This is a genomic window from Stappia sp., from assembly GCF_048261845.1.
Taxonomy (GTDB): Bacteria; Pseudomonadota; Alphaproteobacteria; order Rhizobiales; family Stappiaceae; genus Stappia.
Genome location: NZ_JBLXFR010000015.1, coordinates 1 through 56704, shown reverse-complemented (window position 1 = coordinate 56704; position 56704 = coordinate 1). Strand labels below are relative to the sequence as shown.

The window sequence follows — 56704 nt, the reverse complement described above, 5'->3', positions numbered from 1 at the left end:
GAGGATGAGGCCGGTCACCGCGACATGGACCTGGGCGCGGTCTCCCTCGCGAACGGCACCTTCGACCCCCGGAGCCAGTCCCGCGACATGACGGGCTTCAAGCGCCAGCAGCAATTCGGCCGCGGCCACATCCTTGTCGCCCCCGGACGCGCGCGCGGCGACCTGCGAAAACACAAGCGCCGCCACCGTCTCGCTGACCAGAAGGCGCGCATCGCCAAGCGCCCGCGTCAGGGCATGGGCCGCGACATGGCCGAAATTCGCCGGATCGCAATCGCCGTCCCAGGCCGCGATGTCGCGCGCCGCGCGCGCCACGTCCGCGCGCGAGGGGGCGTTTTCCGCAAGATTGGCCGCATGGATCCCCTCGCCCGCGTCGGCCACCGAACGCGGCAGCGGGCGCAGGGCCGGGGGACGGTGGCGCGCGGCCCGCTCACGCCGCGACGGCGTACGGGCCTCGAGCGCCATCGCGCCGCGCATGATGTCGCGAAGCGGAAGGGCGAGGTCCTGCAATCTCGGGATTTTCGGCGCTGGCAACATGTCGCGAACTCTGAATGGCAGCCCGGGAACGGGTGACAAGATTAGGATATCAGCGGCGTCCTGTCCATGAACTGCAAGGTCTCCTCAAGCGAACTCACCACCGCCTGCGACCCCAGTCCCATGGCGTTCTGGGCGGAGCTTGCCTGCCCCAGCCGGACGCAGTCCTCGACCGACCGGCCAAGATGGAGGCCCGTGGCGAAACCCGCGTTGAAACAGTCGCCGCAGCCGCAGGTGCAGACAACGTCGATGCGGTAGGCGGGGATGTCGATGCGCCGCCCCGAACGGTCGCGATACATCGCCCCTTTTTCGCCCAGCGTCAGGATCACCGCCTTGGTGCCCTGGTCGAGCAGGAAGCTGGCGATATCCTCGAAATCCGTCATTCCCGACAGCGCCATCGCCTCTTCTTCCGAGGGCATGAAAAAGTCGGTATTGCCGAGCAGCGGCGCGATCAGCGGCATGTCGTCCGGCGTCGAGGCGAAGACGTCCAGCGTCGTCAGGCAGCCTTTGGCTTTCGCCGCCGCCATGATCTCGGCCGTCCGGCCCTTGTCCATCCGGTCCATCAGCCCGACGCCGCCGACATGGAAGATCTTCGTGTCGAGCACCCGGTCGACCTGCTCGTCCGTGACGTAGAAGCCCGCTGTCGCCCCGCGCTTGTGCAGGGCCGGACGCTGCCCGTTCGGCCGGGTGGTGACGATCGAGGAGGACGTGGTGAAGCCGCTGCAGCGCTCCAGGTTGGCGACATCGATGCCGAACCGCCCGAGCTTCGCCAGCACCCAGTCGCCCATGTCGTCCTCGCCGACACCGCCGACCGCCTGGACCTTCAGCCCGTGCTTGGCGGCAACGATCGCCGCGCTGCCGGCGGCGCCCGAGACGGCGATGGTGAACTCCTCGACGAAGGAGGTGTTTCCGCCGGACGGGATCTCGTTCACGGGCCGACACAGGCAGTCGAACGTGTAGAAGCCCATCGAAGTGTAGTCGAATGTGGTCATGCCTGCCGAATGCGTTGTCCGGTTTCACCGTCGAAGAAATAGAGCCGATCGCGATCGAATGCGACCGTTTCCGCGACATCGAGTTCGGAGCGATAGTCGCGATCCGCCTTCACCTCGATATTGCCACCATCCGTGCGGATCGTCAGGTAGGTCATGTCGCCGGTCGGCTCCACCCCGAACACCTGGCCCGACAGATGCGCGCCCTCCGCCGTGACACGGCAGTCCTCCGGTCGCACGCCGAGCACGATCTCCCGCGCGCCCTCGATGCCGATGCCGTCAATGGCGATGCCCGGCGCCGTGAACCGGCCGCCGTCGAGGCGTCCGCGAACGAGGTTCATCGGCGGCGAGCCGATGAAACCGGCGACAAAGGTGTTGGCCGGATCGGAATAGATCTGGTCGGGCGTGCCGATCTGCTGGACGCGTCCCCCTTCCATGATCACGATCCGGTCGGCGAGCGTCATCGCCTCGATCTGGTCATGCGTCACGTAGATCGTGGTGATCTTCAACTGGCGCTGCAGGTGCTTGATCTGCACCCGCATCGCCTGACGCAGCTTGGCGTCGAGATTGGACAGGGGCTCGTCCATCAGGAAGACCTGCGGCTGGCGCACGATCGCCCGGGCCAGCGCCGCGCGCTGCCGCTGGCCGCCGGAAAGCGCCCCTGGCTTGCGGTCGAGATAATCGCCAAGCTCGACCATCCCGGCGGCCTGCCGGACGCGCGCGTCGTGTTCGGCCTTGGGCACGCCGCGCATCCGCAGCGGGAAGCGGATGTTCTCGTAGATCGACATGTTCGGATAGAGCGCATAGCCCTGGAACACCATGGCCACGTCCCGGTCGCGCGCGTCGACCTCGTTCATGGCCTCGCCGTCCATGCGGATTTCACCCTCGGAAGGGTCTTCCAGCCCGGCGATCATGCGCATCGTCGTGGTCTTGCCGCAGCCCGAAGGGCCGAGGAACACGACCAGCTCCTCGTCGGCGATGTCGAGATCGACATCGCGCACGCCCCAAACGGCGCCCCACTTCTTCTGAATGCCAGTCAGTTCGATACGTGCCATGTCTCTATCCCTTGACCGCGCCCATCGTCAGGCCGCGCGAGAGGTGCTTCTGGATCGCCACGACGACCAGAAAGACCGGAATGAAGGCGAGGAAGGCGACCAGGGCGATCGCGTTGTAGATGACGCCGTCCGATCCTCCGGTGAAATTCGCCAGCGCCACCGACATGGTGTAGGCGCTCGACGTCGAGGCGATCAGCAGCGTGAACAGGAACTCGTTGATCGCGAAGATCGCGCCGATGACGCCGGCGGTGATGATGCCGGGCAGGATGGCGGGAATGATGATCTCCCACAGAATGCGCATGTCCGACGCGCCGTCGGTGCGCGCCGCGTCCTCCAGCTCCTTCGGGATGTCCAGCATGTAGGAGCGGATGATCCAGGTCACGACGCTCAGGTTGATCGCCGCATAGATCAGCATCAACGCCCAGACCGTGTCGAGCAGGCCGAGATTGCGGAACAGGAAGAAGATCGGGATCGCCACGATCGCCGGCGCCATCATCCGTGTCGACAGGATGTAGAAGCCGATATCCTCGCGCCCGCGATAGGTGTAGCGGGCCAGCGAATAGGCCGCCGGGATGGCCAGCACCAGGTCGATCAGCACCGATCCGATGATCGCCAGCACCGAATTGCGCAGATAGGCCGCCATCGGCCAGTCCGACCAGATCATGTGCCAGGCATCGAGCGAGAATGTCGGCCAGTAGATCGGCTGCGGGGTGACGATCTCCGTGCGCGGGCGCAGGCCGATCGACAGGAACCACAGGACGGGCGCCAGGCAGAACAGCGCCCAGGCCGTGAGGATCAGGTACCGGACGAGCAGGCTCTCGCCCCTGGAACCGCGTTGCGAGGCCATGGGTCAGGTCCTCCCCGAACGAAAGGCGCGCTTCACCACGAGCTGCGCGACGACGATGGTGATCACCAGCATGATGACCGAGGCGGCGGAGGCATATCCGAAGTTGAAGCTCTTGAAGCCCAGCCGGTAGATGAAATAGCTGATCGTCTCGGTTGCCCCGCCCGGCCCGCCCTTGGTGATGATGAAGACATTGGCGAACATGGTGGTGATGTCGATGCCGCGCAGCACGAGTGCGACCGCGATCACCGGCCGCATCAGGGGCAGCGAGATGTTCCAGAAGATCTGCCACCAGCTTGCCCCGTCAAGACGCGCGGCCTCCTCCACCTCCTCGTCCTGGCCCTGCAGCGCGGCGACGAAGATGATGAACAGGAACGGCGTCCACTGCCAGACATCGGCAATGATCAGCGTCGCCCGCGACATCCAGGTCGAGGACGGAATGGCAAGGTTGGAGGAAATCAGCCCGACACGCATCAGGAGGTCGGAGAGGATCCGGCCGTCGAGAAAGGCCAGCTTGTAGATGAAGGCGACCGCCGAGGGCATGAACAGCATCGGCACGAGGAAGGCGATGCGCCAGCCCTGCACCCAGGGATCGCGATAGGCGAAATAGGCGAGCATCAGCGCGAAGAAGCATTCCAGCCCCAGCGCCAGCACCCCGATGACCAGCGTGTTCCACAGCGCCGCCCAGAATTCGCGGTCGGAGAACAGGTCGGCGTAATTCTCGAAACCGATCGGCGTCCAGGAATTGAAGCGCACCAGAAAGAAGCTCTGGTAGACCGCATAGGCCCCCGGATAGAGGGTGATCATCAGCAGGTAGAGAACCGCCGGAGCCACGAGAAGATAGGGAAAGAGTGTCCGCATGCGCTTGCTGCGGCGCTTTCTTGCGGCTGCCACGCGAACCGGGGTGGCAAGGGCCACCCCGGAAGCCGGCAGGGTCGAATCGCTCATGGCGGGAACCTGCATTGCTACGAGTTTGACGGAACGCCCTAGACCGGAAGCGGCTTGCCCTCGCCGACATAGAGCCCCGGCGCAACGGCCGCATAGTCGACCGGCGGACGGCTGCCGTAGAAGCCGTTGCGATCCATGATCTTGCGCACGGCGGCGGCGGCGTTGTCGAGCGCCTCCTTGCCCGCGACCTGGCCGACAAAGGCACGGTTCAGCTCGTTGCCGATCGCCTGCTCCATCTCGAACATGCCCGGCAGTCGCGGCGCGCACCAGGCGTGGTCGAGCGACTTGCTCCACACCTCGGCCGGCTGGCTGACCTTCTGCAGATCCGGATTGGTCAGGACGGAGCGGTAACCCGGTGCAACGCCGTTCGCGTTGGCCTCGTTCATCGCCATGATCGACGAGGTCGTCAGGAAGGCGAGCATCAGGAAGGCCCCTTCCGGGTTCTTGCTCGAAGCTGCGACGCAGGAGGTCGATCCGGCGATGTTGGGCGGCGCGAACCGGCCGCCGGCAATGCGCGGCTCGTAGATGGTGACGAAGTCGCCGACAATCTGCGACTGGTCCGGGCGCATCGCCTGGGTGCCGCTGTCCTGCCAGCTGATATTGGTGGCGACCTGTCCGCCGAGCCAGGCGGCCCGGTTCTCACCCCAGCCGGCGGCGGCAAAGCCCTCGATGGCGTTCTTCGACAGGTCGAGAATGATCTCGAGGCCCTTCTGTCCGGCATCGCCGTTGAAGACCGGCTCCCAGTTCTCGTCGAACAGCATCATGCCGGCCTGCGCGGCGACATGCTCCCAGGTATAGGTCGACCAGAAACCGCGCGCGCCCAAAAGCCCGACGCCGGAAACGCCCGGCTCGACCTTGTTCAGCTCGCCCGACAGGCGGATCAGTTCGTCATAGGTGGGAACCGAGTTCCAGGTATCGATCGGCCCGCCGAGCACCTTCTCCACATACCCCTTGCGCAGATGCACCATCTGCACGTCGCAATCGAACGGGATGCCGTACATCTCGCCGTTGAAATAGCCGTAGTTCAGGCGATAGGTGTCGTAGAAGTCGTCGAGCGGCAGCTTCCACTTGTCGGCATATTCCTGGAGCGGGGCAAGGAAGCCGGGCGCCGCGAAATCGCCGAGCCAGGGCGAGAAGAACTGCAGCGCGTCGAAACTCGCATTGCCGGAAATGAACTCGGCCAGCGCCTTGTCATAGAAACTGTCGTCGGGGATGGGAACCAGCTCGACCTTGATGCCCGACAGCAGCTCGAAGGGAACCAGCCCCTCGGCCGCGGATTCCTGATCGGCCGCACCGATCGCGAAACGGACCGTCGTGCCGGCCAGCTCCTTGCGCACCGCCTCCCAGTCGACGGTGCGGATCCAGTCGATCGCCGGATCCCAGAGCGGCGCATCGCTCATCTTGTAGAGCTCGCGGTAGTCCGCGCGCACGTATTTGGGCACGGAAATGTCGGCGAGGACCTTTGCGGGATCAGGCAGATCGGACTGCGCGAAGGCCGGCAGGGCAACGCCGCCCAGCGACATCCCCATCGCGCCGGCAGCGGCACCGGTCTTCAGAAGCGACCGGCGTGAGATCAGTGTCTGTTGCATCACTTGTCTTTCCTCCCATTGGAATTCCCGCGGCCGATCCTGAATCATGTCCGGTTGGCCGACTGTCGACGATGCTCCTCCTCGTGGCAAGATCAGCCACACCCATATGAACATATGAGATTGCGACAACACTAATGTTCATTCCCATTCCCCTGTCAAGACTGCATAGGACAGGGAAACGAGATTTCTAGCGATACAAAATTGCTGCAATGCACCAATATCCGCATGATTGGATCTGATGTTGAACATATATGTTGACCAATGAACGAAAGTTCTGTTTAAACGGGCCATCACAGTTTCGAGGGCATGCGTTATGACAAGCAATGTTGCGCCGACCGGTCTGGCGCGGGATCTCAGGCAGCGCCAGGACGCGGGAAAGCCGGTCCGTATCGGCCTGATCGGCTGCGGCGAGATGGGCACCGACATCGTCACGCGCGCCGCGCTCATGGACGGCATCGACGTGGCCGCCATCGCCGACCTGACCCCGCAAGCCGCACACAGGGCGGTCGAGATCGCCCATGGCGAGGCGGGACACTCGGCCGACTGCAAGTCGACCGACGACCTCAACGCCCTGGTCGAACGCGGCCGCACGGCCATTGCCTCCGATGCGGCGCAGATCTTCGAAAGCGGGCTGATCGACGTGGTCATCGATGCGACCGGCGTTCCCTCCGTCGGCGCGGAACTGGGCCTTGCCGCCATGGAGCGGGGCAAGCATCTGGTGATGATGAATGTCGAGGCCGACGTGACCATCGGCGCCTTCCTGAAGGCGGAGGCCGAGCGCCTCGGCGTCGTCTATTCGCTCGGCGCGGGCGACGAGCCCTCCTCCTGCATGGAGCTGATCGAATTCGTCTCCGCGATGGGCCACACGATCGTGTCCGCCGGCAAGGGCAAGAACAACCCGCTCAACATCGATGCCACCCCGGACGCCTATGCCGCCGAGGCGAAGGCCCGCAACATGAACGCGCGCATGCTGGTCGAGTTCGTCGACGGGTCCAAGACCATGGTGGAGATGGCCGCCATCGCCAACGCGACGGGCCTTGTCCCCGACAAGCCGGGCATGCACGGTCCCGCCGCCGGGCCGAAGGACCTGTCGAAGATCCTGATCCCGCAGGCCGATGGCGGCGTGCTGTCCGGCGCCGGCCGGGTCGACTATTCCGTCGGCGAGGGTCTCGCCCCCGGGGTCTTCGTCGTCGCCGAAATGCGTCATCCCCGCGTCTGGGAGCGGATGAGCGACCTGAAGATGGGCGAAGGCCCCTACTTCACCTTCATCCGCCCCTACCACCTCACCTCGCTCGAGGTTCCGCTGACCTGCGCCCGCGCCGTTCTCTACGGCAAGGCCGACATGGTTCCCCTCGACCGGCCGACGGCGGAGGTCGCGGCCGTCGCCAAGAAGGATCTCGCCCCCGGCGAGATCCTCGACCAGATCGGCGAGTATTGCTACCGGGCCTGGATCATGGAAGCCGGGGAGGCGCGCGCTGCCAACGCGATCCCTTGCGGCCTGCTGACCGGCGCCAAGGTCACCGCGCCGATCCGCAAGGGCGAACTCATCACCTGTGCCAATGCCGAGGTTCCCGCGAACTCCCGCATCGCCGCCCTGCGCACACGCCAGGACGAGATGCTGTTCGGGGCGGCTGCCCGGGAGCCCGCCAATGCCTGACCTTCCGCCCGAGAACACGCCTTTCGCCATCGCCCGCTACACCGCCGGGGAGCTGAAGGCGGCCTTGCGCAAGATGTACCTGATCCGCAAGTTCGAGGAAGGCGCGGAAGAAAGCTACACGCGCGGCCTCATCCACGGCACCATGCACCTGTCGATCGGCCAGGAGGCCAGCGCCGTCGGCGCCTGCATGGCGCTTGGCGATGCCGACAAGATCACCTCCACCCATCGCGGACATGGCCACTGTGTCGCCAAGGGCGCCGACGTGTCGCGGATGTTCGCCGAGTTCTTCGGCAAGGAAACCGGATATTGCCGGGGCCGCGGCGGGTCGATGCACATCGCCGACGTGGAAAAGGGCAATCTCGGCGCCAACGGCATTGTCGGCGGCGGCCTGCCGATTGCCGTCGGCGCGGCGCTCGCCGCCAGGCGGCTCGGCACCGGTGCGGTCACCGTCTGCTTCTTCGGCGACGGCGCCAACAACGAGGGCGCCTTCCACGAGGCGCTGAACATGGCCGCCGTGTGGAAACTGCCCGTCGTCTTCGTCTGCGAGAACAACAAATACGGCATGTCGACTTCGACGGAGCGCTCGACGGCGGTCAAGCAGATCGCCACCCGCGCCGCTGCCTATGCAATGCCCGGCGTCACCGTCGACGGCAACGACTTCTCCGCCGTCAGCGAGGCGATGGACGCAGCCATCGCCCGCGCCCGGGCCGGCGAGGGTCCCTCGCTGGTGGAACCCATGACCTATCGCTGGCGCGGCCACTCCAAGTCGGACCGCAACCGCTATCGCAGCAAGGAAGAGATCGCCGAGTGGATGTCGCGCGATCCGATCGTCCGCATGGCGGACATGCTGGTCGAGCACGGCATCGCCTCGCGCGAGGAAATCGCCGCACTTGAAGCCGACGCCGACCGCGAGATCGCCGAGGCGATCGAGTTCGCCAAGGCCGGCGAGAACCCGAAAGTCGCCGAAGTCACCCGCGACGTCTACACGGAAGCAGCGCAATGAACATGGATGCGGGAACCGCCGCCCGGCAGGGGCAGGAGACGCGCGAACTCTCCTATGCCGAAGCCATCCGCGAGGCGATGGACATCGCGCTGGCCGCCGACGAGCGCGTCGTGCTGATGGGCGAGGATATCGGCGTCTATGGCGGCGCGTTCCAGGTCGCGAGCGACCTCGTCCACAAATACGGGCCCGACCGGGTCATCGACACGCCGATCTCCGAACTGGGCGGCGCGGGTGTTGCCGTCGGCGCGGCGATGACGGGACTGCGCCCGATCTTCGAGTTCCAGTTCTCCGACTTCGCCACGCTCGCCATGGAACAGATCGTCAACCAGGCCGCCAAGGTACGCTACATGCTCGGCGGCGCCGTCTCCGTGCCGGTCGTGATGCGCATGCCGGCCGGCTCGGGAACCGGGGCCGCCGCCCAGCACAGCCAGAGCCTGGAGGCATGGTTCGCCCATGTCCCGGGGCTGAAGGTGGTGCAGCCCTCGACGCCGGAAGATGCCAAGGGGCTGCTGCTCGCCGCCCTGGAGGATCCCGATCCGGTGCTGATCTTCGAGCACAAGATCCTCTACAAGATGAAAGGCGAGGTGCCGGAGGGGCACTACCTGACCCCGATCGGCAAGGCCGCGATCCGCCGCGAGGGCAGCCATCTCACCATCGTCGCGACCTCCATCATGGTGCACAAGGCGCTGGAAGCGGCGCGCACGCTCGCCGGCGAAGGCATCGAGGCCGAGGTCATCGACCTGCGGACGATCCGCCCCATCGACCGGGACACGGTGCTGGGCAGCGTGCGCAAGACATCGCGGCTGCTCTGCGTCTACGAAGGCGTCAAGACGCTGGGCATCGGCGCGGAGATCAGCGCCATGGTCGCCGAGAGCGATGCCTTCGACTATCTCGACGCGCCGATCATCCGGCTCGGCGGGGCCGAGTGCCCGATCCCCTACAACCCGGATCTCGAACGCGCCGCCGTGCCCCAGGTGCCCGACATTCTCGAGGCCGCCCGCGCCCTTGCAGGGGAGCGCGTCTGAGATGCCGGTCGAAGTCATCATGCCGAAGGTCGACATGGACATGACGAGCGGCCGCATCGCCGTGTGGCATGTGGAGGCAGGTGCCCGGGTGGAGAAATCCGAGGCCCTGTTCGACATCGAGACCGACAAGGCGGCGATGGAAGTGGAAAGCCCCGCCTCCGGCACCCTTCATCACGTGATCGCGGAGGCCGGTTCGGAGGTCGGGATCGGTCAGCCCGTTGCCTGGATCTATGCCGATGGCGAAGCTGTCGGACCGCGACCCGACGGCCTCGCCGGCGACGGCCCGCATGACACACCCGCTCCCGTGGCATCGGATCCCGGCGAAGGAATGTCCGGCACAGCGTGCCCTCCCGCCCCTTCCTCCCCGGAAGAGCCCGCCAAACGGACCCCGGAGCCGGCGCCCTCGGGCGCCGGCTTCTCTCTCCCCCATTCCGCTTCTGCCCATACCCCTTCTTCCCGGGCGACACCCAAGGCGCGCAGGCTGGCGCGGGACAATGGCCTGGAAATCGCGGCGATGGGCGGCAGCGGCCCGCGCGGACGCATCCAGGCGGGCGACGTGGCGCGCCATCTGGAATCGCTCTCCCAACCCGGAATCGCACCCGCCGCCCCTCTTCACTGGAGCGCGGAAGCCGGGCCGCTTTCGGTCTTGCGCAGCGGCAAGGGCGACAAGACGCCTTTCGTCCTCTTGCACGGCTTTGCCAGCGATGGCGCAAGCTGGGCGCCGCTCCTGGCAAGCCTGCCGAAGGGGCACCCGGTCTACCGGATCGAGCTCCCCTGCCATGGCCGCTCGCCCCGGCGCCGGATCGCCTCCTTCGCCGAACTGGTGCGCGACATGCGGCAGGCCTTTGACGGGCTCGGCCTTGAACGGGCCCATCTCGTCGGCCATTCGCTTGGCGGTGCCGTCGCCGCCGCGCTGGCCGACACGCGCGCGCGCCGGATCGCCTCGCTGACGCTTCTCAGCCCCGCCGGCCTTGGACCGGAGATCAACGGCCCGGCGCTTGCCGGCATTGCCCGGGCAACACGCGCCGAGAGCCTTGCCCCCTGGCTGAAGCTGCTGCCGGCCGACGAGGAAACGGTCAGCTGGAACTATGTCCGCTCGGTCATGCTGACCCGTGCCGATCCCGCCCTGCGGGCGGCCCAGGCCGACCTTGCCGAGCATCTCTTTCCCGACGGGGTGCAGGCCTTTTCCATCGCCGCCGCGCTCGACCGGATCGAGCTTCCAACGCGCATCGTCTGGGGCAGGCGCGACCGCATCATTCCCTGGTCGCACGCGCTCAGGGCGCCCGGGCGGGTGTCGCTGAACCTCTTCGAGAACGCGGGGCACCTGCCGCATATCGAGCTTGCCGGGCAGATTGGTATTTTGTTTGCCGACATGAAATGATAGCAGGATTGGCTCGCCGGACCGGCGGGCGGTTCCATCCTTGCAGGAGTTGTGCGTGGCGGAAGTGCTGGGGAAACGGGACGCGCCTGTCGTCGACAGCCCGTTGCAGTCGCCGGGCGACCCGAATCTGCAGCTGCGGATCCGCGCCGCCTGGATCTATTACATCGAGGGCCGCACCCAGAACGAGGTCGCCCAGACACTCGGCGTCAACCGCGTCGCCGTCACGAGGCTGCTGTCGGAGGCGAGGCGACGCGGCGAGGTGGTCATCCGGATCAAGTCCAGCCTTGGCCCGATCGTCGAGTTGCAGCGGAAGCTGGAGAAGGCATTCGGCTTCGACAAGGCGATCGTCGCCCCCTTCTCCGATCCGGCCGGCGACCCGACCCGCGTGATCGCGGCAACCGCCGGCGAACACGTCTCCTCGATCATGGCCAACAACATGACGGTCGGCGTCGGCTGGGGCCGCACCCTGCACGCAACGCTCTCCCATATCGAGGGCAAGCCGCTCGACAATGTCCGCATCGTCTCGCTGCTCGGCGGCATCGCCCAGGCCAAGCGCTTCAATCCGGCCGAATTCGCCTGGCAGTTCGCCGAGCTGTTCGATGCGGAGGGCTTTCTCGTTCCCGCGCCGGCGCTGGTCGACAGCCCGCAGACACGCCACGCGCTGCTGGAACATTGCGGCCTCGACCAGATCCTGCAAATGGCGGAGGCGAGCGACGTCGCCCTCCTCTCCTGCGGCGGCATCGCCAGCCTGACGACCTCCTACCGGCTGGGACACCTGTCGGAGGCGGAGCGGGTCTCGCTGGCCGCTGCCGGCGCGGTGGGCGACGTGCTCTACAATTTCATCGACGCGGACGGCCGTCTCGTCGATCACGACGTCAACCGCCGCACCCTGGCGCTGCCCATCGACAGGCTGGCCCGCATCCGCAAGAAGGTGCTGATCTCCGGCGGCCCGGAAAAGCACGTGATCATGCGCGCCTGCATCAAGGCGCTGCAGCCTTCCACCCTGATCACGGACGAACAGACGGCCCTGGCCCTGATCGAGGGCCGTTAGGGCCTCGTTCTCTCCGCATTTTTTCCAATGTGACGGCATCTTTCACACGGGCTTCATTAAACCGACATGCAATGCTAGTATCCAGATTGGAAACGTTTCCAACGCGGTTCCGGTTTCCAGTCTGGGAGGACTGTCTTGCTTCGTCGACCGACCATCAAGGACGTCGCTCAGCGCGCCGGTTGTGGCATTGCCACGGTCAGCCGGGTGTTGAACGGACAGGGCTCGTCCAGCGAGCAGACGCGCAACAAGGTGCTGGCCGCCGCCGAAGCGCTCGGTTTCGAGTTCAACGACCTGGGCCGGTCGCTGCAGAGCAACAGCACCAGGACCATCGGCTGCATCGTTCCCTCGCTTGCCAACCCGGTCTTCGCCGAGGTCGTCCAGGCTGCCCAGGCCGAGGCCAACCGCGCCGGCTACCAGCTCATCCTGGCTTGCTCCGACTATGACGGCGGCCTCGAGACCAAGGCGATCCGGACGCTTCTGGCAAAACAGGTGGACGGGCTGATCGTCACGGTCGGCGATGCGCGCACAAGCGAGGGGCTGGAACTTGTCCGCTCCAAGGGAACGCCCTGCTGCCTCGTCTACAACACGTCTCCCGACCCTCTTTCCGGCGACACGGCCCCTGGCGACGGCCTCGCGGCCTGGACGGTCGACAATCGCGGCGCGGCCGACGCGGTTGCCGAGGGCTTTGCGAAGCAAGGGCATTCCTGCACCGGCTTCCTTGCCCTCGAGTTCGGCCGCTCGGATCGCTCGCGCGAGCGCTACGAGGGCTTCGTCGCCGCCTGCGCGCGGCTCGGCATGGCCCATCCCGTCCTGCTGGAGATCGAGGAGCAGGAAGGCCGGTTGCTGCACCTGCTTGGCGCGATGCTCGCCGAGCACCGCGACATCACCGGGATATTCGCCTCCAACGACTATCTCGCGCTGGCGGCGATGAAGGCGGCACGGGACCTCGGCATGCAGGTGCCGCGCGATCTCTCGATCGTCGGTTTCGACGGGATCGCCACGGGCCTGATGGTCGAACCGAACCTGGCGACCGTGGTCACCGACCCGAAAGCCATGGGACGCGGCGCGGCCCAAACCGTTCTGGCGCGCCTTGCGGGCCTCGAACCGCCCGGTCAGCCCGATCCGGCGCACACTTTCAGTTTCCGGCAAGGCGGCAGTCTCGGGCCTCCGTCCGCCGGGAAGAGTGACGGCGGAGAAGCTGCAACTTCTCCACCGTCGGACCAGTAACCCGAGAACGAGTTTTCCCCTCAGGAGTCACCGTCATGAAACATACACTTCTGGCTGTAGCCGTGACAATGGCAGCCGTTCTTCCGGCCAAGGCCGAAGACGCAATCTGCTACAACTGCCCGCCGCAATGGGCCGACTGGGCATCGATGCTGAAGGCGATCGACGAGAAGATCGACGTGCAGATGCCGCATGACAACAAGAATTCCGGCCAGACGCTCAGCCAGCTTCTGGCGGAACGGGCGAGCCCCGTCGCCGATGTCGCCTATTACGGCGTCACCACCGGCATCAAGGCCGGCAACGAAGGCGTCGCCACCGCCTACAAGCCGAAGGGCTTCGACGACATTCCCGCCGGCCTGAAGGATCCGGAAGGCAAGTGGTTCGCCATCCATTACGGCACCCTCGGCTTCTTCGTGAATGTCGACGCCCTTGGCGGCGCGCCGGTGCCGCAATGCTTCGCGGACCTCACCAAGCCGGAATATCGCGGCCTCGTCGGCTATCTCGACCCGTCCTCGGCCTTTGTCGGTTATGCCGGCGCGGTCGCGGCGAACCTTGCCTTCGGCGGCGACCTGTCGAATTTCGATCCGGCGATCAAGTTCTTCAACGAGCTCGCCAAGAACGATCCCATCGTCCCCAAGCAGACCTCGTTTGCCCGCGTCGTGTCCGGCGAGATCCCGATCCTCTTCGACTACGATTTCAACGCCTATCGCGGCAAGTACGAGGAAGACGGCAATTTCGAGTTCGTCCTTCCCTGCGAAGGCTCGATCCGCGTGCCCTATGTCATGAGCCTCGTGGCCGGGGCTCCGCACGAGGAGACCGGCAAGAAGGTTCTCGACTTCATCCTCTCCGATGAAGGCCAGGCGATCTGGACCAACGCCTACCTCCAGCCGGCCCGCCCGGTCGAACTGCCGGCCGAAGTCGCCGCCAAGTTCCTTCCCGCGAAGGACTACGAGCGGGCCGTGGCCGTCGACTATGCGGAAATGGAAAAGGCGCAGGCCCGCTTCGGCGAGCGCTACCTGAACGAAGTCAAGTAAGCCGGCGCCCGTTCCACGCCGGTCGCGCCCTGCGGCGCGGCCGGTGTGGACGGCGTTTGGCAACACGACGGTCCATCATGACAAATCGCAAGTTCGTTGCCCTCTGCCTGCTGCCGCTGGCCGTCTTCTCGATGGCCTTCCTCGCCCTGCCCATCGTCCGCCTCATCCAGGCTTCGGGGGAAAGCGCCGAGGGCTGGGGCATCTATCTCCAGATCCTGCAAAAGCCGCGCTACCTGCAGACGCTGCTGCAAACCGTACTGGTTTCCTTCGCGGTCGCCCTGACGGCGCTCGCGATCTCGACCACCGCCGGTCTGTTCCTTGCCCGCAACCGCTTCCCCGGGCGCGGCGCGCTGCTGTCGATCCTGACGCTGCCACTGGCCTTTCCCGGCGTGGTGATCGGCTTCCTGATCATCCTGCTCGGCGGTCGCCAGGGCCTGTTCAACACCCTCCTGCCCGGCCATGTCGTCTTCGCCTATTCGCTGACGGGCCTGTTCCTCGGCTATCTCTACTTCTCCATTCCCCGGGTGCTGCTCACCGTCATGGCAGCGACGGAGAAGCTCGACCCCTCGCTGGAAGAAGCGGCACGGACGCTCGGCGCCTCGCCCTTTCGCATCGTCGTCGACGTCATCCTGCCCGGCCTTGCTCCCTCGCTGGTCGCCGCCGGCGCCATCGCCTTCGCCACCGCCATGGGCGCCTTCGGAACCGCCTTCACGCTGGCGACCGACATCGATGTGCTGCCGATGGTGATCTACACCGAGTTCACCCTGTCGGCGAACATCGCCATGGCCTCGGCGCTTTCCGTGGTTCTCGGTCTCGCGACCTGGATCCTGCTTCTCGTCGCGCGAAGCTTCGCCGGCACAACCGTCGCGGCCGGAGGCTGATCCGATGCGCATGACCATGCCCCGCGCACTGCAACTTGCCGTGACGCTGCTCACCGCCACATTCCTCATCGTACCGGCCATCCAGTCGGTGCTTGCCGGCCTGACCGTCAACTATTTTCGCGGCATTTCCTCCGGCCTGACGCTGAAATGGCTCGGGCAGGTCTGGGACCTCTATGCGGGCAGCATCGCGCTGTCCATGTGGCTGGCCGTGAGCTGCCTCGCCGTCACCCTGGTGCTCGGCGTGCCGGCCGCCTATGCGCTGGCAAAGACCCCCGGCCGGATGTCCCGCATCCTGGAGGAATTCATCTCCCTGCCCCTCGCCGTGCCGGGCCTCGCCCTCGCGCTCGCCCTGCTGCAGCTCTACGGCTCGATGCAGGGGTTCCGGACATCCTGGCTCTTCATCCTGGTCGGCCACGTGCTCTACACGCTGCCCTTCATGGTGCGCTCGGTGCTCGCCGTTCTCATGGCGATGGACCTCAAGTCGCTGGAGGAGAGCGCCGCGACCCTCGGCGCCTCGTCCTGGACCCGGTTCCGCACCGTCGTCGTGCCCAACGCCATGCCGGGCATTCTCGCCGGCGCACTGACCGTGGTGACGCTGTCGATCGGCGAGTTCAACCTGACCTGGATGCTGCACACCCCCTATCTGAAGACCCTGCCTGTCGGTCTTGCCGACAGCTACGCCTCGATGCGCCTCGAGATCGCCTCCGCCTACACGCTCGTCTTCTTCGTGATGATCGTGCCGCTGCTGATGGCGATGCAATGGGCCACCGACAGAGCGCAAAGGATCACCCGATGACGCTGACGATCGCCAATGCCAGCAAGACCTATCCGGACGGCACCCGCGCGCTCCGCCCCACCAGCCTGACGGTCGGGCCCGGGGAAATCCTGTCGCTGCTCGGTCCCTCGGGTTGCGGCAAGACCACCCTGCTCCGGATCATCGCCGGGCTCGAGCGCCCCGATCCGGGCAGCGAGATCCGCTTCGGCGACGAGGACGTCACCCGGCTGGCGGTCGAGCGGCGCAATGTCGGCATGGTGTTCCAGTCCTATGCGCTGTTCCCCAACATGTCGGTGCGCGCCAATATCGGCTACGGGCTGAAGGTCCGCAAAGTGCCCGCCGCCGAGTTGACCCGCCGGGTCGACGAAGTGCTTTCACTTTGCCGGCTACAGGATCATGCGGAGCGCCCGGTCACCGCCCTGTCCGGCGGCCAGCGCCAGCGCGTCGCCCTGGCCCGCGCCGTCGCCCCGAGACCGCGCATCCTTCTGCTCGACGAGCCGCTCTCCGCGCTCGATGCGGCCCTGCGCGACAGCCTGCGCGACGAACTGGCCGCCATGCTGCGCCAGTTCGACATCACCGCCGTCTTCGTCACCCACGACCAGAGCGAGGCATTGGCCATCGCAGACCGGATCGCGGTCATGTCGGACGGCGTGATGCAGCAGGTCGGCAAGCCGGAGGAGCTTTACCGCTCCCCGGCCTCCGCCTTTGTCGCGCGCTTCATCGGCAACGCGATGCCGCTCCCTGGCCGGACGGAACCGGGCCGGCTCGTCCTCAAGGGCGGCGTCCTTCCCGTGCCGGAAACGGCCGTCGGCTCGAGCGTCTATGTCCGCGCCGAGGACATTCATCTGGATCCGGACGGGCCGCTCCAGGGAACCATCGAAACCGTCTCGTTCTCCGGCGGCCACTACCGTCTCGGCATCCGCGATGTCGTCGAGGACGTCCTGTTCGCCACCCATCCCGGGCGGCAGGCGCCGTCCCCCGGCGACAGCGTGCGGCTGCGCATCTCCGCCGACGACCTCGTCCTCCTCCCCCAAACAGGTCACATGCCCGAATGACAAAGATCCTGCAGGTTTCAGACACCCATATCGTCCCCGCCGGGACCCTTGCCTACGAGACGGTCGACACGGCGGCGGCCCTTTCCGGCACCGTCGCCACGATCAACCGGCTGCTGCCGCAGGTCGGCCCGCTGGACATGGTCATCGTCACCGGCGACCTGACGGAGCACGGCACCGACGAGGAATACGCAAGGTTCCGCGATATTCTCGGCGAGCTGACAGTTCCCTGGTGCGCCGTTCCGGGAAACCACGACCGGCGCGAGCCGATGCGCCGCGCCTTCGCCGAGGCGGACTGGATGCCCGTCTCCGGGCCGCTCGACTGGATGACCGAGTTTTCGGACATGGCGGTGATCTGTCTGGACAGCCTTGTCGAGGGAGCGGCACACGGCGCTCTGGCGCCGGGCACGGCCCGCTTCCTGCAAGAGAGCCTCGCCCGCCTCGGCGGCAAGCCGGTTCTGCTCGGCCTGCACCACCCGCCCTACGCATCCGGCATCGCGGCCATGGACGCACAGAACCTCATTGACCCTTCGCCGCTGCGCAAGGCGCTTGCCGGCTATCCCGGCGAGGTCCGGATCGTCTGCGGCCACCTGCACCGCTCGATCACCGGGCTCTTTGACGGACGCATCTGCCAGGTCTGCCCGGGCACGTCCCACGCGGTGACGCTCGACCAGAGGCGGGACGCCGGCAACAGCCTGACCGTGGAGCCCGGCGGCATGCTGCTTCACGAGATCCGCGAAGGTGCGTTCCTCTCGCACTGGATCCCGGTCGGCCGCTTCGACGGGCCGCATCCCTTCCTGGGCGTCTAGGATCGGTACTTCTGTTCGGCAGGAGGCGGCCGGAAACGGCCGCCTCGCCGCTTGCATGAATGCCGGTACAGCCTGGGGCCGGGACCCTAGAACGCGACCTTGTCGCCGCCCTTGAGATGCAGGATCTCGCGGGCCTCGTCGGGCGTTGCCACCTCCAGGCCGAGGCCTTGCACGATCTGCTTGGCCTTCTCCACCTGCTCGGCATTCGACTTCGCGAACTTGCCCGGACCGGACCAGAGCGAATCCTCCAGCCCGACGCGGATATTGCCGCCCATCGCCGCCGCGGTCGCCGCGATCGGAAGCTGGTTGCGCCCGGCCCCCAGCACGGACCAGACATACTGGTCGCCGAACAGCCGGTCGGCGGTGCGCTTCATGTGCATGACATCCTCGGGATGCGCGCCGATGCCGCCCAGCAGGCCGAACACGGTCTGCACCAGAAGCGGTGTCTTCACCTTCCCCTTGTCGAGGAAATGGGCAAGATTGTAGAGGTGCGAGGTGTCGTAGCATTCGAACTCGAAGCGGGTGCCCGCCTCGCTCAAGGTGTCGAGGACAAAGGCGATATCCTGGAAGCTGTTGCGAAAGACGATGTCGCGGTTGCCCAGATGCTCCTTCTCCCAGTCATGCTTCAGGTCCTTGAAGCGGTCGAGCATCCCGAACAGGCCGAAATTCATCGAGCCCATGTTCAGAGAGGCGACCTCCGGCCGGTACTTGCGGGCCGGCTCCACCCTTTCGGCCACCTTCATGTAGGGCGCACCGCCCGTGGTCAGGTTCAGGACCGCATTGGTCCCCTGCTTGATGGTCGGCAGGAAGGTTGCAAACCCTTCCGGGCTCTGGTCGGGCTTGCCGGTCTCGGGGTCGCGCGCATGCAGGTGGATGATCGCCGCGCCTGCCTCCGCCGCGCCCAGCGCCGCGTCGATGATCTCCTGCGGCGTCACCGGCAGCGCCGGCGACATGGACGGGGTGTGGATGGCGCCGGTCACCGCGCAGGTGATGATGACTTTCTTTTTCATTCTCGAACTCCTCAACCGGCCTTCGGGGCCTTGGCAAGATGGGCCGCAAGCGCGGCCAGACGGGTGTTGCGCCAGATGGTGCGGGCGGCAAGGCGCTCCGGCTCCGCCGCATGGGGCCAGCTCTCGAGCAGCCGCGCAACCTGCGCCTCCTCGTAGACTTCCGGGCCGGCGGGCGCGGCGGCAAGGCGCTTGTAGAAGCCCGTGTAGCGGGCGCAATAGTCGGGAATGCCGCCAGGTGCATTCAGCTCGATCGTCGCCAGCGGCCCGATGAAGGACCAGCGCCGGGCAAGGCCGTCGGTCAGCGTCAGGTCGAGATCCTCGGCGCTGATCACGCCTTCCTCGACCAGCCGGAAGGCCTCGGCCAGCAGCGCACCCTGCAGGCGGTTGAGGACGAAGCCTTCCACTTCCTTGTGAACCGTGACCGGGGTCTGGCCGACCGCGCGATAGACCTCCACCGCCCGCTCCACAACGGCCGGATCCGTCCACGGCGCGCCGCAGACCTCGACCAGGGGAATGAGATGCGGCGGGTTGACCGGATGCCCGACAAGGCAACGTGCCCTGCCGTCAAGCTCCTCGGTGAACAGCGAGGCGACGATCGCCGACGTGGACGAGGCAAGGATCGCGTCAGGCGGCGCCAGCCTGTCGAGTTCGCGGAAGAGCGCGGTCTTGACCTCGACCTTCTCCGGCCCGTTCTCCTGGACGAAACTCGTGCCCGAAAGGCATTCGTCCAGCGTTCCGGCCACCGTGATCCGCGCGGCAATGGCCTTCGCGTCCGCAACCAGTTCCGCGCGCTCCAGGACCTCGAGATCAGCGGTAACGGCCGTCGCCAGTCCCGCCCGGGTCGCCTCGTCCGGATCCCAGACGGAAACCTCCCGGCCGGCGCGCGCGAAAACCACCGCCCATGCCCGGCCGATCAGCCCGGCGCCGACGATCGATGCTTTTGTCATTCGTCCAAACTCCCGCATCCCTGTCGCCCGTCCGCGATTCGGGCGGGCCGCATGTCACTGAGCTTAATAAGCCAAAGGAGCTTGCGGGCGGAAAAACCCGCGCTCCGCCAGCGCCCTACAACCACAGCACCTTGCGCCTGAGGTCGAAATCGTCCCTGAGCGCGGCGGACGGACCCTGGTGTATGACACGCCCGCGCTCGAGAGCGACCGTGCGGTCGGAAAGCGCCAGCGCCAGATCGAGATTGTGGTCGACGATGATGATCGAGACTTCCTTGCGCAGCCGGTCGAAGCTTTCGAAAAGCTGTTCGACCACGGCCGGGGCCAGACCCTCGAACGGCTCGTCGAGCAGCAGCAGGCGCGTGTCGCCGGACAGGGCCCGGGCAACCGCCACCATCTGCTGCTCGCCTCCGGACAGCATGTCGGCCGGCGTCTCCAGCCGCTCCCGGATGCGGGGGAAGAACTCGAAGATCTTCTCCTCCTCCCAGTGGCTGCCGGCGCCCGTGCGCCGCTTCAGCCGCCCCAGTTCCAGGTTGTGCCGCACCGACATGCCGGCAAAGAGCCCCCGGCCCTGCGGCACGTAACCGATGCCGGCACGGGCCTTTTCCGAAGCGGGCCAGGGCGCGATGTCGGCGCCCCCCAGCGTGATCGAGCCGGAGCTGACCGGCGCGATGCCGATCAGGGACTTCAGCATGGTCGACTTGCCCGCGCCGTTGCGGCCGAGCAGCGCCATGATCTCGTGGTCGTGCAGCTCGAAGCTCACATCCCCAAGGATATGGCTCTTGCCGTAATGGGTGTTGAGCCCCTCCACCTTGAGCAGCATCTCCGGGGACACGGCGCTCTCGCGCGGCCGCGCGGCGATGGCGGCATTGCCCGCGCCGATATAAACCTCCTGCACCACCGGCGAGGTGCTGGCGCTTCGCGCGTCGCCGTCGAGCAGCACCCGCCCCTCGTTCATCACCGTCACCGCGTCGGCGAGCTGGAACACCCGGTCGATGTCGTGTTCGACGAGAAGGACCGGCATTTCCCGCGAGATCGTCTTGATCAGGTCGCCGACCCGAACGCGCTCGGCCGCCGCAAGACCGGCCAGCGGCTCGTCGAGCAGCAGGATCCGGGGCTTGGCGGCAAGCGCCAGCCCGAGGTCGAGAAGCCGCTGGCCGCCATAGGAGAGCGAACCGGCCTGCGCCTTCTCCATGCCCGCAAGGCCGAGCCAGTCGATCAGCTCGCGCGCCTCGGCCAGCGTTTCGGGATAACCGCCCGTCGGCCGCCAGCCGTTGAAACGTCCGGCGCTGCGCGCCTGGACGGCAAGGCGAATGTTTTCCTCCACGCTGAGATCGGGGAAGAGGTTGGTGATCTGGAACGAGCGTCCGATCCCCAGTTCCGCCGCTGCCTCCGGGCTGCCGCTGGCGACCGGCCTGCCCATCACGGAAACGCTGCCCGTATCCGGTGCGATCATGCCCGACATCAGGTTGAACGCCGTCGTCTTGCCCGCCCCGTTCGGTCCGATCAGGGCATGCAGCGAACGGTCGGCGACCTTCAGGTTCACCCCGTCCACCGCCTGCAGCGCGCCGAACGCCTTGGAGATGCCGTGCGCCTCGAGCGCGGGCCCTTCGACCGGCGTGCCGGGTCGCAGATGCACCGGCAGGGGTCGCTCCTCGATCTTGCGGCCGGCCATTGCCGCCTCGACCTCGGGCGCGGGGCGGAAGATCCGCCAGACCCGTTGCCACACGCCCGTCAGCCCGTCCGGCGAGAACACCACGAAGCCGACGAACAGGAGCCCGAACCAGAACAGCCAGTTCGGCGTGTAGATCGACAGGAACTCGCGGAACAGCACATAGAACAGCGCGCCGATCATCGGCCCGACGAAACTGCGCATGCCGCCGATCACGACCATGGCCAGGAGTTCGCCGGAGAAGATCACGCTGATCGGCTCGGCCGATGTCATCCGGTTCTTGTAAAGCAGCAGGATGCCGGCAAGTCCGGTGATGCTCGCCGACGTGACGAAGGCGGCCAGCTTGTAGCGATTGGTGCGGTAGCCGAGAAAGCGGGCTCGCTGCTCGTTCTCGCGGATCGCCACCAGCACGGAGCCGAGCGGCGAATGATAGAGCCGCCAGAGCAGGTAGACGATGGCGAAGCCGAAGCCGGCGACAAGCAGGTAGTAATTCTCCGGCGCCTCGAAATCCATGCCGGCGAAGGCCGGCCGGGTGATGCCGCCCAGCCCGTTTTCACCGCCCGTGACCTCCGTCCAGCGGAAGGCGATGACATAGAGCATCGCCGACAGCGCCAGGGTCAGCAGCGAAAAGTAGACGCCGCGCCGGCGCAGGATGAGGAAGCCGAACACGGTCGCGACGACCGCGGTCGCCCCGACGCCGATCAGCGCCGGCCCCCAAAAGCTTTCGGGGAACAGCGACCGTTGGGCGATGCCCGCGGCATAGGCGGCGAAGCCGAACCACGCGCCGTGGCCGAAGGAGACGAGGCCGGTATGTCCGGTGAGGACGTTCAGCGCCATGCAGGCGATGGCGAAGATCACCACTTCGGCGGCCGATGTCATCGTCAGGCCGATCGACAACAGCAGGAAGGGCATGACGAGGAGGCCCGCCGCGGCGGCGACAAGAGGCATGTATCTCTGCATGGGGGTCACTCGAAACGGGTGATGCGCTCGCCGAACAGTCCGCGCGGACGCAGGAGCAGGATCGCGAGCATCAGGAAGTAGATCGCGGCGGTGGAGAAGGCGGAAAAGCCCAGCCCGACCATGGCGCCCTTGACGAGACCGACCAGCAGCGCGGCAAGCACCACGCCCCAGAACGAGCCGAGGCCGCCGATCACCACCACGACGAAGGCCGGGGTAAGGATCTCCGCGCCCATCGCCGGATGGATCGTGTAGATCGGCGCGAGCAGCACGCCGGCGAGGCCCGCAAGGCCGATGCCGATGCCGGCGACGGCCGCCATGTAGGGACGCAGCGAGATGCCGAGCGCGCCGACCATGTCGGGATCCTGCACGCCCGCCCGCACGACCCGGCCGAAGGCGGATTTTTCAAGCAGCAGCCAGAGCCCACCGACGCAGGCGGCGGCGATCACGATCAGGAACACCCGGTAGCGCGAATAGATGAAGTCGCCGATGAAGACCTGGCCCCGCAGGAAGTCCGGGATCGAGTAGGACAGCGGCGCCGCCCCGAAGATCATGCGCAGCGCCTGCTCGGCCACCATGGCAAGGCCGAATGTCAGCAGCAGCGAATAGAGCGGATCGAGCCGGTAGTAGCGGGTGAACAGGAACCGCTCCACCAGCATGCCAAGCATCGCGACGAGAACCGGCGAGACGACCAGCGCGCCGCCGAAACCGAGCCTTGGCGCGATCACCAGCGTCAGATAGGCGCCGATTGCATAAAAGGCGCCATGCGCCAGGTTGATGATGCCGCCGAGCGAGAAGATCAGCGAAAGGCCGAGGGCGATCAGAAGATAGTAGACGCCGTCGAGAAGGCCGTTCAACAGCTGCATGACAAAGAGCATGGGAAAGCGCGCTCCGGTAAAAAGCCCCGGGGAGCGCCGGCCGCCCGGGGGCGGACGGCCGGCGCCAGGGGAGGAAGATCAGCCCGGGAAGGTGCAGGCGTTCTCGTCGCCCGTGGCGGCGATGAGCTCCAGGCTCTCGTCCTTTCCAGGCACCGCCTCGGACGAGGTGAAGATGTCCCACTGGTTCTTGACCTGATCGGCCGGCAGCGCGGTGATGCCGTACATCTCGTTCATGAACTGGTGGTCGCTCGCCCGGAAATAGCCTTCACGCGTCTTCAGGACATCGAATGTCGCACCGCTTTCCAGATGCTTGACGATGTCGGCGCTGTCGGTGGAACCGGTCTCCTCCATCGACCGGGCGATGATCTTGATCGCGTTGTAGTCGCCCCAGGCCTGGTTCTCCGGCGGCTTGCCGTGCCGCTCGGTGAAGGCGCTGACGAAGGCGCGGCTGCCATCCGTGTCGACAAGATGGTGCCAGACCGAAGGCCAGGACCCGACGAAATTGCCCTTGCCGGCGGCCCAGGCCAGGGCCATGTCGAAGCCGAACCCGCCAAGCGGGAAGTCGAGCCCGAACTCGGCATACTGCTTGAAGAAGTTGGTGGTCTGCTGCCCGGCCAGATTGAGGATGACGAGGTCGGGCTTGGCGGCGCGGATCTCCAGAAGGTAGGCCGAAAAGTCGGTCGCGTCCGTCGGCACCAGGGCGGAGCCGGCGAAGCTGCCGCCATTGCCTTCCATGAAGCGCTTGGCGACCTTGAGGAGGTCGTGGCCGAAGGCGTAGTCGGCGGTCATCGAGTACCACGACTTGCCATTGACCAGCCCCTCGCGGACGTAATATTGGCCGATGGATTTCACATACATCGAGTTCTGCGCCTCGATGTGGAACATGAACTTCTGGCAGTCCGAGCCGCGCAGCGCATCGGAGTTGCAACCCGTGTTCATGAACAAGGTGCCGGTGCGCTGCGCCACCTGGCCGATGGCAAGCCCCGAGGCCGACGAGATTTCACCGACTATGCAGGCGACATTGTCCCGCTCGATCATGCGTTCCGCCTTGGTCGAGGCGGTCTGCGGGTTCACCGAATCTTCCTGCAGCAGTTCGATCTGCCGGCCCAGAACGCCGCCGGCCGCGTTGATCTCGTCAACGGCAAGCTGCGAGGCCATCGCCGCATACTCGCCGAGCGGGCCAAGAAAGCCGGTGCGCGGCGTCAGGTGGCCGAAACGCAGCACATCCTGCGCGCGCAGGATGGGCGGGGCAGCCAGCGTGAACACCGCCGCGCCGGCGCCGGCCTGCAGCAGTCGCCGGCGTGAAATGGTCGATACCTTGGTCATTCGCTCCTCCACATGGATCCGATCAGGGCCTGGTCGCGATCTTCGTCGCGTTATGTGATCTGTAATCTGTGATCACAGTTTATCCTGTGCTATAAACCGTCACCTGTCGAGAGATTTCTAGGGAACCCATGCCCGACGCACTCGTGAACGAAACACCGCTGCTCGTCCCGCCAACCCTGGGCGACCAGACCTTCCGGCAACTCAGCGGCTTGCTGATATCCGGGCAGATCGCGCCGGGCGAACGCCTGTCGATTCGCGAGATCGCCGAGGCATTCGGCGTCTCGATGACGCCGGTGCGCGAGGCCGTCAGCCGGCTGGCGGCACCCGGTGCGCTCGAGGTGTCCCGCAACCGCGCGGCGACGGTGCCGGTGATGAATGTCCAGAAGTTCCGCGACATCACCCGGGTCCGGATCGAGATCGAGGGCTTCGCCGCCGCGCTTGCCGCGGAAAACCGCACGGCCGAGGACCTGAAGGCGATCGAGGCGGCGGAACGTGCCTTTCGCGATCTGAGCAGCACCAGGCCGCAGGATGTTTCCAACGCGGTCCAGCGCAACCAGCAGCTTCACTTCGAAATCTATGCCGCGGCCCACTCGCCGACCTTGCTGGAGATCGTCCAGGCGCTGTGGCTGCGCGTCGGCCCGGTGCTCAACCTCGACCTGCGCGAGAACCCCGACCGGCTCGAATCGGGCATCGCCACCCTCTGTCACGCGGATGCCCTCGACGCCATCCGCGACCGCAACCCGGACGCCGCCCGCGCCGCCATCGCCCGCGACATCGACGCCGCCGCGCGCTTCATCGAACGTCAGAACAAGCTGCCGTCCTGATCCAGGAGAAACCGAGAATGGACCTCAAACTTCAGAACCGGCGTGTGATCGTCACCGCCGGAGCCGCCGGCATCGGCCTGGAAATCGCCCGCGCCTTTGTCGAGGAGGGCGCCAGGGTCTGGGTCTGCGACGTCGACGACGCGGCGCTGGCGGCCCTGTCCTCGAGCGACCCGGCCTTGTCCGCGCGCCATTGCGACGTCTCCGACCGGGACAGCGTCGCGCGGTTTTTCGGCGAGGCGACGCAGGCCCTCGGCGGGCTTGACGTGCTGGTCAACAATGCCGGCATCGCCGGCCCGACCGCGCGCATCGACGATGTCGCGCCCGAGGACTGGGACCGATGCCTCGCGGTCTGCCTGACCGGACAGTTCAACTTCGCCCGTCTCGCCGCCCCCCTGCTGCGGCAGAGCGACAGCGCCTCGATGATCAACCTCTCGTCGCTTGCCGGCCGGCTCGGCTTTGCCATGCGCACCCCTTACGCGGCGGCGAAATGGGGCGTGATCGGGCTGACCAAGTCGCTCGCCATCGAGCTCGGCCCGGACGGCGTGCGCGTCAATGCCGTGCTGCCGGGTCTGGTCGCCGGCGACCGGCAACGGCGCGTCCTGGAAGCCAAGGCCCAGCGGCGCGGACAGTCCTTCTCCGAGGTCGAGGCGGAGGCCTTCTCCTACACGTCCATTCGCGAATACGTCACGCCGCGCCAGATCGCCGGACAGGTTCTCTTTCTGGCGAGCGAACATGGCCGGACGATCTCGGGGCAGGCGATTTCCGTGTGCGGCGACACCAGGATGCTTGCCTGAGGAGGCTGGCCCGAGGAGGTTGCCAGAAAAACCCTGCCCGGCCCGGATCCGGCACGGGCAGGGGTCAGCGCCGCGGGATCGTGTCCGAGCGCAGATGACGTTTCTGGGCGGCAATGCGGAATTGCGCATTCGCCGCGCCGTAGCCCTTGTATCCGCCTCGCCGTTCGACGACCTCGAAGAAGAACCCTTCCCCGTAGTTCGGGCTGTAGAGCTGGAAGTACTCCCCCTCCCCGTCGCGGTCATAAAGGATGTTCAGCGCACGCAGACGCTCGGCGAAGTCCGGGTCGAGGCCGAACCGCGCTTCCAGGTCGTCATAGTAGTTGCGCGAGATTTCCAGCGCCGTGAAGCCGCAGGCCTTCAGCGCGGCGGCGGTCGCAAAGATGTCGCGGCTTTCGAAGGCTACATGCTGGACTGCCGAGCCGAAGCTTTCGGCGATGAAGCGGCCGGCAAGCGTGCGCCGGTTCTCCGCCCCGTTGAGCGTGATCCGCAAGGCCCCGTCCGCCGTCTCGATGGCCTGGCTGCGTACCAGCCCGGCCGGGTCGACCACGTCGACCATCGGCGTTTTCCGCGTGGCGAAGATCGAGGTGTAGAACAGCGTCCAGGTCAGCATCTCCTCGTAATTCATCGTCTGCGCCAGATGGTCGATGGAGACGAGCCCGGCGTCAGCGGTGGCCTTGCCGCCCCCGGCAAGGCGGAAGTCGGTTTCCCACAACCCGGCGAGCTGTTCGTCGATGAAGTGCATCACGCCGCCGCCGACGCCCCGGATCGCGGGAATGGCGAGCTCGCCCGGACCGACCGGCTGGTCGAACGTGTCGGCGCCCAGCGCCCTGGCGCGCGCCACCGTCGCGGCGGCATCGGCGACCTTGAGCCCGATGGCGCAAACGGACGTGCCGTGCACCAGGTAGGAGGAATGGGCAAAGCCCTCCCGCTCGGTGTTGATGAGCAGGTTGATGCCGCCCTGGCGCCAGAGCGTGACCTCCTTGGAGACGTGCCGCCCGATGCGCGCGAACCCGAGCGCCCGGAACATGCCGGCCAGCACCTCGGCCTCCGCCTCGTCGGCGGCGAACTCGACGAACTCGATGCCCTCCACATCGACACGATCCGGCATCGCAGGCATGTCGATGCGGATATCCGGCTCCAGCCGCCGCACCTGGTCCATCAGGTAAACCAGTGACCTGTGCCCGTCGACGGCGATGGATTTCGGCGATCCGCCCCGGAACTGGTCGTTGAAGATCTCCAGCGACAGCACCCCGTCATAGCCGGTCGCCGCGACCGCCCGCATGAAGTCGGTGACGGCAAGGTCCCCCTCGCCCGGCATGTTGCGGAAGTGCCGGCTCCAGTAGAGCAGGTCCATGTCGATCATCGGAGCATCGGCAAGCTGGACAAGGAAAATGCGGTCGCCCGGAATGGAGCGGATCGTGTTCACGTCGGTCTTGCGCGCGAGCGTGTGAAAACTGTCGAGAATGAGCCCGACGCTGTCGTGGCCGGCCCTTCGCACGATCTCCCAGGCATCGCGGTGATCGTTGACATGCCGTCCCCAGGCAAGTGCCTCGTAGCCGACGCGCAAGCCCCGGGCCGCCGCCCGCGCGCCCAGTTCGGCGAAATCCTCGGCCGCCCGGTCGATGCCGCCAAGCGCCACGCTCGACACGTTGGAACACACGAGCATCAGGTCGGTGCCCAGTTCCTGCATCAGGTCGAACTTGCGCTCCGCCCGGTCGAATGCGCGCGTGCGGTGCGGCTCGGGCATGCCCTCGAAGTCGCGGAACGGCTGGAACAGCGTGATCTCGAGGCCGGCCTCGCGAACCATCTCGCCGACATCGCGCGGGAGTCCGTCGAAGGCGAGGAAATCATTCTCGAAGATCTCCAGCCCGTCGAAGCCGGCGGCCGAGATCGCCGACAGTTTCTCCCGGAAGTCGCCGCTGATCGAAACGGTTGCAATGGACGTCTTCATGATGCGCGGGCCTCGTTATGCGGGACATCGGGATCGTCGGCGGAAGGAAGGGTCACCTGCCGGCCGCTCTCGGCCGCCTGCCGGATGGCATCGAGAACATCGAGCGTCGCAAGCCCTTCCTCGCCGGGCACCAGGGGCTCCGCCTCGCCCAGCGCCACCTCGCAGAAATGACGCATCTGCAGGGCCAGCGGATCGCCCCCCTGACGGGTCAGGGCCTTGCGCGAGATCGGCTGGCCCCAGTCGGCCTCGCCCTCGTAATGCCAGAGCCCGAGATCCGGCAGAGACAGCGACCCGGCAGTTCCCCCGATCGTGTAGCAGGCAGCGGACGTTCTGGGATAATCGGGGTTCTCGCCCGCCGTGAGCTCCCAGCTCCACGGCGCGACAACGGCGTCGGAGACGGTCATTGTCGCCAGCGCGCCGCTGCGAAAGCGCATGATGACCGCCGCCGTGTCCTCGACCGCATGGCCGCGGGCGATCGAGGCCTGCTGCGCCTGCACGCAGGCAACGTCGCCGCACAGGTGGCGCATCAGGTCGATATCGTGGATCAGGTTGGTCAGCATCGGCCCGGCGCCCGGCTGGGTGCGCCAGGGGATGTGGAAATAGCTGTCCGGCTTTCGGAACCAGCAAAGGGCGTTGACGGCAACGATCCGGCCGATGGCACCGGCCTCGATCTGCGCCCGCGCTGCCGCAATCAGCGGGTTGTGGCGCCGGTGATGACCGACAAGCAGCGACACGCCGGCCTCGCGCGCGGCGCTCACCAGTTCACCCGCTGCGGCCGGCGTGTCGGCGAGCGGCTTTTCCACCAGAACCGGCACTCCGGCCGCGACGCATTCAAGCGCCTGCGGCACATGCAGCCGGTTCGGCGTTGCCACCACCACCCCGTCGGGGCGCATTTCGGACAGCATCTCGCCCAGAGAGGAGAACCACGGCACCTCCAGCCTCGCGGCGACGTCACGGGCCTCGAACGAGGGATCGGCAACGCCCGCAAGCTCCCCTTCCCGCATGACATGCGCCATGTGGACAAGGCCGATTTTCCCGGCTCCGATAACCGCGATGCGGGCTCTGTGCTTCATAAGGTCCCGTCCCGGGTCAAGTGATGGCGGAAACGGCCTCGGTTGGCCGTTCCCTATCCCGCCGACAATCTCCGCATCTCTAGTCCCGCAGCAGGCCGAGATGCGCCATCTGGAACGGCAATTGCGCCTCGGCCATCGCCGCTCCGTCGACGCAGCGCAGTCCCGCCGCCTGCGCGGCCGTCAGAAGCGGCGTGCATGTTCCGGGGGTCACCACATCGGCGACGTGGCCGCCCGCCTTCACCAGCGACGGCTCGAAGGGAACCGGATCGCCGGCGCGCATGCCGAGCGCCGTTGCGTTGACCGCGAGGTCGAAGCCTCCGCCCGTGTCTCCACCCGTGTCGTGGACATGCGGCGTCACATGCGAATGGTGGACCCTCAGGAGATCCGTCACGGCCTGCAACCGGCCCGGATCCGTTTCCCTCAAGGCCATCTCGCGCACTCCCGCCTCGCACAGCGCATCGACAATGGCCATTCCCGCACCCCCGCCCGCGCCGGCCACGAGCACTCTTGCGCCATCCGGCCGGAAGCCCGCCGCCCTGAGGGCGTGGACAAGGGCGAGGCCGTCGGTCATGTCGCCGCTCAGCCTCCCGTCCGCATCCCGGCGCACGATATTGGCCGCCCTTATGCGGGTTGCCCGCTGCGTTGCCGAATCGAGGGCAAGAAAGGCTGCCTGCTTGTGCGGAACGGTGACCGAGCAGCCGAGACAGTTTCCCCACTGACGAAGCAGCGCGAAGAAATCGTCGGTCGCCCCGGGGGCGACATCCATCGCGAACATCGCGGCATCGATGCCGCCCGTGGCCAGCCAGCCGTTGATCGCCGGCGGCGTATGCACCTGCTTCACCGGATGCCCGATGATCGGGAGGCAGGCCGTCCGGCCGGTGATCCTGGGATGCGCCGTCTGTATGGTCATGACGTTCTGCGTCCGGTCGGCCCCGGGCGTCGGATCACGCCCCGCACCCATCCCCCGACAGGCGTTTGCGAGAGGAGCAACGCCAGGAAGGCGATCAGCAGCACCAGCGAGATCGGATGCGAGACGAAGTCCCAGGCGAAGGTGCCAAGGTCGTTGCGGGCCCCGATCATCGCCCGCCGGTAGTTGGCATCCATCATCGGGCCGAGAATGACCCCGAGGATGACCGGCCCGACCTGGAAGCCGTAGGTTTTCAGGAAATAGCCGAAGACGCCGAAGAGCAGCATCCAGTAGATGTCGACCGGATTGTTCTGGATGGCGTAGGAGCCGACCGCCGAAAGAATGACGATCAGCGGGATCAGCACCGCCTTCGGGCATTCCACGATCTTCGTGAAGATCCGGATGCCGGTCAGCCCGAAGATCAGCAGGAAGATGTTGGCGAGCGCAAGGTTGCCGACCGTGAACCAGAACAGGTGCGGCGTCTCGACGAGCAGCAAGGGCCCCGGCTTCAGCCCGTGGATGAACAGCGCCCCGATGATCACGGCGGTGACCGCATCGCCCGGAATGCCCAGCGTCAGCATCGGCACGAAGGCCCCGCCGACGGCGGCGTTGTTGGCCGCTTCCGGCGCGATCAGCCCTTCCTTGGCGCCCTCGCCGAAGGGCACGTCCGGGTTCTTCGTCACCCGCTTGGCATCGTCATAGGCAAGCAGCGCGGCGATGTCGCCGCCGGTGCCCGGCAGCGCGCCGATCAGCGTGCCGATGCCGGAGGCGCGCAGCGCCAGCTTGAAGTAGCGGCGGATGTCGGAGAGCCGGGGAATGATGCGGTCGATCTTCTGCTTCACCGCCGGCAGGTCGAGATTGTGCAGCTGGACGAAGGCCTCCGCGACACCGAAGAAACCGATCATGGCGACCACATAGGGAATGCCGCCCATCAGCGTGATCGTGTCGAAGGTGAAGCGCCCTTCCGCCGTCATCGGGTCGAGGCCGACCATGCCGATGAGCACGCCGAGCGCCCCGGCAAAGACGCCCTTGGCGAAGCTCTCGCCCGACAGCGTTCCGACCAGCAGGATGCCGATCATCGCCAGCAGCAGATAGTCGCGCGAGGTGAATTTCAGCGCGAAATCCGAAAGTAGCGGGGCAAAAAGGGCAAGCGCCAGGATGCCGACGAAACCGCCGAACACGGACATGACGGTGGTCAGCCCGACCGCTTCCCCGGCCTCCCCGCGTTGCGCCATCGGATAGCCGTCGAGGGCCGTGGCGATCGCGCTCGGCGCGCCGGGAATGTTGAGCAGGATCGCGGTGCGCGAGCCGCCATAGACGCCGCCGATATAGACGCCCGCGATCAGCGCCAGCGCGTCGTTGACGTTCCACTTGAACGTGAAGGAAATCAGGATCGAGGCGGCCATCGTGACCGACAGGCCGGGGATCGCGCCGACATAGATGCCGGCCAGCGTGCCCGCCGCCGTCAGCATCAGCAGCCAGGGATCGAACCAGGAGATCGTCAGGTAGCCCAGAACCTCGGCCATCTCAGAACAGCCCCGGAAGCAGCATGCCCTTGGGCAGCACGACCTGGAAGATCACACGGAAGAGCAGGTAGATCGCACCGAGCGACGCGGCGGCGATCGTCGCCGTCAGCATGACGTTCCGGCGCCAGAGAAACTGGATGGCAAGAAACAGGAACAGGCCCGAGGACAGCAGGAAGCCGAGCCACGGCATCGCCGCGACATAGGCGCCGACCAGCGCCAGCATCACCACCTGGCGCGGCGGCGTGACCTCGGCGAGGAAACGGCGCAAGCCCCCGTCGGCCGCGCGCCGGCCGGCCGCCTTGCGCAGGATCGCCAGCGCCGACACGACCATCAGGCCGCTTGCCAGCATCGGAAAGATGCCGGGTGTCGAAAGGCCCGAGAATCCGGAAATCCTCGTCGCTTCCCAAAACAGCCAGAGGCTGAAGACAAGCATGAGAACGGCGAAGGCAAGTTCCCCCGGCCGCCGCGGAGCTTGCGTGGACATGGGTCTTTCTCCCGGGCAGGATGGAGCCGCGGCCGGGCGCGGGAGCCCGGCCGCGATCAGGATCAGGGGCGCGGAATGCCGAGGCTTTCCGGGCTGACCTTGGCGGCGCCCGTGTCCTGCAGGGCCCAGGCCGTGACCTGCTGCCACTTGACGAGGAAGGTCTCGGCCTCCTCGCCGGAGATGTTCATCATCACGTTGCCGCGATTGGCCATCAGCGTCTGGAACTCGGAGCTTTCCGCCGCCGTCGCGAAGGCGGAAACCAGCTTCGCCTTGACGTCGTCCGGCGTGTCCTTCTTGACGAAGACGCCGTAGAACGGGCCCCAGGGCAGGTAGCTTGCCATGCCCGGAATGGTCTCGGTGACCGCCGGCACGCCCGGCAGGGTGTCGACCGGGGCGTCGTTGACCACGGCGAGCGCCCGCATCGTGCCGGCCTTGATCTGCTCGGCCGCCGCCGAAAGGCCCGACGGCATGAAGTCGACCTCGCCGCCCAGCATCGCCGTCAGGCCGGGGCCCTCACCGTCGAAGGGGATTGCGATGACGTCGAAGGGCGCGGAGTTGGAGATCAGGGCGCTGACCGTCGACGGCAGGCCGCCGGGGCCGGTCGAGCCCATCTTGACGCTGCCCGGATTGGCCTTGATGTCGTCCATCAGCTCGCCGAACGTCTTGTACTTCGAGCCTTCCGGCACGACCACGACGGCAACGCCGCGTCCCAGGATGTTGACCGGATAGAAGTTCGAATAGTCGAGCTTGCCGACGCCCATCACCGGATGCAGCTGCGGGTTTTCGGCACCGTAAAGGAACGTGTAGCCGTCAGCCGGCGCCGCGTTGACATAGGCGGTCGAGATGGCACCGGCACCGCCCGACTTGTTGAGCACCACGATCGGCTTGCCGAGCGCGGCCTCGGCGGCCGGGTTGATGGCACGGGCGACCGTGTCGGTGGCCCCGCCCGCGCCCCACATCACGACGCCCAGAAGCTCGCGCTCCGGGAATTCGGCGGTGGCAACGCCAGCGGAAAGGGCAAGAGCCGCGACGGCTCCGGCAAAAGTACGGATCATGGTGTCCTCCCAGACTTGTTCTTTGGCGCTCCGCAAGGTCCTCCCAGACCTGGCATTCGGCGAACCGCTTCTGCACCGCGATGAGGTGTGCACGGCAAAAGGTTTGCACGTCGAATGACTTAACGCAAATACCAATATTTACGATATCCATAACCTTCTGTTATGAAAACCCGCGCCGGGTGACCGCGTCCATTTCCCCGCGCAGCAAGGCGATGAAAGCCTCGGCAAAGCCCGATATCTCGAGATCGGACCGGCGGGCGACATAGGTCCTGAACGGCGTTTTCTCGGCGATGGGAACGAGGCGGATGTCGCGGTCCGGTCCGTGCAGTTCGGCAACGGTGAAATTGTCGAGCACGGCAACGCCGAGATTCTGGCGCACCAGGCCAAGCACCGTCGTGCCGAACCGCGCCCTGATCTCGATGCGGAAATCGAGGCCCTGCCGGGCGAAGATCTCGGCAAGGATCGCCCCGTAAGGATCCGCCGGGTCGATGCCGATCAGCGGGAAGGCGGCGATGTCGGCGGCCGTGACCCGCTCCAGCCGGGCGAGCGGATGATCCCGGTGGGCAACGCACACGAGGTTCCCGACCGCTAGGTGCTCGAACACGATCGAGGGATGGTCGAAGCGGTGGCTCATGCACACGAACTGTCCCTTGCCAAGGAGCAGGAAGTCGATGGCCTCCTCGATCTTGAGGATCTCGATATTCATCCGGATGTCGGGGTAGCGTGCCTTCAGCCCGGCCGCCGCGCGGGGCACCATCACGTTGGCAATGCTCGGCACCGAGGCCAGCGATATCTCGACATCGTGGCCGCGCTCCATCTGCCCGATCGAGACCTGCAGGTGGAGCAGCTTCTTGTGGACTTCCTGCAGCTGCAGGAAGACCTGCTGCGATTCCGGCGTGGGAACGTATCGCCCGCCGCTGCGGGTGAAGAGCTTGATGCCGAGCGAGGTTTCCAGATGCTTCATCGTCCGGCTGATGCCGGGCTGCGCCACGTTGAGGATGCGGGCGGCGCCGGCGATCGATCCCGCCACCATGACGGCGCGCAGGACCTCGATCTGACGGAGCGTGAGGGACTTCTCGTTGGCCATCGCGGTCAAGGCTACAGCCCTGTCCCGCCGTTGGAAAGCCGGCCGGCAGCGCGCCCGTTCAGGACTGTTCGCCGCCCCGATGCAGCCGGTAGCGGAAGTCGCAGTGGGTCGCGCCCTTCATGATCGTCTGGGTGCGCGTCAGCTCCATCTTCGGATTGTAGCCGATGCAGAAATCACCGTCCCGGTTGCAGGAGAGCAGGTGGCCGATATCGCCAAGCCCCATCTCCTTGTACATCTCCGAATAGCGGCAGCGGGTGATGTTGAACTCGAGCCTGTCCGGCCCTTCCTCGATCACGTCCATCTCCAGCGCCCCGTCCATCTTCCACAGCGGCAGCAGGTCGGCGAAGTCCTTGAGGTCCGGCTCGTGGTCCTCCTTGTCGCGGAACTCCTTGCCCTGGGCGATGGCGGAGTTGGAGACGGCATCGCCGATCACCTTCTCCGCTTCCTCGCGCCCGTGCCGCTCCACAAGCACGTCGAAGACATGCTTGAGGACCGCGGCCTCGATGCGGCGCTTTTCGATCATCGGAAGCGTCATGGCAGTGTCCTTTCGCGTCTGTGTGGCACCCGTGTTCGCGGTGCCCTGTCCGTGGCAGCAGGAACGCGCAGCTATGACTGCGCGCTCACATGCCCTCCCAGATAGGCATCGGCGACACGGCTGTCATTGGCAAGGTCGCTTGCCGCGCCCTCCATGACGATCCGGCCTCCCTCGATCACCGCCGCCCGGTCGGCGATCCGGAGCGCTGCCTTGGCGTTCTGCTCGACGATCAGGATCGCATAGCCTTCCGCCCGGATCTCCTCGACGAGGTCGAAGATGAAGCGCACCAGCATCGGCGCAAGGCCGAGCGAAGGCTCGTCGAGCAGCAGCACCTTCGGCTTGCGCATCAATGCCCGCCCGATGCACAGCATCTGCTGTTCGCCGCCCGAAAGGGAGCCTGCCCCCTGCTTCAGCCGTTCCTTCAGCTTGGGAAACAGCTTCAGCACGTGATCGAGTTCCTGCGTGCCGAGCGGCCCGCCGCCGATGGTCAGGTTTTCCAGAACGCTCATGTTGGAAAAGATCTGCCGCCCCTCGGGGGCCTGCAGGATGCCCTTTTCCACGATCTGGTGGCTTTTCAGGCCGGCGATGTTCTCGCCGTCATAGCGGATCTCGCCCCCCGTCGGCTGGTAGATCCCGGAGATGCACCGCATCAGGCTGGTCTTGCCGACGCCGTTGGCGCCCAGGATGGCGAGAATGCCCTTGTCCGCGAGGCTCAAGGTGATCTCGTGCAGGATGTCCTGGACACCGATCCGCAGCGACAGGTTTTCGATTTCGAGAACGTTCACTCGTCCACCCCCAGATAGGCTTCCAGGACCTCGCGGTTCTGCCGGACGACCGACGGTTCCGCATCGGCGATCTTCTTGCCCGAGGCGAGCACGACGATGCGCTCGCAGATGCTCATCACGAGCCCCATGTCGTGCTCGACAAGCATCACGGTCAGCCCGCCCGCATGCAGCTCCTTGATGAAGGCGGCAAGCTCGGCGGTCTCGGAATCGTTGAGCCCCGCCGCCGGTTCGTCAAGAATCAGCAGGTCCGGCTTCATGGCCAGCGCGCGGGCGATCTCCAGATACTTGCGCTTGCCGTAGGCAAGGTTGGCCGCAAGATCGTTCGCATACCGGGTGAGCTGGACCTTCTCCAGCGCCTCCCAGCTTCGCTCCGAAATCTCCTTCGCCCGGTTCGAGCCGGAGCGGATCGCCTGCCAGGGACTCTGGCCGATGGCTCCGACCGCGCCGACCGAGACATTGTCGAACACGGTCATGTTGGGGAAGACGCGCAGGTTCTGGAACGTGCGCGAGATACCCCGGTTGGCGATGACCGAGGGCTTCAGCCCGCTGATCTTCTCGCCGCGATAGCGGATCTCGCCCGACGACACGGGGGTGAAGCCGGAGATCAGGTTGAACAGCGTCGTCTTGCCGGCGCCGTTCGGGCCGATCAGGCCGACGAGCTCCCGCTCTCCGACGGTGGTGGTGACGCTGTCGACAGCCATGAGGCCGCCGAAGCGCCGGGACACATTGTCCACCTCGAGCATGGCGGTCATTTCCAGCCCACCTTCTGCTTGTCGGGATTGTCCTGCCAGGCGGAACCGAACTGACGGCGGATGAAGTTGAGCGCCGGAACTTCGCCGAACAGTCCCTTGGGCAGGAACAGGATCGAGAAGAACAGCACGAAGCCGACGATGATGTTGCGCATGTCGCCCACCCCGCGCAGGGCCTCGGGCAGCAGGATCAGCAGCAGGGCGCCGATGATGGCGCCGGGAATGCTGCCCAGCCCGCCGACCACGACCATGGCCAGGATCAGGATCGATTCAGCGAAGTCGAAGTCCACCGGCGAGATGTAGCCCGTCGTGTAGGCCCACAGGGCGCCCGCGATGCCGGCGAAGAAGGACGAGATCATGAAGGACTCGATCTTCAGCCGGACCGTGTTGATGCCCATCGCATCGGCGCACTGGTCGTCCTCGCGCAGGCTGCGCAGGGCATTGCCGTAGTAGGAATGGCTCAGCCGGTGGATCACCCAGATCGAGATGCAGACGATGGTCGCGACCACGAAGTAGATGCCCAGCTCGCTGTCGACGGTGTAGCCGAACAGGTCGATCCCCGAGAACAGGCTGACGCCGTTCGGTCCCTTCGTCACCTCGACCCAGTTCTGCAGCACGAGGAAGATCATCTGGCCGATGCCGAGCGTGGCGACGGCAAAGTAGATGCTGACGAGACGCATGGTCGGCAGGGCGACGACGAAGGCGATGGCCGCCGCGCCGAGGCCCGCGAGCGGCAGGCCGAGGGTGAAGCCGATGCCGTAGTCGGCCCCGGCCAGCGCCGCGATATAGGCGCCGACGCCGTAGAAGGCGGCATGGCCCAGATGCAGCAGGCCGGCAATGCCCGTGACCAGCTGCAGCGACACGGCCAGCAGCGAGAAGATCAGCGCCAGCATGACCACCTGGTAGATGTAGCCCTTGTCCAGGGACACCAGGAGGAACGGAAGGGCGACGAAGAGCACCGCCAGGATGGCGAGCTTCAGGCCCGCCGACTGAATGAAGTCCTTAGACACGTTCCCTCCTCGCTCCGAAGAGCCCTTGCGGGAAGAACACGAGGGTGACGATCAGGAACAGATACGCGACCATATCCGCCCAGACCGACGACATGAACGTGGTCGACATGCTCTCCGCCACACCCAGCACGAGGGCGGCGATCACGGCCCCGGGTATCGAGCTGAGCCCGCCCATGACCATGGCGACGAACGCCTTGACGCCCGGGATGAAGCCCATCGAGGGGAACACCGCGCCGTAGTAGAGGCCGACGAGAATGCCGGCGAGCGCGCCCATCATCGAGCCGATGACGAAGGTCAGCACGATGGTGCGGTCGGTGTTGATGCCGACATATTTCGCGCCCAGGGGATTGTTCGACACCGCGCGGATCGACAGGCCGATGGAGCTGTATTTCAGCAGCCACTGCAGCCCGCCCAGCATCAGCACCGAGACGACGAAGATGATGATGTCGCCGTTGACGATGGTGACCGGGCCGAGCGAGATCGGCTTGTTGATCAGATAGCTGATGTCGACGGTCTGGAACTCGGAGCCGAACAGCAGCTCCATGGCTTCGCGGGCGATGATCGACATGGCCAGCGAGGACATCAGCGTCGCCTCGCGCATGGCCCGCGATTTCAGCGAAGCTTCGTCCGAGAATCTTCGGAATGGTCTGAACGCCAGCCTTTCCAGGCTGAAGCCCGCCAGCGCACCGACAGCCAGCACGATGAAGACGATGACGAGGAACGGCGGGCCGAAGGCGGCGATCGCCATGATGCCGGCGAAGGCGCCGATCGTGTAGACCTCGCCATGGGCGAAGTTGACGACGTTGAGAACGCCGAAGATCAGCGTGAAACCGATGGCCATCAGGGCATAGACCATGCCCAGGGATATGCCGATCGTCAGCTGTTGCAGATAATAGGGATCGATCACGGGTGTCTGTCCTGGCGAGCTAGGAACACTGGAACCAGGCGTAGCGGCAGCGCTCCCCACCCCCCGGGGTCCGGGTCATGGTGGCGGCAGCTCCCCATTACGCTCAGGCCCTGCGGAGCCCCGCTGCGTCTTCCCTCCCCGGACGACAGGCCCGGGGAGGGAAAAGCGCGACGTTACTTGAGCGGGACGAACTGGCCGTCAGTCACCGTCGCCTTGGTGAGCTGCTTCAGGGCCTCGCCGTTCTCGTCGAAGGACGTGACGCCGGTGACGCCCGGGAAGTCCTTGGTCTTGGCCAGCTCGTCGCGGACGTTCTGGCGCGAGACATCCGGATAGGCACGTGCGACGGCCTCGAGCATGATGTTCACGGCGTCGTAAGCCTGGGCCGGGAACTGGCCGGGCTCGGCACCCTCGCGGGCGGCCTTCCACTCGTCGACGAAGGTCTTGACGTGGTCGCTCTCGCTGTTGGGCAGGAAGGTGACCGTCAGGAACAGGCCTTCGGCGGCCGGGCCGGCGAGCTCGACGAGCTTCTGGTTGTAGGCGGCGGAGGTCGAATAGACCGGGGTCTCGACGCTCAGCTGCTTCATCTGCTTGAGGAACTGGGCGCCGTCCTCATAGAAGAAGCCCGTGTAGATCGCGTCCGGCTTGGCGCGCTCGATCTTGGTGATGATCGAGCGGAAATCCGGCAGGCCGCGGTTGAAGAACTCGGTGAAGACGATCTCGCCGCCATTGGCTTCCACCTTCTCGGCGAAGTCCTTGACCACCGACTGGCCCCAGTCGGTCTGCTCGGCGATCACCGCGATCTTCTTCAGGCCCTGCTCGTTCATCCAGTCGGCGTTGTAGACGCCTTCCTGGGCCTGCGTGGTGATGTTGCGGAACTGCCACTCGGAGATCTTGGCGAAGTCCGGGTGCGAGGCGGTCTGGCTCAGCTGGGCCATCTCGGCGCGCTTGTAGACCTGGGCAGCGGCCATCGAGACGGTGGAGGTGAAGTCGCCGAGCGCGGCGACGATGCGCTCGTCATCGACGAACTTGCGGGCGATCGCGACGCCTTCCTTGGCGTCGGAACGGGAGTCCTCGAAAATGATCTCGACCGGCACCTTCATCTTGCCGGAAGCATTGAAATCCTTGAGGGCGATCTCCGCCGCCGTCTTGAAGTCCTGGCCATACTGGGCCGTATTGCCGGTGAGCGGCAGCTGGTAACCCAGATAGACCGGCCCTTCGGCAGCAGCGCTGATGGGGAGAGCAAGCAACCCGACCGTTCCAAGAAACAGTCCGAGAGAATTCCTGCGAGAGATTTCCATAGTGACCTTCTCCGTTTTCTGGAAGAAATTGTGAATTCTTTTTGTTCCCCGTTTCGGAACGAGGTTTCCTTACCCTTGATGCGATCCCGGCTCGACTCTCAGGAGGCAGCAGCCGGTCTTTCCTTTCGTCCAGGTTTCCCCTTTGAACGTAAAGCCTGCTTCTGTAAAGAGCCCGCCGTCAATGGCGCCGGCTGCCTTGCACAGCAGTTCGAGGTCCTCCTCGCTGCGCCCCTGCTCCACCCAGGTGTCCTTGAGCGGGCAGCGGTGGAACTGGATTTCGAGCCGCTCCTCGTCGCATTTCTTGATCTCCGGCGCGAACATCTGTGCCGAGCACGGAATGCCGCCGATGAACGCCTCCTTCAGCCCGGGCAGGTCGTCCGGACCCAGATGCGCGAATTTCGTGCCCATGTCCTTGCCGAGCCGGCGGGTGGATTCGCCGATCAGCTCGACCGCCCGGTCGGCGCCAAACGCCTCGCGCAGGACATCGAACATATGCGCATAGGCCTTGGCCCGCATGGCGAAGGCGGCCTTCAGCATGTCGAGAGTGACAACGGGCTCGCTGGAAGTGTCTTGGGTCATCCGGGATTCCTTCTTGCTTGTCGTTGCGGCGATCTAGTCGCGGCCGTCCCGCCACCTGTAGAGCGGCAGCATTGCGGTGGGAGCGAGGGTCTTGATGAGGCTGTGCAGCGGGATCGGCCTCGGGTCGGACATGGGCAGCGCCAGCTCCTCCTCCGGCATTCCCGAAATGGCGGCGGCGAGTTCCCGGCCGAGCGAGACCGAGAGCCCCACCCCGCGCCCGTTGCAGCCCGCCCAGCACCAGAAATCCGGGCCAAGCTGGCTGACGAAGGGGAACCGGTCCTCGGTCATGCCGATATATCCGTTCCAGACGAAGTCGAACTCCGGCCGGCCGAGAACCGGGAAGGCCTCCTGCAGCCGGCGCCCGACAATCGCCTTCAGCCTTTCCGGTCCATTGTAGCCGATCGCCAGCGCACCGCCCGTCACCAGCCGGTTGCGCTTGTCGAACCGGAAGAAATGAAGGTCCCCGTGAGTGTCGGACACGGCTTCGCGCCCCGGCACCACCACCTCGCGCTGTTCCGCGCTCAGCGGTGTCGTCGCCATCTGCCATGACAGCACGGGAACGAGGGATCGCGCCACCTTCGGTGCGAGGCCACCAGCAAGGAACCCGGTATAGGCATTGGTCGCCAGCATCGCGGCACGGGCAACGAGTTCGCCGTCGCGCGTCTTCAGGTGCCACTTGCCGCCACGCCGATCGACCGTCTCGACCGGGCTTGCCTCATGGATCACGACGCCCTTCGTCTCGCAGGCGGACGCAAGGCCGCGAGCAAGCGCCAGCGGATTGATATGCCCGCCGGTCGGATTGTACATGCCGCCATGCCAGCGATCCGAGCCGATGACCCGGGACGCCTCGCCCCGGTCGAGCAGCCGCACCGGCGCTCCGCGTTTCGCCCAGGCATTGACCCGGGCCTCGGAGAGTTTCATCCGGCTTTCCCGGTGAGCCGGCTGGAACCAGCCTGTCTGCTCGCCCTCGCAGTCGATGCCCTCAATACGCACCGTGTCGAACAGGTAGGAGGCACTGTCGCGCACCAGCCCGACGAACCGCTCACCCGCCTCTCCGAACCGTTCCTCGATCGCATCCGGCTCGGCCGCCGTCATCGTCGGGATGACCTGGCCGTTGTTGCGCCCCGAACCGCCAAATCCGATGCTTCTCCCCTCCAGCAGGGTGACCGCATGGCCGGCCCGCGCCAGGTGAAGCGCCGTCGAAAGCCCCGAGAACCCGCCTCCGATGACGGCCACATCCGTGTCGGCCCTGCCTTTCAGCGCAGGTGCGGCGGCCCGGGGCGGGGAAACGCCCGCCCAAAGGGAATCCGATATCTGCTGGCTGGAGAACATCGGCGTGGTCCGTGATCAGGATGTCCGCGGGAACGCGGTCGACATGCCCGTGGGCGACGGGCGGGAGGAGGCTTCGTGGATAGAAGTTTCGGCGCCTTCGATCAACTGTCTGTTCAGCGCCGCGATCTCGTCCCGGGTCCAGAACCAGGAAAGACAGTCGGCCGCAGGGCCTGCCTCGGGGAGCGCGGCATTGACGCCGAGACTGGAGATCTGCTCGGCGGCGAGCTCCTGTGCCCGGGCCATGCATTCGGCGAAATCGGGAACCGCATCGCCCATGCCCGCCGGTGCATCGCTTTCGCAAAACGCGTCGATCAGGCTCGCGGGACGAGCTGGCGCCCTGGCCGCGAAACGGGGAACGCTCCACACGCCGGTTCGCGGATCGACCTCGTAGAGCGACATGAATGCCGCGCCGTGCGCCGCGACGAACCGCACCGCCTCGATGATGTATTGCGTGGTCCTGTCGTCGAAGAAATAGTTGAACCCGAGCCGGACCCAGCCCGGCCGAAGAAGCCCCTGCCCGTCACCGACTTTTTCCTCGTGCCGGGCCGCGTCGGCCTCGTCGATGCCAAGCAGCGCATGGCCATAGGGGCCGGCGCAGGAACATCCGCCACGCGCCTGGATGCCGAACAGGTCGTTGAGCAGGGCCACCACGAAACCGTAGTGAAGCTTCTTGGCGCCGCAGCGGATGTTGAAGGCGAAAACCCCGATGCGGTCCGCCTCGGCGGGGCCGAGAAGCTCGATGTTCCGGTCCGCGGACCAGCTGCGCATGGCGCGCTCGACCATCACCGCCTCGCGCCGCTCGATCTCCTGCGCGCCGACCCGGTCCTTCAGTTCCAGAACCAGGCCCGCCTTGATGTCGCCGATGATGTTCGGCGTTCCCGCCTCCTCGCGCCGCTCGACGCTTGAGACGTAGCGATGGCCGGTCGCGGTGACGTAGCTGACGGTGCCGCCGCCGGTCATCGTCGGCTCGATTCCCTCGAACAGCGAGGCGTCGCAGACCAGCAGGCCCGAGGCGCCCGGACCGCCGATGAACTTGTGCGGAGACAGGAACAATGCGTCGGGCTGGTCTGCGGCTCCGGCGGCGCTCTCCGCGATCGACACCGGCATGTAGGGCGCACCGGCCGCGAAATCGCAGAAGAACAATCCGTCATGCGCATGCAGCAGGCGTGCGATCGCCCGGATGTCGCTCTTGATCCCGGTGACGTTCGACGCGGCGGAAAACACGCCGATCTTCGCGACATGGGAAGACGCCGCCTCCAGTTCACGCCGCAGCGTCGCAAGGCAGATGCCGCCATCGGCGTCCAGCGGTATCCTGCAGATGCGCGCGCCGCTCTCCCGCCAGGGCAGGTCGTTCGAGTGATGCTCGTAAGGGCCGACAAGCACGACCGGCCTGTCGGCCTCGGCCAGCCCGGCAAGCTCGGACCGCCGTGGCAGCGTGCCATTCAGCTGCAGGGCCCGCACAAGCTTGTTGACGGCCGAGGTCGCCCCCGAGCCGGTGAAGATCACCGCATGGCCGGAACCGGCGCCGACCGACTTGCGGATCGCATCCCTGGCAATCTCGCGCAGCCGCGTTGTCCGGCGCCCGGTATGGGAGGTTTCGGTGTGGGTATTGCCGTAATTGGGCAGGAGCTGCGAGCGGATGAGGTCCTCGATGAACGTCAGGCCACGCCCCGAAGCCACATAGTCCGCATAGACGAGAGGGCGGGTGCCGAACGGCGTCGCGATCGCCTGCCCCTCGCCGATGACGCCGGCGCGAATGGCATCGATCAGGGCCTCAGGCGCCCCCTCCGACAGCATCGAGCGGAAGCCTCGTGCTTCGTTTGATTTGCTCCATTGAGAAACAGGATGTGACATCATTCAACTCGATTAGATTGATGAACTTCTTGTAGAACGCGTCATATGACGAGTTACTTCGAGTGATCACTTTCAGCAGATAGTCGTACTCACCGGCCAGCCTGTTCACTTCGACGATTTCAGGGAAAAGACCCACCACCTTGTTGAATTTTTCCAGCCACTCGGTGTTGTGGTGGCTGGTTCGTATCATCACGAAAACCGTAAGATCGAGGCCGATTTTGCTTTGATTCAAAAGCGTTACGCGGCCATCGATATATCCTTCGCGCTCAAGTTTCTGAAGCCGTCGCCAGCATGGCGTGGTCGAAAGACCTACGCGCTCAGATATTTGAGCTACGGACAGACTAGCATCATCTTGAATTGTGGATAGTATCTTTCGATCAAACTCGTCAATTTGCATCTTTCATACCCCAAAATCGCATTTTCATGGTTCATACATTCTAATCGAGATGAAATTTTCGTCCATCGGAGAATGAGCTTCCTAAATGCCGGGCGCATGGAAACATGCCTCCGGAGGAGCGGACCAAAAGCAGAAGGGGAAACAGGCGCGGCCATGCAAGCATCGCTTGTGCGTCGCTGTCGTGCGCTGTGCAGGGTGGGAAGGTCTCGCTCGGGCGCGCCGGTTAGCCGCGCACGAACTCGGCGTGTTCCAGCATGTAGGCCTCTGCCGCGATCATGTGTTCGCGCATGATCCGGCAGGCACCGTCCGCATCCCCCGCCTTGATGGCGCGCAACAGGCGGACCTGGTAGTCCAGTCCGGTCTCGCGAAGGGACGGGTTGGCCTTGCGGTAGATCGCCCGGCAGGCGGTCATGTCGCGCAGCAGGCTGACCAGGAAGATGCAGACGAACCCGAGCAGCGCGTTGTCCGTGCGCCGCGCCAGTTCAAGATGAAAATCCAGTTCGGCCAGCCGCTGCTTGTATTCTTCTTCCGCTGTCTGCGGTTCGCTCTCGTAGAGGCGGATGGTCTGGCGCAGCGCCGCAAAGGCTTCCTCGGAGAGCTTGCCGGCGACGCTCGCCGCCAGCAGCGGCTCCAGTTCCTTGCGGATCGCATAGATGTCGGCGATCGACGGCGGCTGGAACAGGAACAGGTTGTCGAGCAGGCGGATCGCCTGGCCGGCGCCGACGCTGGACACGAAGACACCGCCCCCCGGTCCGGTCTTGCTGGTCGTCAGCCCCTGGAATTCGAGGACCTTCAGCGCCTCGCGCAACGTCCCGCGCGAGGCGCCATGCGTTTCGGGCAGCAGCCAGTCATGCGGCACGCGGTCGCCGGGAGCGAGCCCCTGCGCGACGATCATCTCCCGGATCTTGTCGGCAATGATGTCGGGCCGCTTGGGCCGGCGCAGGATGGCGGAAAGCTGCGAGAGCATCGGCGCGGGCGCCGTCGGGTCAAGGTCAGACATCTCCCCTCCCGTTTCCCCCTGTCTGTCTTTCCGTGTCCACCGGATGGTGGCAGGCCGTCTCGTGCGCCGCCGCGCCTGCCGCAGGTTCAAGAGGCGGGTGCGTCGCAAGGCAGACGTCCGTACCACGCGGACAGCGCGCATGGAAAGCGCAGCCGGGCGGCGGATTGTAGGGATCCGGCAACTCGGTGTTGGCATCTTCGGGAATGAGCGAGCGCCGGCCCGGCACCGGCGCCGATTTCAGCAGGAGATGCGTATAGGGATGCCGGGGCGCCGCGAAGATCTGCCCTGCCGGGCCGACTTCGGCGACCCGTCCGAAATACATCACCGCGACACGGTCGCTGACGCTCTCCACCACGGACAGGTCGTGGCTGATGAACACATAGGTCAGGCCGAAACGGGTCTTGAGGCCGTCGAGGATGTTCAGCACCTGCGCCTGCACCGAGACGTCCAGCGCCGATACCGGCTCGTCCAGAACGATCAGCTCCGGATCGGCGGCGAGCGCCCGGGCAATGCCGATGCGCTGCGCCTGCCCGCCCGAGAATTCATGCGGGTAGCGCTCGAGGAACTCCGGCGCCAGGTTGACCGCTTCCATCAACTCGCGCAGCCGCGCCTCGCGCGCGCGCCTGTCGAGACCGAGAAGATGGCGCAGCGGCGCTTCCAGGATCGCGCGGATGGTCTTGCGCGGGTTGAGCGAGGCGACCGGATCCTGGAAGACATACTGCACGCGCCGGGCCAGCGCCCTCGGATCGCGCCGCGCATCGGCAACAAGGTCACGGCCGTCGAAGGTGATCCTGCCGGACGTCGGCCGGTCCAGCCCGACGACCAGGCGGGCAAGCGTCGACTTTCCGCAACCCGATTCCCCGACCACACCCAGCGTCTCGCCCTTGCGCACGTCCAGCGACACGTCCTGCACCGCATGGACGGCCGGCAAGGCCCTGCCGAACAGGGTACGCCCGCCCCCGAACACGCGTTCGGCGTTCTTTATCTCCAGAAGGACGGGATCAGCCATTGGCGGCCTCCCCGGCCAACGGGTGCAGGCAGCGCACCGCCCGCCCCTCGCCGAACGGCGACAGCGGGATGTCCCCCTGCCGGCAATCGGCCTCGGCCCGCTCGCAGCGCTCCGCGAAGGCGCAGCCGGCGGGCAGCGCGTTGACGACGGGCGGGCGTCCCTCGATGGCATCCAGCCGCCTCTCAGGCTGTCCGAGCACCGGCACGCAGTCGATCAGCTTGCCGGTATAGGGATGGGCCGGGCGCGCCAGCACCTCCCCGGTCTCGCCGGTTTCCACGATGCGTCCCGCATACATCACCGCGACACGGTCGCAGACCGCCGAGACCACCCCGAAATCATGGGTGATGAAGAGGATCGCCGCGTTGCTCTCGCGCCGCAGCGCATCCAGCAGCGACAGGATCTGCGCCTGGACCGTGACATCCAGCGCCGTTGTCGGCTCGTCGGCGATGATCACCTTGGCATCGTTGGCCAGCGCCATGGCGATGCACACGCGCTGGCGCATGCCGCCGGACAATTCGTGCGGATAGACCTTCAGCCGTTCTGCCGGATTGGTGATGCGCACCAGCCGCAGCAGCTCCTCCGCGCGCCGGTCGGCCTCCGAGCGTCGCATCGGCCGGTGCGCCATGATCGCCTCGGTGAGCTGGTCGCCTATGGTGAACAGCGGATGCAGCGTCGACAGGGGATCCTGGAAGACGTGACTGACATCGGCCCCGCGCAATTGCCGGATGCGCTCGTCGTTGACGGAGAAGAGGTCCTCGTCCTCCAGCCACGCGGACCCTCCGGTGATGCGGCCGGGCGGGGTTGGAACGAGCCCCATCAGCGACATGGCGGTCACCGACTTGCCCGACCCGGATTCGCCGACGATCCCCAGGCACTCAGCCGGTTTCAGGTGCAGGTCGACGCCGCCGACGGCCCGGTAGGTCTCTCCCCCGACATGAAACTGCGTGTTGAGGCCGACGACGTCGAGCACGCTGTCCGAATGCTTGCGCGGATGCGCCTCGCGCGCGCGGTCCACCGCCGTGCGCGCCACGGGACGCGTCAGCGCGCCGGACTTGAGCCTTGGGTCGAGAACGTCCCGCACGCCGTCGCCGAACAGGTTGATGCTCATCACCAGCACGAAGATCATCAGCCCGGGCACGATCGAGACATGCGGCGCGGTGAAGAGGATCTTGCGTCCGTCGCCAAGCATCGAGCCGAGATCCGCCTGCGGCGGCTGCGCGCCGAGCCCCAGGAACGAAAGGCCCGCCGTCTCCAGGATCATCCAGCCGATCGTCGTCGACATGGTGATGATGATCACCGGCAGCACATTGGGCAGCACTTCGCCGAACAGGATCGCCGCGTTGGACTTGCCCGACAGGCGCGCCGCATCGACGAACTCGCGCCGCGACAGGCCGATGGTAATGCCCCGGATGTTGCGGGCGAAGAAGGGGATGTTGATCACGGCAATCGCATAGAGCGCATTGACGAGGCCAGGCCCGAGCGCTGCGACGATCGCCAGCGCCAGCAGGATGTAGGGAAAGGCCATGACCATGTCGATGCCGCGCATCAGGAGCGTGTCGGTCCGCCCGCCCGCATATCCCGCCACAAGCCCGATCAGAGAGCCGAAAAAGGCGGCGATCAGCGTCGCCGACAGGCCGACGGCAAGGCTGACCCGCGTTCCCCAGACCAGCCGGGACAGGATATCGCGGCCGAGCGCGTCGGTGCCCAGGAGATGCCCCTCGGCCAGCGGCCTGAGGAGACGGTCGGCCGGCGCGGTGACATCGGGATCGGGCAGGGGCAGCAAGGGCGCGGCAAGCGCCGCAAGCACGATCGCGACAAGCACGGCGAGCCCGGTCGTTGCCAGCGTGTTGTTGAGAAGCAGCCGCACGGGGCCCGGCCTGCCCCGCTTTCGGGCCTTGCGCGTCCTGCCTGCGGAACCGGCGGCGGCGGTGTCACTCATCAGCGCAACCTCGGATCGAGCAGGGTCTGGACGACGTCCGCCGCCAGGTTGAACAGGACATAGGCAGCCGCGACGACAACGACCCCGCCCTGCACCAGCAGGAGGTCGCGCGTCGAGATCGCGTTGACGAGCATCGAGCCGATCCCCGGCCACTGGAACACGGTCTCGATATAGACCGCGCCGCCGAGCACGAAGCCCGCCTGGATGCCGATGACGGGAATGACGCTGACCAGCGCCGCCTTGAAGGCATGGCGATAGATCACCCGGCGCTCGGTCAGCCCCTTGGCCCGGGCGGTGCGGATATAGTCCTGCCGCAGCACCTCCAGCATCGCCGTGCGGGTCAGCCGGGCGATCACGCCGGTGGCGACCACCGCCAGCGTCAGCGCCGGCAGGAACAGGTGGTGCAGGAGGTCCGGCAGGTCGCCGCCGCCATAGATGGCGTACATGCCGCTCGCCGGAAACAGACGGATCTTGACGGCAAACACCAGGATCAGCAGCAGGCCGAGCCAGAACGAGGGTGTCGAGATGCCGATGAGGACGAGGACGGTGATCGCCTTGTCCGCGAGGCCGTACTGGCGCACGGCCGAGACGACGCCGGCCACGAGGCCGAGGATCGAGCACAGGACCAGCGCCGTGCCGGCAAGGATCAGCGTGGCGGAGAACCGCTCCAGCACCTCGTCGAGAACAGGCCGGTTGAGCGCGTAGGAGCGGCCGAAATCACCTTGCAGGATGTTGCCGAGCCAGATCAGGTATTGCTGCGGCAGGGGCTTGTCGAGGCCGAGATCCGCGTTCAGCTTGGCGACGTTTTCCGGCGTCGCATAGGATCCGAGGATCGCGGTTGCCGGATCGCCCGGGATCATCGCCATGATCAGGAAGACGATGACCGACAATCCGAACAGGACCGGGATCGCGGCAAGAAGGCGCTTGGCGATATAGGCTGCCATGCGTGAGGCCCTTTTGCGTCTCGTTCGGGGCGCGGTGCGCTTCCATTGCCGGGGCCGCCCGCTCCCGGATGCGAGGGGAGCGGGCGGTCGGATGCGATGTCGCCTCCCTCAGGGCTTGGCGACGTCCTGCAGCATCAGGAAGAAGGACGGCTGCAGCTTGAAGTTCTCGACATTGGCGCCGGTGACCGCGTTCTGCTTCCAGTTGGCGACAAAGACCCAGGGCGCGTCCTCATGGACGATCTCCTGCATCTCCTTGTAGAGCCTCGCCCGCTCGCCCTGGTCGGTGACCGCCCGCGCCTTGTCGAGCAGCTCGTCCACCTTCTCGTTGGCGTAGTAGCCGGAATTGAAGCCGCCCTTGTCCGGCATGGCTTCCGAGCGCAGGGCAAGGAACGGCAATGTGTCCGGATCGTTGGTCATCCAGGCCATCTCCGCCATGTCGGCCTTGCCCTCGAGCCCCGGGTTCACCTTGCCGAGGAAGGTGTTCCACTCATAGGTCTCGATTCTAACCTTCATGCCGACGGCCTGCAGGTCCGCCTGGATCGCGGTGCCCATGGCGACCGGGTCGAGCATGCCCGAACCGCCCTCGGTGACGTAGAAGGTCAGTTCCGCGCCGTCATAACCGGCCTCGGCCAGGAGCTGCTTCGCCTTTTCCGGATCGTGGGGATAGGGCTCAAGGTCCTCGTTATAGGCCCAGGCAAAGGCCGGCGGCGTCGGACCGGCGGCAATGGCGGCCGTGCCCTGCAGGATGTTCTCGGTCAGCGCCTTCTTGTCGATGGCGTAATTGGCCGCCTGACGGATTTCCTTGCTGGCGAAGGGGCCTTCCTTCGTGTTCAGGATCAGGAACCAGACATGCGGCCCGGCCTGCTCGTGAACGGTGAAGGCGGCATCGTCCCGCAGCTGCGTCAGGTTGTCGGGCGGCACCTCGACCATGACGTCGAGACCGCCCGACAGCATCTCCGCGATGCGCGTGTTGGCGTCGGTGATCGGCCGGTAGATGACGGCCTCGAGCGGCGCCGGACCGTCCCAGTAGTCCTCGTTGCGGGTCACCACCAGCTTGGCGTTGGCGTCCCACTCGGCGAACCGGAAGGCGCCGGTGCCGACCGGATTGCGGCCGAAATCCTTGCCGTGCTTTTCCACCGCCGCCGGCGAGACGATCAGCCCGGTCGGATAGGCAAGGTTGGACAGGAAGGGCGCGAACGGCTCCGTCAGCCGGAACTCGACGGTGGTCTCGTCGACCGCCACCACCTTCTCGATCGCCGAGAAGAAGAAGGCGAGCGGGAACGGGCCGGTGTCGTGGAACGGGTGATCCTCGTTCAGCATCCGGTCGAAATTGAACTTCACCGCCTCGGCGTTGAAGGGCGTCCCGTCATGAAAGACGACACCCTCACGCAGCTTGAACGTGTAGGTCTTCCCGTCGTCCGAGATCGTCCAGCTTTCGGCGAGCGAAGGCTCCACCTCCAGCGTTCCGTCCCTGTAGCGGGTCAGCCCGTCATAGACATTCACCAGGATGCGGAAATCGTTGACCGCGGTCACGGCGTGCGGGTCCAGGGATTTCGGCTCCGCGATCTGGCCGACGACCAGAACGTTGGGCGGTGTCTGCGAAAGCGCCGGTGATGCCAGCAACACCCCCGCAGCAGTGATGGCGGCTGCCAGAAGCTTTTTCATCGCGTGTCCTCCATTCGCGCCCGGTAATTAATTCTGATAATATTGGAATGTGCAACCTTTTATCATAATAAATTACCGGCCATGCTGGGCACGCGCGCCGCCCCGCCCGCAAGCACCCGCAAAAGAGGCAAGAGACATGTCCGAGCACACCCCGCGCATCAACTCCTCCCGCCTGCGGGCCCTGCTTGACGGTGTCAACGCGTTCGGAAAAAACCCCCTGACCGGCGGCCTCAACCGCATCGGCTACTCGCAGGCCGACATGGCCGTGCGAAACTGGTTCATGGAGGAGATGCGCCGGGACGGCCTGGCGGTCAGCCGCGACGGCGTCGCCAATGTCTTCGGCCGCTTCGGCCCGGCGGACGGTCCCTCGATCATGGTCGGGTCCCACCTTGATACCGTGCCGGAAGGCGGTGCCTTCGACGGCGCGCTGGGTGCCTGCGTCGCGCTGGAATGCGTGCGCGCGATGCGCGATGCCGGGATCGCACCGGCCGTCGCCGTCGAGGTGGTGGCAACGGCGGAAGAAGAAGGGCGCTTCGGCGGCATGCTCGGGTCCCAGGCGATTGCCGGGCAGGTGACGGCGGAACAGCTGGATGCCGCCGTCGACGCAGACGGCACGCGGCTGGCCGATGCGATGCGGGCCTGCGGCCTTGATGCCCGCGACGCGCTGACGGCGGCACGCGCGCCCGGCTCCGTGACGGCCTTCCTGGAACTGCATGTCGAGCAGGGTCCCGTCCTGGAAGAGCTGGGCATTCCCGTCGGCATCGCCCACACCGTGACCGGCCTCGTCAACCTGGCGGTCCGCCTCGATGGCAAGGCCAACCATTCCGGCACCACGCCGATGCACCTGCGCGCCGACGCGTTCGCCGGCGCGGCCGCCGTTGCGCATGCCATTCCCGAGATAATCGCCCGGCATGGCGGCAAGAACAGCCGCATCACCATCGGCAAGCTCGATATCCGGCCGAACTTCATGCACACGGTGCCGGGCCGCGCCGATTTCATCGTCAACATCCGCGACACCGACGGCCCGACGATGGCCACGCTCGTTGACGCGGTCAAAGACAGCATCACTGACGCCGCCCGTTCGAACGGGCTCACCTGCATGATGGAAGAACAGAGCCCGATGGCGCCGGTGACGCTCGATCCCGGCCTGACGGACATCCTGCGCCAGGAGGCCGCGCGCCTCGGCCTTGCCGCGCTCGACATGCCCTCGGGTGCCGGACATGACGCGCAGACGATGCAGGCATTGTGCCCCGCCGCCCTCGTTTTCGTTCCAAGCCGCGATGGCGTCAGCCACTCCCCGGAGGAATTCACGCACTGGCCCGACATCGAACAGGGGGCGGCCCTGATGCTTGCCACCCTGGTCCGGTTGGCAACCGGCCAGGACTCCCCCCCTCGTCAGTCGCCGGCGGCCTCTCCGCCGCGATCCGCGCGGGCACCGTGAACGAGCCTCAACCCGTGCATGCCCGGCGAGGCATGAAACCGCCCCGCGGTACCCGTCGCCGGGCCGCCGTCCCGCAGCCTTCCATGGCGGGCCGCTTCCGGCTGGTAGTTCACCGCATCGAGCACGACGCGTTCTTCCAGGCCGCGCCAGACGAGACGGTATTCCTGCCCTTCGGCAAGACCCAGCAGCGCCAGCCCGCGCGGCGTCGTGATCGGCTGGAACACACCCACCAAGAGGTTCATCCGCTCGTGCGAGAGCACCCGCGTTTCGGCGCATGCGCCATCGACCCGGAACGTCACGCGGCTGTTCAGCGTCGCCACATTGCCGGGGATATCGTCATGCAGGACCATCCGCGCGGTCTTCAGCTTTCGCGCCAGGATCGGCGCCAGCGGGTCGTGCGGGTCGACATGACGGTCGCGCATCGCCTCGAGGATGGTGAAATCCTTGGTGGTCAGGATACAGGTCTCGTTCAACATCGCAGGTCTCCATCGCTCCGCTGCGGGAGCGGTTGTCGTGACACGAAATGGAGGGATCCCCTGGCCGCGTGATGCGACACAGGGGCTACGATCCTGCGATAAGGCAACCTCCGCTCAGCGAGAGGTCGCGTGGAGACCGGAGATGGGTCACGATACCGGTCGCGGCTCGCCGACGGCCTCGTCGGCGGAAATGCCGGCAGGCGCCTCGACGCTTTCCACGGTCAGCCGGTGGGTGCGCCCGTCCCGCCCGGTCCAGTCGATGGACTGGCCAGCCGAAAGGCCGATCAGGGCCACCCCGATCGGGGTAAGCACGGAAATCCGCCCTTCGGCGATATCGGCATCTACGGGGAAGACCAGCCGCACGGAGCGGTCCTCTCCCGCATCCGTGGTGAACCGCACCTTCGAGCCCATGCGCACGACATCATCGGCAATCCGCCCGTCCGCGACGATGCGCGCGCGATCGAGTTCGGCAAGGAGCTCCTCGGCAACGGCCGGGTTTCTGGCGAGGAAGTTGTCGGCCAGCCCCGACAGGCGCTCGTGGTCGGAGCGGATCATGCGGATGGCGGGCTTGCGATGCTTCTTCGTCTGGGAAGCCATGTCCGGCTCTCCTTGCGGGATATGCGGCCCGCTGGCGCATCTCGTGCGCTGTCGGGTCCGGTTTCGGTATCTTGGGATGATGTATGTCGCGTGTGTGGCTGCGCATCGTCCTGCAAGGCAGGGATGTCAGCCTGTGCCCCGCGGCCGGGGCGCGACGCGACCGGGCCGGGGGCTAGTGTCCCGCGATGGGACACACCCTGTGAAGGTTCGGAGAAGGATACCCGGTCTTGAACATGTTCTGAGAGTTGGGGGATCGCGGCGGCAAAGTCAAGCCGGCAGCCTCGCCCTTCAGAAATGCAGGCCGAACTTGAAACTCGCCGCATGGGAGCGGCTTTCCCGGCCGAAGCTGCCATTGTAGCGGAGCTTCGCCTCGAAGCGCTCGCCCTGCAGCACGCTCAATCCGGCGGTGACCGTCCCCCGCACCCTTTCGCGATCCGTCGCGACGGAGAACTTCGTTCCCGCCAGGGCGCCCATGGTGAAGGACTGGTTCATCCGGTGCTCGCCGTCGAGCGCGATGGCAAGGCCTGCCTCCAGATAGGGGCGCACGACGAGGTCGCCATCGAAGCGGATATCGGTGCCCAGGCGCAATTGCGGATGCAGATCGGCCAGGAACATGTCATGCGCGTCGACGGCCAGCCCGAAGCTGCCCGCGCCCCGTTCCGTGTAGCCGAAATCGTGTATCCACGACATGTCGAGATCCAGCGTCGGGATCGCGAAGACCCCGCTGAAATCGAACGCGTGCGCCATGCGCAGGCGGGCCGAGATGCCGGCCGCCTTCTGGTCCGACTGTGCGATCGCGCCCGGCAGGGGGACGACGCGGCTGGCCTCTCCCCACGTATAGGAGCCGGTCACGGCGGCCGAGGCCAGCCAGGCATCGCGCGTGTATTTCAGGACGCCGCCGGCATGAATGCCGTAGCCGTCGCTGGAAACGCCCGCGCCGCTGCTGGTGCTCATGTTGAAGCCGGCACCCGCACCGAGCCGCCAGTTCTCGGCGATGGCCACCTGCCGGCCGACGGAGAAACCGGAAGCGCGGACCGTGTTGCCCGAGGCGAAATTGTCCGTGATCCGGTGTGTGGCCTTGGCCCAGTTGCATTCGCCCTCGCGCAGGGCCGCCCAGGGCCCGTACTGGGTTCCGCAGCTGTGCAGGTTGTCGATATGCGAGATGGCGGCAACGTGCTGGTTCACGGCGACATCGTAGTCCTGCGACGCGTCGAGATGATTCGAGAGCGTGCCCGACAATGCGCCGCTGCCCGTCGTGTTGGCCGCCGCCAGCAGGAAGGCGTAGAGGTTCTCGTCTTCCGGGCTGACGCTCTCTCCGTTCATCCAGCGCTGCACCAGCGGGTCCACGGCCCGTGCCACGGTTTCCGCATTGCCGGAAAGTCCGGCATTGGCAAAGCTCGCCGTCACACCGGTCACGGAAACGCTGTCGGCGCTGCTGGTGGTATGAAACGTCAGGACCGGCGTGTTGGCCACATGCCCGGCGACCGAGCCCGCGCCAACGCTGTCGACGATCTCGACGGAATGCGCCAGGTGCCCGAAAGAGGCCAGATAGGGGTTGAGGGTTCCGCCATCGTTCTCGACGGTGAGCGCGGAAATATACGCCGAGGTTCCCGCCCCCGGATCGATCTCGAGGAAATGGCGACCGCTGCTGCCCAGCGTGTAGAGGCCGGCATTGATCAGCGATCCGTCGATCACCCCGTTGTTCGTCACCGAGACGGTGCCACGATCCACCTCGATGGTTCCCTCGATGCCGCCGCTGGCGCCGATATCGATCCGCCCGTCGCCATTGGTGCGGATCGCGGTCTGCCGGCCGCCATAGCTGGCGATCCTGCCGCCATCCGCGCCGACCGCGGCGACCGTGCCGTCAATGCCGAGCGAGAACCGTCCCAGTGCGTCGTCGATCATGATGGCGTTGGTGGCCGTGGCAGCGTCGCGGGCCAGCACGACGGCGCCCTCGCGCACATTGACACTGGTCGTGATCGTCGAATTGCCGCCATGCGCAAACGAGCCGGTCGTGCCGTTGACGGCGCGAATGGCCGCTCCCTCCTCGCCCGCGGCGCTCACCCTGCCGCCGATGTCGAGCGAGATCGCCGTCCCGTCGGATCTGCGCGCCAGCGCGGAAATCGCCGAGGCGTGGTTCCCGCTCACCGAGACGGTGCCGCGCTGGTTCACCCTCACCTGGCCCGATTGCCGCCCGGTTTCATGACCGGCGATCATCCGCCCGCCATTGTCGCTTTCCACCACCAGGGCCCCGCCGCTGGCCGAATAGGCGAAGATGCCGTCCGAATAGGCGCCGCTCGTGCGAATGTCGCCATGCGAGGTCACCGTGACCGCCCCGCCGCCGGCCGACGCCGAAGCAGGGGTCGTCGGCCCGGACGGGATCCCGATTGTCTCGCCGTCGATCAGCGCCAGCCCGCCGCCGCTTCCCGCCGACTGGGCGAAGATGCCATGCGCGTGGGCGCCCGAGGTCGTGATCGAACTCGCTCCGTCCAGCGACACGTCGACGGCGCCGCCCGTGCCGCCGCTGCCCGTGTGCAATCTCAGGTCGAAGATCGCCGTGCCGGATCCCGCGTCGACCGAAAGCAGTCCGCCGCCGCCACCGATCGACTGCGCCAGCACGCCAAAGGCGAAATCCCCGCCCGTGACCACGTGGCCGCCGGCGAGGTCGACCGTTGCGCGGCCCCCGTTCCCGCCGGTTGCCGTCGTGCGTCCGAACGTGGCGTTGAGGTTGAGCGTGCCGACAGCGTCCGCATTGACCGTCGCCACGCCGCCACCGCCGCCGACCGACTGCACCACGATCCCCTGGGAGAGGTTGCCATGGGTTGCAACCGTGCCGGAAAGCGTTGCCTTCGCCTCGCCGGCGCTCGCGTATCCGGCGTGTTCCGTGCCGAAGTCGAGCTGCAGCGTTGCCGAGGCTCCGTGCGCCAGGCCGGCGAAGAACTCGCCGCCGCCGCTGCCGATCGACTGGCTCAGGATGCCGAAGGAGTTGACGCCCGCCGTGGCGATGTTTCCGGTCGCCGCGACGCTGGCGAGCCCCCCGGCCCCCTCCGCCGCGCCGCGCCCGCCAAGGCGCGCCGTGATCCGCTGGTCGGCAATGGAGAGCGTGTCGGAGATGATCACGCCGGCGCTGCCGCCGCCCGAGGCGACCGACTGCGCCACCAGGGCGTGCGACAGGTCGGCGGCGGTGATGACACTGGCGGCGTTCGCGCCTCCCGCATGGCCGAACGTCACCGTCGCCGTCCCGCTTCGCGCCGGGTGGCCGCTGTGGCCCTGTTCGCCGCCGAGGGTGACATCGAATGTCGCCGTGGGCACGTCTCCCGCCATATGGGTGCTGCCGAGCACCGTGGCGAACGTCCCGCCTCCGCCTGCGATCGACTGGGCCAGCACGGCGCGGGATCCGGTGCCGGAGGTCGTCGCAGAAGCTCCGGCGGCCAGTGTCGCACGGCTGTCGCCCGACGAACTGGTCCGCGAATGGTCCGCCGAGCCCAGCGCGACGGTGAAATCATAGGTCGAGCTCGCCGTGCCGGCGGTTTCCGTCGCCGGTGCCGTTTCGCCCGCCGCAAGGCTCAGCGCCTCGACATGGCCGATATCGCCTCCCCCGCCGCCAAGCGACTGGGCCAGGATCGCGTGAGAGGCCGCGCCGAAGGTCGACACGGTGCTGCCCGCCGCCGTGGAGATATCGACAGTGCCGCCGTTCCCGTCGGTTCCCGTGCCCGACCCGCCGAAGATCCTGCGCGCCACCTCCCGCGTCACCACCGCCCGCACGTTCGGCGGCGAGGGCGCCGTGTCGGTGGCATCGGTATCGGCATCGGCGTCGGCATCGCGGTCGCTCGCCTGCCTGAGGTCATACG

At 66.4% G+C, this 56704-nt stretch carries 50 protein-coding genes (1 of these 50 cut by a window edge); 14 read left to right on the top strand and 36 right to left on the bottom strand.

The genetic code is table 11. From position 1 onward, the window contains the following. From ACN0T5_RS08695 to ACN0T5_RS08670, 6 genes are all read right to left on the bottom strand, one after another. Positions 1–507 carry the 5' portion of a hypothetical protein gene (locus ACN0T5_RS08695; protein WP_417768229.1) on the bottom strand. Its footprint begins 186 nt before the window's first position, so the window shows 507 of its 693 coding nt (coding positions 1–507); its start codon is at positions 505–507; its stop codon lies beyond the left edge, outside the window. A 68-nt stretch (positions 508–575) separates the two neighbouring features. Further along, entirely contained in the window at positions 576–1523 is a 948-nt protein-coding gene (locus ACN0T5_RS08690; protein ID WP_417768228.1) for a carbohydrate kinase family protein, read from the bottom strand. Next, positions 1520–2575, bottom strand: a complete 1056-nt coding sequence (locus ACN0T5_RS08685) for an ABC transporter ATP-binding protein (protein ID WP_417768227.1) — start codon at positions 2573–2575, stop codon at positions 1520–1522. Before ACN0T5_RS08685 ends, ACN0T5_RS08690 begins: the two co-directional genes overlap by 4 nt. A gap of 4 nt (positions 2576–2579) precedes the next feature. Further along, positions 2580–3422: a carbohydrate ABC transporter permease gene (locus ACN0T5_RS08680; RefSeq protein WP_417768226.1), complete on the bottom strand. Its 843-nt coding sequence runs from the start codon at positions 3420–3422 to the stop codon at positions 2580–2582. A 3-nt stretch (positions 3423–3425) separates the two neighbouring features. Then, positions 3426–4367 carry a carbohydrate ABC transporter permease gene (locus ACN0T5_RS08675; RefSeq protein ID WP_417768225.1) on the bottom strand — a complete coding sequence of 314 codons (942 nt, stop codon included), beginning with the start codon at positions 4365–4367 and terminating at the stop codon, positions 3426–3428. Positions 4368–4405: 38 nt separating this feature from the next. Then, positions 4406–5956, bottom strand: a complete 1551-nt coding sequence (locus ACN0T5_RS08670; protein ID WP_417768224.1) for an extracellular solute-binding protein — start codon at positions 5954–5956, stop codon at positions 4406–4408. A gap of 313 nt (positions 5957–6269) precedes the next feature. Between ACN0T5_RS08670 and ACN0T5_RS08665 the strand changes: the two genes are divergently transcribed. The 11 genes from ACN0T5_RS08665 to ACN0T5_RS08615 all read left to right on the top strand — a co-directional run bounded on the left by ACN0T5_RS08665 (position 6270) and on the right by ACN0T5_RS08615 (position 17848). Then, the gene (locus tag ACN0T5_RS08665) at positions 6270–7613 is read left to right on the top strand and encodes an NAD(P)H-dependent oxidoreductase (RefSeq protein ID WP_417768223.1); all 1344 of its coding nucleotides are present in this window, start codon (positions 6270–6272) and stop codon (positions 7611–7613) included. Further along, positions 7606–8616, top strand: coding sequence for a thiamine pyrophosphate-dependent dehydrogenase E1 component subunit alpha (locus tag ACN0T5_RS08660; protein WP_417768222.1), 1011 nt, complete (start codon positions 7606–7608; stop codon positions 8614–8616). The genes ACN0T5_RS08665 and ACN0T5_RS08660 overlap by 8 nt, the downstream gene beginning before the upstream one ends. Further along, entirely contained in the window at positions 8613–9641 is a 1029-nt protein-coding gene (locus ACN0T5_RS08655; RefSeq protein ID WP_417768221.1) for an alpha-ketoacid dehydrogenase subunit beta, read from the top strand. Before ACN0T5_RS08660 ends, ACN0T5_RS08655 begins: the two co-directional genes overlap by 4 nt. 1 nt (position 9642) lies before the next feature. Then, on the top strand, positions 9643–11022 hold the full coding sequence (locus ACN0T5_RS08650; protein ID WP_417768220.1) for an acetoin dehydrogenase dihydrolipoyllysine-residue acetyltransferase subunit: 1380 nt from the start codon (positions 9643–9645) through the stop codon (positions 11020–11022). A 55-nt stretch (positions 11023–11077) separates the two neighbouring features. After that, the gene (locus tag ACN0T5_RS08645; RefSeq protein ID WP_417768219.1) at positions 11078–12073 is read left to right on the top strand and encodes a sugar-binding transcriptional regulator; all 996 of its coding nucleotides are present in this window, start codon (positions 11078–11080) and stop codon (positions 12071–12073) included. A 135-nt stretch (positions 12074–12208) separates the two neighbouring features. Further along, positions 12209–13300: a LacI family DNA-binding transcriptional regulator gene (locus ACN0T5_RS08640; protein ID WP_417768218.1), complete on the top strand. Its 1092-nt coding sequence runs from the start codon at positions 12209–12211 to the stop codon at positions 13298–13300. 35 nt (positions 13301–13335) lie between these two features. Beyond that, positions 13336–14331 (top strand): ABC transporter substrate-binding protein, encoded by a 996-nt coding sequence (locus ACN0T5_RS08635; RefSeq protein WP_417768217.1) that lies wholly within the window; start codon positions 13336–13338, stop codon positions 14329–14331. Positions 14332–14408: 77 nt separating this feature from the next. After that, positions 14409–15212 (top strand): ABC transporter permease, encoded by an 804-nt coding sequence (locus ACN0T5_RS08630; RefSeq protein WP_417768216.1) that lies wholly within the window; start codon positions 14409–14411, stop codon positions 15210–15212. 4 nt (positions 15213–15216) lie between these two features. After that, on the top strand, positions 15217–16008 hold the full coding sequence (locus tag ACN0T5_RS08625) for an ABC transporter permease (protein WP_417768215.1): 792 nt from the start codon (positions 15217–15219) through the stop codon (positions 16006–16008). Further along, positions 16005–17042 (top strand): ABC transporter ATP-binding protein, encoded by a 1038-nt coding sequence (locus ACN0T5_RS08620; protein WP_417768214.1) that lies wholly within the window; start codon positions 16005–16007, stop codon positions 17040–17042. The genes ACN0T5_RS08625 and ACN0T5_RS08620 overlap by 4 nt, the downstream gene beginning before the upstream one ends. After that, complete coding sequence (locus ACN0T5_RS08615; RefSeq protein WP_417768213.1) at positions 17039–17848, top strand: phosphodiesterase; 810 nt, start codon at positions 17039–17041, stop codon at positions 17846–17848. The genes ACN0T5_RS08620 and ACN0T5_RS08615 overlap by 4 nt, the downstream gene beginning before the upstream one ends. A gap of 86 nt (positions 17849–17934) precedes the next feature. On the opposite strand, the gene ACN0T5_RS08610 is transcribed toward ACN0T5_RS08615, so the two are convergent. From ACN0T5_RS08610 to ACN0T5_RS08590, 5 genes are all read right to left on the bottom strand, one after another. Continuing rightward, complete coding sequence (locus ACN0T5_RS08610) at positions 17935–18858, bottom strand: 3-keto-5-aminohexanoate cleavage protein (RefSeq protein WP_417768212.1); 924 nt, start codon at positions 18856–18858, stop codon at positions 17935–17937. Between the two features lie 11 nt (positions 18859–18869). Further along, positions 18870–19805, bottom strand: a complete 936-nt coding sequence (locus tag ACN0T5_RS08605) for a 3-hydroxyacyl-CoA dehydrogenase (RefSeq protein ID WP_417768211.1) — start codon at positions 19803–19805, stop codon at positions 18870–18872. Positions 19806–19920: 115 nt separating this feature from the next. Beyond that, entirely contained in the window at positions 19921–22434 is a 2514-nt protein-coding gene (locus ACN0T5_RS08600; protein ID WP_417768210.1) for an ATP-binding cassette domain-containing protein, read from the bottom strand. A gap of 5 nt (positions 22435–22439) precedes the next feature. Further along, a complete protein-coding gene (locus tag ACN0T5_RS08595) occupies positions 22440–23309 on the bottom strand; it encodes a branched-chain amino acid ABC transporter permease (RefSeq protein WP_417768209.1) in 870 nt (289 codons plus the stop codon). A gap of 78 nt (positions 23310–23387) precedes the next feature. Continuing rightward, a complete protein-coding gene (locus ACN0T5_RS08590; protein ID WP_417768208.1) occupies positions 23388–24635 on the bottom strand; it encodes an ABC transporter substrate-binding protein in 1248 nt (415 codons plus the stop codon). 128 nt (positions 24636–24763) lie between these two features. Between ACN0T5_RS08590 and ACN0T5_RS08585 the strand changes: the two genes are divergently transcribed. Further along, complete coding sequence (locus tag ACN0T5_RS08585) at positions 24764–25459, top strand: GntR family transcriptional regulator (RefSeq protein WP_417768207.1); 696 nt, start codon at positions 24764–24766, stop codon at positions 25457–25459. A gap of 17 nt (positions 25460–25476) precedes the next feature. After that, positions 25477–26253: an SDR family oxidoreductase gene (locus ACN0T5_RS08580; protein ID WP_417768206.1), complete on the top strand. Its 777-nt coding sequence runs from the start codon at positions 25477–25479 to the stop codon at positions 26251–26253. A 64-nt stretch (positions 26254–26317) separates the two neighbouring features. On the opposite strand, the gene ACN0T5_RS08575 is transcribed toward ACN0T5_RS08580, so the two are convergent. The 22 genes from ACN0T5_RS08575 to ACN0T5_RS08470 form a co-directional block, all read right to left on the bottom strand. After that, complete coding sequence (locus ACN0T5_RS08575) at positions 26318–28204, bottom strand: bifunctional sugar phosphate isomerase/epimerase/4-hydroxyphenylpyruvate dioxygenase family protein (RefSeq protein ID WP_417768205.1); 1887 nt, start codon at positions 28202–28204, stop codon at positions 26318–26320. After that, positions 28201–29277 (bottom strand): Gfo/Idh/MocA family protein, encoded by a 1077-nt coding sequence (locus ACN0T5_RS08570; protein ID WP_417768204.1) that lies wholly within the window; start codon positions 29275–29277, stop codon positions 28201–28203. The genes ACN0T5_RS08575 and ACN0T5_RS08570 overlap by 4 nt, the downstream gene beginning before the upstream one ends. A gap of 79 nt (positions 29278–29356) precedes the next feature. Next, positions 29357–30187, bottom strand: a complete 831-nt coding sequence (locus tag ACN0T5_RS08565; protein ID WP_417768203.1) for a shikimate dehydrogenase family protein — start codon at positions 30185–30187, stop codon at positions 29357–29359. Next, entirely contained in the window at positions 30184–31710 is a 1527-nt protein-coding gene (locus ACN0T5_RS08560; protein ID WP_417768202.1) for a tripartite tricarboxylate transporter permease, read from the bottom strand. The genes ACN0T5_RS08565 and ACN0T5_RS08560 overlap by 4 nt, the downstream gene beginning before the upstream one ends. A gap of 1 nt (position 31711) precedes the next feature. Beyond that, positions 31712–32194, bottom strand: coding sequence for a tripartite tricarboxylate transporter TctB family protein (locus tag ACN0T5_RS08555; protein ID WP_417768201.1), 483 nt, complete (start codon positions 32192–32194; stop codon positions 31712–31714). 62 nt (positions 32195–32256) lie between these two features. Next, entirely contained in the window at positions 32257–33249 is a 993-nt protein-coding gene (locus ACN0T5_RS08550) for a tripartite tricarboxylate transporter substrate binding protein (RefSeq protein WP_417768200.1), read from the bottom strand. A 160-nt stretch (positions 33250–33409) separates the two neighbouring features. Further along, complete coding sequence (locus ACN0T5_RS08545) at positions 33410–34336, bottom strand: LysR family transcriptional regulator (RefSeq protein WP_417768252.1); 927 nt, start codon at positions 34334–34336, stop codon at positions 33410–33412. A 58-nt stretch (positions 34337–34394) separates the two neighbouring features. After that, the gene (locus ACN0T5_RS08540; protein ID WP_417768199.1) at positions 34395–34871 is read right to left on the bottom strand and encodes an L-2-amino-thiazoline-4-carboxylic acid hydrolase; all 477 of its coding nucleotides are present in this window, start codon (positions 34869–34871) and stop codon (positions 34395–34397) included. 71 nt (positions 34872–34942) lie between these two features. After that, positions 34943–35656, bottom strand: coding sequence for an ABC transporter ATP-binding protein (locus tag ACN0T5_RS08535; RefSeq protein WP_417768198.1), 714 nt, complete (start codon positions 35654–35656; stop codon positions 34943–34945). Continuing rightward, the gene (locus ACN0T5_RS08530; RefSeq protein WP_417768197.1) at positions 35653–36408 is read right to left on the bottom strand and encodes an ABC transporter ATP-binding protein; all 756 of its coding nucleotides are present in this window, start codon (positions 36406–36408) and stop codon (positions 35653–35655) included. Before ACN0T5_RS08530 ends, ACN0T5_RS08535 begins: the two co-directional genes overlap by 4 nt. After that, positions 36405–37415 carry a branched-chain amino acid ABC transporter permease gene (locus tag ACN0T5_RS08525; protein WP_417768196.1) on the bottom strand — a complete coding sequence of 337 codons (1011 nt, stop codon included), beginning with the start codon at positions 37413–37415 and terminating at the stop codon, positions 36405–36407. The genes ACN0T5_RS08530 and ACN0T5_RS08525 overlap by 4 nt, the downstream gene beginning before the upstream one ends. Beyond that, positions 37408–38322, bottom strand: a complete 915-nt coding sequence (locus ACN0T5_RS08520; protein WP_417768195.1) for a branched-chain amino acid ABC transporter permease — start codon at positions 38320–38322, stop codon at positions 37408–37410. Before ACN0T5_RS08520 ends, ACN0T5_RS08525 begins: the two co-directional genes overlap by 8 nt. Before the next feature lie 173 nt (positions 38323–38495). Then, a complete protein-coding gene (locus tag ACN0T5_RS08515) occupies positions 38496–39569 on the bottom strand; it encodes an ABC transporter substrate-binding protein (protein WP_417768194.1) in 1074 nt (357 codons plus the stop codon). 120 nt (positions 39570–39689) lie between these two features. Next, entirely contained in the window at positions 39690–40199 is a 510-nt protein-coding gene (locus tag ACN0T5_RS08510; protein ID WP_417768193.1) for an L-2-amino-thiazoline-4-carboxylic acid hydrolase, read from the bottom strand. Positions 40200–40232: 33 nt separating this feature from the next. Beyond that, positions 40233–41531, bottom strand: coding sequence for an NAD(P)/FAD-dependent oxidoreductase (locus ACN0T5_RS08505; protein WP_417768192.1), 1299 nt, complete (start codon positions 41529–41531; stop codon positions 40233–40235). A gap of 15 nt (positions 41532–41546) precedes the next feature. After that, positions 41547–43328: an aminotransferase class V-fold PLP-dependent enzyme gene (locus ACN0T5_RS08500; protein ID WP_417768191.1), complete on the bottom strand. Its 1782-nt coding sequence runs from the start codon at positions 43326–43328 to the stop codon at positions 41547–41549. Continuing rightward, entirely contained in the window at positions 43306–43776 is a 471-nt protein-coding gene (locus ACN0T5_RS08495) for an Lrp/AsnC family transcriptional regulator (protein WP_417768251.1), read from the bottom strand. Before ACN0T5_RS08495 ends, ACN0T5_RS08500 begins: the two co-directional genes overlap by 23 nt. Before the next feature lie 229 nt (positions 43777–44005). Beyond that, positions 44006–44782, bottom strand: coding sequence for a FadR/GntR family transcriptional regulator (locus ACN0T5_RS08490; protein ID WP_417768190.1), 777 nt, complete (start codon positions 44780–44782; stop codon positions 44006–44008). Further along, complete coding sequence (locus ACN0T5_RS08485) at positions 44775–45791, bottom strand: ABC transporter ATP-binding protein (RefSeq protein ID WP_417768189.1); 1017 nt, start codon at positions 45789–45791, stop codon at positions 44775–44777. The genes ACN0T5_RS08490 and ACN0T5_RS08485 overlap by 8 nt, the downstream gene beginning before the upstream one ends. Beyond that, a complete protein-coding gene (locus tag ACN0T5_RS08480) occupies positions 45784–47730 on the bottom strand; it encodes a dipeptide/oligopeptide/nickel ABC transporter permease/ATP-binding protein (protein ID WP_417768188.1) in 1947 nt (648 codons plus the stop codon). The genes ACN0T5_RS08485 and ACN0T5_RS08480 overlap by 8 nt, the downstream gene beginning before the upstream one ends. Beyond that, a complete protein-coding gene (locus tag ACN0T5_RS08475) occupies positions 47730–48674 on the bottom strand; it encodes an ABC transporter permease (protein WP_417768187.1) in 945 nt (314 codons plus the stop codon). The genes ACN0T5_RS08480 and ACN0T5_RS08475 overlap by 1 nt, the downstream gene beginning before the upstream one ends. A gap of 108 nt (positions 48675–48782) precedes the next feature. Beyond that, a complete protein-coding gene (locus ACN0T5_RS08470; RefSeq protein WP_417768186.1) occupies positions 48783–50339 on the bottom strand; it encodes an ABC transporter substrate-binding protein in 1557 nt (518 codons plus the stop codon). A gap of 136 nt (positions 50340–50475) precedes the next feature. On the opposite strand from ACN0T5_RS08470, the gene ACN0T5_RS08465 reads away from it, so the two are divergent. Beyond that, positions 50476–51780 carry a Zn-dependent hydrolase gene (locus ACN0T5_RS08465; protein ID WP_417768185.1) on the top strand — a complete coding sequence of 435 codons (1305 nt, stop codon included), beginning with the start codon at positions 50476–50478 and terminating at the stop codon, positions 51778–51780. Here the strand turns inward: ACN0T5_RS08465 and ACN0T5_RS08460 are convergent. The 3 genes from ACN0T5_RS08460 to ACN0T5_RS08450 all read right to left on the bottom strand — a co-directional run. After that, positions 51735–52256, bottom strand: a complete 522-nt coding sequence (locus ACN0T5_RS08460) for a nucleoside-diphosphate kinase (protein ID WP_417768184.1) — start codon at positions 52254–52256, stop codon at positions 51735–51737. The genes ACN0T5_RS08465 and ACN0T5_RS08460 overlap by 46 nt on opposite strands. Before the next feature lie 147 nt (positions 52257–52403). Further along, a complete protein-coding gene (rnk, locus tag ACN0T5_RS08455; protein ID WP_417768183.1) occupies positions 52404–52853 on the bottom strand; it encodes a nucleoside diphosphate kinase regulator in 450 nt (149 codons plus the stop codon). A gap of 288 nt (positions 52854–53141) precedes the next feature. Next, positions 53142–56704, bottom strand: a 3563-nt coding sequence (locus ACN0T5_RS08450) for an autotransporter outer membrane beta-barrel domain-containing protein (RefSeq protein WP_417768182.1), incomplete at its 5' end; no start/stop codon positions are given.

What these genes read in the sequence shown, in the direction of transcription:
- ACN0T5_RS08690 (WP_417768228.1), bottom strand. Translation starts at nt 1,523, where the DNA reads ATGACCACATTCGACTACACTTCGATGGGCTTCTACACGTTCGACTGC.
- ACN0T5_RS08685 (WP_417768227.1), bottom strand. Translation starts at nt 2,575, where the DNA reads ATGGCACGTATCGAACTGACTGGCATTCAGAAGAAGTGGGGCGCCGTT.
- ACN0T5_RS08680 (WP_417768226.1), bottom strand. Translation starts at nt 3,422, where the DNA reads ATGGCCTCGCAACGCGGTTCCAGGGGCGAGAGCCTGCTCGTCCGGTAC.
- ACN0T5_RS08675 (WP_417768225.1), bottom strand. Translation starts at nt 4,367, where the DNA reads ATGAGCGATTCGACCCTGCCGGCTTCCGGGGTGGCCCTTGCCACCCCG.
- ACN0T5_RS08670 (WP_417768224.1), bottom strand. Translation starts at nt 5,956, where the DNA reads ATGCAACAGACACTGATCTCACGCCGGTCGCTTCTGAAGACCGGTGCC.
- ACN0T5_RS08665 (WP_417768223.1), top strand. Translation starts at nt 6,270, where the DNA reads ATGACAAGCAATGTTGCGCCGACCGGTCTGGCGCGGGATCTCAGGCAG.
- ACN0T5_RS08660 (WP_417768222.1), top strand. Translation starts at nt 7,606, where the DNA reads ATGCCTGACCTTCCGCCCGAGAACACGCCTTTCGCCATCGCCCGCTAC.
- ACN0T5_RS08655 (WP_417768221.1), top strand. Translation starts at nt 8,613, where the DNA reads ATGAACATGGATGCGGGAACCGCCGCCCGGCAGGGGCAGGAGACGCGC.
- ACN0T5_RS08650 (WP_417768220.1), top strand. Translation starts at nt 9,643, where the DNA reads ATGCCGGTCGAAGTCATCATGCCGAAGGTCGACATGGACATGACGAGC.
- ACN0T5_RS08635 (WP_417768217.1), top strand. Translation starts at nt 13,336, where the DNA reads ATGAAACATACACTTCTGGCTGTAGCCGTGACAATGGCAGCCGTTCTT.
- ACN0T5_RS08630 (WP_417768216.1), top strand. Translation starts at nt 14,409, where the DNA reads ATGACAAATCGCAAGTTCGTTGCCCTCTGCCTGCTGCCGCTGGCCGTC.
- ACN0T5_RS08625 (WP_417768215.1), top strand. Translation starts at nt 15,217, where the DNA reads ATGCGCATGACCATGCCCCGCGCACTGCAACTTGCCGTGACGCTGCTC.
- ACN0T5_RS08620 (WP_417768214.1), top strand. Translation starts at nt 16,005, where the DNA reads ATGACGCTGACGATCGCCAATGCCAGCAAGACCTATCCGGACGGCACC.
- ACN0T5_RS08615 (WP_417768213.1), top strand. Translation starts at nt 17,039, where the DNA reads ATGACAAAGATCCTGCAGGTTTCAGACACCCATATCGTCCCCGCCGGG.
- ACN0T5_RS08610 (WP_417768212.1), bottom strand. Translation starts at nt 18,858, where the DNA reads ATGAAAAAGAAAGTCATCATCACCTGCGCGGTGACCGGCGCCATCCAC.
- ACN0T5_RS08605 (WP_417768211.1), bottom strand. Translation starts at nt 19,805, where the DNA reads ATGACAAAAGCATCGATCGTCGGCGCCGGGCTGATCGGCCGGGCATGG.
- ACN0T5_RS08600 (WP_417768210.1), bottom strand. Translation starts at nt 22,434, where the DNA reads ATGCAGAGATACATGCCTCTTGTCGCCGCCGCGGCGGGCCTCCTCGTC.
- ACN0T5_RS08595 (WP_417768209.1), bottom strand. Translation starts at nt 23,309, where the DNA reads ATGCTCTTTGTCATGCAGCTGTTGAACGGCCTTCTCGACGGCGTCTAC.
- ACN0T5_RS08590 (WP_417768208.1), bottom strand. Translation starts at nt 24,635, where the DNA reads ATGACCAAGGTATCGACCATTTCACGCCGGCGACTGCTGCAGGCCGGC.
- ACN0T5_RS08585 (WP_417768207.1), top strand. Translation starts at nt 24,764, where the DNA reads ATGCCCGACGCACTCGTGAACGAAACACCGCTGCTCGTCCCGCCAACC.
- ACN0T5_RS08580 (WP_417768206.1), top strand. Translation starts at nt 25,477, where the DNA reads ATGGACCTCAAACTTCAGAACCGGCGTGTGATCGTCACCGCCGGAGCC.
- ACN0T5_RS08575 (WP_417768205.1), bottom strand. Translation starts at nt 28,204, where the DNA reads ATGAAGACGTCCATTGCAACCGTTTCGATCAGCGGCGACTTCCGGGAG.
- ACN0T5_RS08570 (WP_417768204.1), bottom strand. Translation starts at nt 29,277, where the DNA reads ATGAAGCACAGAGCCCGCATCGCGGTTATCGGAGCCGGGAAAATCGGC.
- ACN0T5_RS08565 (WP_417768203.1), bottom strand. Translation starts at nt 30,187, where the DNA reads ATGACCATACAGACGGCGCATCCCAGGATCACCGGCCGGACGGCCTGC.
- ACN0T5_RS08560 (WP_417768202.1), bottom strand. Translation starts at nt 31,710, where the DNA reads ATGGCCGAGGTTCTGGGCTACCTGACGATCTCCTGGTTCGATCCCTGG.
- ACN0T5_RS08555 (WP_417768201.1), bottom strand. Translation starts at nt 32,194, where the DNA reads ATGTCCACGCAAGCTCCGCGGCGGCCGGGGGAACTTGCCTTCGCCGTT.
- ACN0T5_RS08550 (WP_417768200.1), bottom strand. Translation starts at nt 33,249, where the DNA reads ATGATCCGTACTTTTGCCGGAGCCGTCGCGGCTCTTGCCCTTTCCGCT.
- ACN0T5_RS08545 (WP_417768252.1), bottom strand. Translation starts at nt 34,336, where the DNA reads ATGGCCAACGAGAAGTCCCTCACGCTCCGTCAGATCGAGGTCCTGCGC.
- ACN0T5_RS08540 (WP_417768199.1), bottom strand. Translation starts at nt 34,871, where the DNA reads ATGACGCTTCCGATGATCGAAAAGCGCCGCATCGAGGCCGCGGTCCTC.
- ACN0T5_RS08530 (WP_417768197.1), bottom strand. Translation starts at nt 36,408, where the DNA reads ATGACCGCCATGCTCGAGGTGGACAATGTGTCCCGGCGCTTCGGCGGC.
- ACN0T5_RS08510 (WP_417768193.1), bottom strand. Translation starts at nt 40,199, where the DNA reads ATGACCCAAGACACTTCCAGCGAGCCCGTTGTCACTCTCGACATGCTG.
- ACN0T5_RS08505 (WP_417768192.1), bottom strand. Translation starts at nt 41,531, where the DNA reads ATGTTCTCCAGCCAGCAGATATCGGATTCCCTTTGGGCGGGCGTTTCC.
- ACN0T5_RS08500 (WP_417768191.1), bottom strand. Translation starts at nt 43,328, where the DNA reads ATGCTGTCGGAGGGGGCGCCTGAGGCCCTGATCGATGCCATTCGCGCC.
- ACN0T5_RS08490 (WP_417768190.1), bottom strand. Translation starts at nt 44,782, where the DNA reads ATGTCTGACCTTGACCCGACGGCGCCCGCGCCGATGCTCTCGCAGCTT.
- ACN0T5_RS08485 (WP_417768189.1), bottom strand. Translation starts at nt 45,791, where the DNA reads ATGGCTGATCCCGTCCTTCTGGAGATAAAGAACGCCGAACGCGTGTTC.
- ACN0T5_RS08480 (WP_417768188.1), bottom strand. Translation starts at nt 47,730, where the DNA reads ATGAGTGACACCGCCGCCGCCGGTTCCGCAGGCAGGACGCGCAAGGCC.
- ACN0T5_RS08475 (WP_417768187.1), bottom strand. Translation starts at nt 48,674, where the DNA reads ATGGCAGCCTATATCGCCAAGCGCCTTCTTGCCGCGATCCCGGTCCTG.
- ACN0T5_RS08470 (WP_417768186.1), bottom strand. Translation starts at nt 50,339, where the DNA reads ATGAAAAAGCTTCTGGCAGCCGCCATCACTGCTGCGGGGGTGTTGCTG.
- ACN0T5_RS08465 (WP_417768185.1), top strand. Translation starts at nt 50,476, where the DNA reads ATGTCCGAGCACACCCCGCGCATCAACTCCTCCCGCCTGCGGGCCCTG.
- ACN0T5_RS08460 (WP_417768184.1), bottom strand. Translation starts at nt 52,256, where the DNA reads ATGTTGAACGAGACCTGTATCCTGACCACCAAGGATTTCACCATCCTC.
- rnk (WP_417768183.1), bottom strand. Translation starts at nt 52,853, where the DNA reads ATGGCTTCCCAGACGAAGAAGCATCGCAAGCCCGCCATCCGCATGATC.